Source organism: Levilactobacillus cerevisiae (assembly GCF_003946245.1).
Classification (GTDB): domain Bacteria; phylum Bacillota; class Bacilli; order Lactobacillales; family Lactobacillaceae; genus Levilactobacillus; species Levilactobacillus cerevisiae.
Window position 1 is genome coordinate 57,672 of record NZ_RHNN01000013.1, and the last position, 41,487, is coordinate 99,158.

34 protein-coding genes (1 of these 34 cut by a window edge) are annotated in these 41,487 nt (G+C 50.4%); 27 read left to right on the forward strand and 7 right to left on the reverse strand.

The genetic code is table 11. The features are described 5' to 3' along the window. The 4 genes in view from EKM99_RS07945 to EKM99_RS07960 are tightly spaced (at most 58 nt apart) and all read left to right on the forward strand, a layout consistent with a single transcriptional unit that may run on beyond the window. Window positions 1-65 carry the 3' portion of a type II toxin-antitoxin system RelE/ParE family toxin gene (locus EKM99_RS07945; protein WP_164511559.1) on the forward strand. The gene continues 358 nt to the left of window position 1, outside the view, so only the last 65 of its 423 coding nucleotides appear in the window; the start codon falls outside the window, past its left edge; it ends in the stop codon at window positions 63-65. Next, entirely contained in the window at window positions 58-336 is a 279-nt protein-coding gene (locus tag EKM99_RS07950; RefSeq protein WP_125582583.1) for a HigA family addiction module antitoxin, read from the forward strand. Before EKM99_RS07945 ends, EKM99_RS07950 begins: the two co-directional genes overlap by 8 nt. Before the next feature lie 31 nt (window positions 337-367). Continuing rightward, window positions 368-637, forward strand: coding sequence for a helix-turn-helix transcriptional regulator (locus tag EKM99_RS07955; RefSeq protein WP_125582585.1), 270 nt, complete (start codon window positions 368-370; stop codon window positions 635-637). A 58-nt stretch (window positions 638-695) separates the two neighbouring features. Next, a complete protein-coding gene (locus EKM99_RS07960; protein WP_125582587.1) occupies window positions 696-977 on the forward strand; it encodes a helix-turn-helix transcriptional regulator in 282 nt (93 codons plus the stop codon). Window positions 978-1,236: 259 nt separating this feature from the next. Here the strand turns inward: EKM99_RS07960 and EKM99_RS07965 are convergent, their stop codons facing one another. The 5 genes from EKM99_RS07965 to EKM99_RS07985 form a co-directional block, all read right to left on the reverse strand. Then, complete coding sequence (locus EKM99_RS07965) at window positions 1,237-1,653, reverse strand: MerR family transcriptional regulator (protein WP_125582588.1); 417 nt, start codon at window positions 1,651-1,653, stop codon at window positions 1,237-1,239. A 160-nt stretch (window positions 1,654-1,813) separates the two neighbouring features. Then, entirely contained in the window at window positions 1,814-2,623 is an 810-nt protein-coding gene (gene yidA / locus EKM99_RS07970) for a sugar-phosphatase (protein WP_125582590.1), read from the reverse strand. A 26-nt stretch (window positions 2,624-2,649) separates the two neighbouring features. Continuing rightward, the gene (locus EKM99_RS07975) at window positions 2,650-3,456 is read right to left on the reverse strand and encodes a Cof-type HAD-IIB family hydrolase (protein ID WP_125582592.1); all 807 of its coding nucleotides are present in this window, start codon (window positions 3,454-3,456) and stop codon (window positions 2,650-2,652) included. 2 nt (window positions 3,457-3,458) lie between these two features. Beyond that, a complete protein-coding gene (locus EKM99_RS07980) occupies window positions 3,459-4,823 on the reverse strand; it encodes an HD domain-containing protein (protein WP_125582594.1) in 1,365 nt (454 codons plus the stop codon). 15 nt (window positions 4,824-4,838) lie between these two features. Further along, entirely contained in the window at window positions 4,839-5,672 is an 834-nt protein-coding gene (locus EKM99_RS07985) for a lipoate--protein ligase family protein (protein ID WP_125582596.1), read from the reverse strand. 724 nt (window positions 5,673-6,396) lie between these two features. Between EKM99_RS07985 and EKM99_RS07990 the strand changes: the two genes are divergently transcribed. The 5 genes from EKM99_RS07990 to EKM99_RS08010 all read left to right on the forward strand — a co-directional run bounded on the left by EKM99_RS07990 (window position 6,397) and on the right by EKM99_RS08010 (window position 12,579). Next, window positions 6,397-6,837 carry a DUF1934 domain-containing protein gene (locus EKM99_RS07990; RefSeq protein ID WP_125582598.1) on the forward strand — a complete coding sequence of 147 codons (441 nt, stop codon included), beginning with the start codon at window positions 6,397-6,399 and terminating at the stop codon, window positions 6,835-6,837. Window positions 6,838-6,881: 44 nt separating this feature from the next. Further along, complete coding sequence (gene rpoE / locus EKM99_RS07995; protein WP_125582600.1) at window positions 6,882-7,415, forward strand: DNA-directed RNA polymerase subunit delta; 534 nt, start codon at window positions 6,882-6,884, stop codon at window positions 7,413-7,415. A 166-nt stretch (window positions 7,416-7,581) separates the two neighbouring features. Continuing rightward, the gene (locus tag EKM99_RS08000; protein ID WP_125582602.1) at window positions 7,582-9,189 is read left to right on the forward strand and encodes a CTP synthase; all 1,608 of its coding nucleotides are present in this window, start codon (window positions 7,582-7,584) and stop codon (window positions 9,187-9,189) included. Between the two features lie 813 nt (window positions 9,190-10,002). After that, window positions 10,003-10,194 carry a hypothetical protein gene (locus EKM99_RS08005; RefSeq protein WP_125582604.1) on the forward strand — a complete coding sequence of 64 codons (192 nt, stop codon included), beginning with the start codon at window positions 10,003-10,005 and terminating at the stop codon, window positions 10,192-10,194. 237 nt (window positions 10,195-10,431) lie between these two features. Beyond that, window positions 10,432-12,579: an L-type lectin family protein gene (locus EKM99_RS08010; RefSeq protein WP_225419819.1), complete on the forward strand. Its 2,148-nt coding sequence runs from the start codon at window positions 10,432-10,434 to the stop codon at window positions 12,577-12,579. Between the two features lie 714 nt (window positions 12,580-13,293). Here the strand turns inward: EKM99_RS08010 and EKM99_RS08015 are convergent. Further along, window positions 13,294-15,624: an ABC transporter ATP-binding protein/permease gene (locus tag EKM99_RS08015; RefSeq protein WP_125582606.1), complete on the reverse strand. Its 2,331-nt coding sequence runs from the start codon at window positions 15,622-15,624 to the stop codon at window positions 13,294-13,296. 314 nt (window positions 15,625-15,938) lie between these two features. On the opposite strand from EKM99_RS08015, the gene EKM99_RS08020 reads away from it, so the two are divergent. The 13 genes from EKM99_RS08020 to EKM99_RS08080 all read left to right on the forward strand — a co-directional run bounded on the left by EKM99_RS08020 (window position 15,939) and on the right by EKM99_RS08080 (window position 34,739). Further along, window positions 15,939-16,481, forward strand: a complete 543-nt coding sequence (locus EKM99_RS08020; RefSeq protein WP_125582608.1) for a TetR/AcrR family transcriptional regulator — start codon at window positions 15,939-15,941, stop codon at window positions 16,479-16,481. A gap of 119 nt (window positions 16,482-16,600) precedes the next feature. After that, complete coding sequence (locus EKM99_RS08025; RefSeq protein ID WP_125582610.1) at window positions 16,601-17,887, forward strand: UDP-N-acetylglucosamine 1-carboxyvinyltransferase; 1,287 nt, start codon at window positions 16,601-16,603, stop codon at window positions 17,885-17,887. A gap of 101 nt (window positions 17,888-17,988) precedes the next feature. Then, entirely contained in the window at window positions 17,989-18,240 is a 252-nt protein-coding gene (locus EKM99_RS08030) for a type B 50S ribosomal protein L31 (protein WP_125582612.1), read from the forward strand. A gap of 528 nt (window positions 18,241-18,768) precedes the next feature. Beyond that, complete coding sequence (locus EKM99_RS08035) at window positions 18,769-19,479, forward strand: class A sortase (protein WP_125582614.1); 711 nt, start codon at window positions 18,769-18,771, stop codon at window positions 19,477-19,479. A gap of 539 nt (window positions 19,480-20,018) precedes the next feature. After that, window positions 20,019-20,648 (forward strand): WxL domain-containing protein, encoded by a 630-nt coding sequence (locus tag EKM99_RS08040; protein WP_125582616.1) that lies wholly within the window; start codon window positions 20,019-20,021, stop codon window positions 20,646-20,648. A 399-nt stretch (window positions 20,649-21,047) separates the two neighbouring features. Then, window positions 21,048-21,461 (forward strand): LPXTG cell wall anchor domain-containing protein, encoded by a 414-nt coding sequence (locus EKM99_RS08045; RefSeq protein WP_125582618.1) that lies wholly within the window; start codon window positions 21,048-21,050, stop codon window positions 21,459-21,461. Window positions 21,462-21,481: 20 nt separating this feature from the next. After that, window positions 21,482-22,180, forward strand: coding sequence for a WxL domain-containing protein (locus EKM99_RS08050; protein WP_125582620.1), 699 nt, complete (start codon window positions 21,482-21,484; stop codon window positions 22,178-22,180). Between the two features lie 36 nt (window positions 22,181-22,216). After that, a complete protein-coding gene (locus EKM99_RS08055) occupies window positions 22,217-22,936 on the forward strand; it encodes a WxL domain-containing protein (protein WP_125582622.1) in 720 nt (239 codons plus the stop codon). Between the two features lie 94 nt (window positions 22,937-23,030). Next, the gene (locus EKM99_RS08060; protein ID WP_225419820.1) at window positions 23,031-24,092 is read left to right on the forward strand and encodes a DUF916 and DUF3324 domain-containing protein; all 1,062 of its coding nucleotides are present in this window, start codon (window positions 23,031-23,033) and stop codon (window positions 24,090-24,092) included. Between the two features lie 403 nt (window positions 24,093-24,495). After that, window positions 24,496-26,670, forward strand: a complete 2,175-nt coding sequence (locus tag EKM99_RS08065; protein WP_125582626.1) for a lectin-like domain-containing protein — start codon at window positions 24,496-24,498, stop codon at window positions 26,668-26,670. Between the two features lie 527 nt (window positions 26,671-27,197). Beyond that, window positions 27,198-29,387, forward strand: coding sequence for an L-type lectin family protein (locus EKM99_RS08070; RefSeq protein WP_125582628.1), 2,190 nt, complete (start codon window positions 27,198-27,200; stop codon window positions 29,385-29,387). A 487-nt stretch (window positions 29,388-29,874) separates the two neighbouring features. After that, window positions 29,875-32,220, forward strand: coding sequence for a lectin-like domain-containing protein (locus EKM99_RS08075; RefSeq protein WP_125582630.1), 2,346 nt, complete (start codon window positions 29,875-29,877; stop codon window positions 32,218-32,220). A gap of 278 nt (window positions 32,221-32,498) precedes the next feature. After that, window positions 32,499-34,739, forward strand: coding sequence for an L-type lectin family protein (locus EKM99_RS08080; RefSeq protein ID WP_125582632.1), 2,241 nt, complete (start codon window positions 32,499-32,501; stop codon window positions 34,737-34,739). Between the two features lie 71 nt (window positions 34,740-34,810). Here the strand turns inward: EKM99_RS08080 and EKM99_RS08085 are convergent, their stop codons facing one another. Further along, the gene (locus EKM99_RS08085) at window positions 34,811-35,272 is read right to left on the reverse strand and encodes a low molecular weight protein-tyrosine-phosphatase (protein WP_125582634.1); all 462 of its coding nucleotides are present in this window, start codon (window positions 35,270-35,272) and stop codon (window positions 34,811-34,813) included. Between the two features lie 103 nt (window positions 35,273-35,375). On the opposite strand from EKM99_RS08085, the gene EKM99_RS08090 reads away from it, so the two are divergent. The 5 genes from EKM99_RS08090 to EKM99_RS08110 all read left to right on the forward strand — a co-directional run bounded on the left by EKM99_RS08090 (window position 35,376) and on the right by EKM99_RS08110 (window position 41,100). Further along, entirely contained in the window at window positions 35,376-35,951 is a 576-nt protein-coding gene (locus EKM99_RS08090) for a LemA family protein (RefSeq protein WP_125582636.1), read from the forward strand. 8 nt (window positions 35,952-35,959) lie between these two features. Then, window positions 35,960-36,850 carry a zinc metalloprotease HtpX gene (gene htpX / locus EKM99_RS08095; protein ID WP_125582638.1) on the forward strand — a complete coding sequence of 297 codons (891 nt, stop codon included), beginning with the start codon at window positions 35,960-35,962 and terminating at the stop codon, window positions 36,848-36,850. Window positions 36,851-36,924: 74 nt separating this feature from the next. Further along, window positions 36,925-37,710, forward strand: a complete 786-nt coding sequence (locus EKM99_RS08100) for a hypothetical protein (protein WP_125582640.1) — start codon at window positions 36,925-36,927, stop codon at window positions 37,708-37,710. Between the two features lie 216 nt (window positions 37,711-37,926). Then, window positions 37,927-39,312, forward strand: a complete 1,386-nt coding sequence (locus EKM99_RS08105; RefSeq protein WP_125582642.1) for a UDP-N-acetylmuramoyl-tripeptide--D-alanyl-D-alanine ligase — start codon at window positions 37,927-37,929, stop codon at window positions 39,310-39,312. 192 nt (window positions 39,313-39,504) lie between these two features. After that, a complete protein-coding gene (locus EKM99_RS08110; protein WP_125582644.1) occupies window positions 39,505-41,100 on the forward strand; it encodes a DEAD/DEAH box helicase in 1,596 nt (531 codons plus the stop codon). The last annotated feature ends 387 nt before the right edge of the window (window positions 41,101-41,487 follow it).

Sequence of the window (41,487 nt, forward strand, 5' to 3'; positions counted from 1 at the left end):
TCATCGTTGACAAAGAAGAGATTATTCATGTTCTGATTAGAGAGGTAGTTGATTATCATGATTAGAAAAGGGTATGCATTAGATCGTGACTACGTATCGTCACCAGGTGAAATCCTAACTGAGTCGTTGGCAGCGATAGACTTGTCGCCACAAGAATTGGCGCAGAAAACGCAGACGTCAATAACGTACGTGGAGGCGGTTCTCCACGGGAAAGTGCCAGTAACCCCAGAATTTGCGATGGCTTTAACACAATTTTTTGAAATTGATGCTGGGTTCTGGCTACGATTAGACGAAGGGTATCAATACTTCAAGCGAACCGGACATGAAAAGCAGTAATCAGCAAGTTAGTCTTTCGAGGTGGACTATCATGACAAATAAGCAAACCAATTACGAACCAAGTCGCCCCATCGCCCCCGGGGAAAGTATCCAGGAAGCACTCGCGACTTTAGAGATGACACCCCAGAACCTAATTGCGGAAACGGGGCAGGACAGCGATTACGTCATCAACGTCTTAGCTGGGACAGCGGCGATTACATCGGAATTTGCCGAGTCTTTAGCGAGTGTCATGCAGGTGCCCGCTAAATTCTGGTTGGCCTACGAAGACCAGTACCAACGACTACAGAAAACGAGGCACTAGGACTAGTTTTCAACCGGTAGACGTCAAAGCTTGATCAGTGAAAGGGTGGTTAATTACCATGAATAAAAATGAGAATGTTATACATCCCCAGTACGCCTCAGCACCGGGAGAAACGCTAGCGGAATCCCTGGAAGTGCTGGGCATGACGCCCAACGCTTTAGCAGTGGCAACCGGCAGTTCACCAGCCTACGTGGCTGCGGTCCTCCGTGGTACCGACAGGGTGACCCCGGCGTTCGCCGAAGCCTTGACGCAGGTCGTTGAAGTTGAAGCAACGTTTTGGTTGCGAATGGATCAAGCGTACTGGAATTTCAAAATGACTGGCCGAATTGATGAGATGTAAGCAAGGGTGCAGACGCTAATTAACGAGGGTCATGCAGGATGCCCGCTAGATTCTGGCTGGCCTACGAAGACCAGTACCAACGACTGCAAAAAGCCAAACACTAGCACGAATTTACCACCACTAAAGGTCGCCACCGTGCGGCCTTTTTAGCTGCCCACAGATTTACCCCAAACAAAAATCGGCGCTCCAACAATGGAACCCCGACAACAGGTTTGCAACATAGAAGCCATCTCCGCGCGGCAACTGCCACAGTCCAGTGTTAAACCACTTGGTCGTCCAGCTCGCCAAGTTCCTCAATCATCGCGTCCAGCTCGCTCTTGGACAGGGTGGACCTGGTCAAGGCCTCTGCCATCTGGTCCGTCAGTAGCGCCAGTTGCGCATAAAAATGTTGGTTATCAATGAACTGGGCGTGTTTGCCCGTGATGAAACGCAGCGTGTCCGCGCAACAGGTGGCGTCAACGTCGGCCGAGCGTAAGCAGAGAATTTCCTGAATCTCTTCTAGGGGCAGGCCCGCCCGCTTGAGACTGTGAATGATCCGGTAGGTGGCCAGGTCCGCCACGGTGTACTCGCGGTAATTCCCCGCGGTCCGCGTCGGCACCAACAACCCCATCTTTTCGTAGAAACGCAGCGTGTCCGGATTGCACGCGACTTTCTCAGCAAAATCTTTTATATTCATTATCAATCCATCTCCTCTGATTGAGGCAAGCCTACCACGTGAGCCAACCCAAGGGTTAAAATAGGCCATTGAACGGTGAAATTTAACCGAGGTTCGGTGAGTTAATTAAAAAATCGACTTATCCGCTTAAGGGGTAAGTCGATAACGGGGCAGATTAATGTTAGGACAATGCATACTTCCGGATTGCCGCAGCGACACCGTTTTCAGCGTTAGTCAGGGTCACTTCCTGAGCGGCGGTCTTCACTTCGTCGATGGCATTGCCCATTGCGACGCCTAAGCCAGCGTATTTGATCATGGTCAGGTCGTTGCCCTGGTCACCAAGGGTCATCACGTTGTCCGCGGTTAAGCCGAGTTGGTCGACCAGTTCGCTCAAGGTACCCCCTTTGCTGGCGTGTTTGTTCATGACCTCGATAAAGTAAGGGGCACTCTGGACCACGCTAAACCGTTCCTTGAAAGCTTGTGGCATGTCAGCCTTGACCCGGTCGATCACGGCGGGGTCGTCCACGAACATGGCCTTTGAAATCGTCAGGTCCCGTGAAATTTCGCTCACTTCGCGGTACCGAATCAACATCTTCACCAGGTAGCTTTCGCCGATCGTGTAGGCACTGATATTCTTGTTGGCCGTGTAGATGTAGTCCGGCGTTTCAATTTGGAAATGGGCGTCTAGCTTGCGGGAGAGGGCTTCCAGGTCGATGAAGTCGTCGTAGGTCAGCGAGTGGTTGGTCAGAACCTTGCCGGAGATGGTTTGGGCAACCGAGCCGTTAAAGGTGATGGAGTATTGGTCGTCGCCGCTGATGTCCATGGCATCCAGGTAAGGTTGGACACCGGTTAGTGGGCGGCCGGTACACAGGACAACCTTGATGCCCTGGGCCTTGGCGGCTTGCACGGCGTCGATGGTTTCTTGTGCCAGTTCATTCTTCTCGTTGAGCAGGGTACCGTCGATGTCAATGGCAATTAATTTGATGGTCATGAATGGGTCTCCTTTGAAAGTTAGAGTTAAAGGGCGTAGGTCAAAATGGCGTTGGCCACCCCGTCTTCAGCGTTACTGCTGGTCACTTCGTCAGCGGCGGCTTGAACCTCGGCGGTGGCATTGCCCATCGCGACACCTAAGCCGGCAGCTTTGAGCAGGGGCAGGTCGTTCGCCCCGTCCCCAATCGCCATGGTTTCGGCTGGTTGGAGGTGAAGGTGGTCGGCCAATTCTTGCAGGGCGTGGGCCTTACTGACGTGTTGGTTGAGCGCCTCGATAAAGTGCGGATCCGTCCGCACCAGGTAAAATTGCTGGCGCAGGGCTGCGGGGATGGTGGGTTCAAAGGCATCAACCACGGCCGTTTCGTCGATGAAAACAAAGGTTAAGATGTCTTCGCCGGCAGGAATTTCAGTGGCAGGTTGGTAAACGACCGGCAAGTGGACCAAACGACTCTCCCGGATGGTGTAGGCGCTGGCCGGCCGGTTGGGCGTGTAAATGGCTTGCGGTGTAATCATATGATAGTCGATCGGTGCCTGGTCGGCGAGACCCGCCAGCCGTTGCGCATCGTTGCGACTCAATGAGTGGGTGACCAGCGCCTGGCCATTCGTCGTTTGAATGGCGGCACCGTCGTGGGTAATCACGTACTGGTCATCCCCCGTGAGGTCTAGCATGTCCAGGTATGGTTGCACGCCAGCCAAGGGGCGGCCGCTACAGAGCACGATTTTGATGCCGGAAGCGACGGCCGCCTTGATGGCGTCAATCGTGGAGAGGGCTAACTTGTTATTGGGGGTGAGCAACGTGCCATCAATGTCAATGGCGATGAGTTTAACCGTCATGCTTAGGACTCCTTTGGTTGAATCAATTGGTTATTTTGAATGTAAGAGCCGAACTCGTCGTAAATGGGCTGGAACAGTTCTGGGGCGTCGTTGCCCGGATTTAACATTTCCTTGGGGAAGAAGAAGCGTTGATCACCAGAGAACTTGCCGCGAATGGCGTTGACCAGGTCGGATACCGTGGACAATTCCAGTAGGGTGCCGTCTGGTTCTTGGAGTTCAATCTGGGTCAGCGGGTAGGTCATTTTCGGATCGTACGCGTCATCATAAGGTAAATCATAACTGTTGTCGGTGGCGGTGTAGTAGTCCGTGTTAAAGCCTACGGAGCGAATTATTTGGCGTAACTGGGGCAATAGTGCCTGGGTCGCCGCCGAGTATTCCGCACTCTTTAGGGGCTTTCGGTCCAAGAAACGGTGCGCCAGGTCGGCCAAAATTTCGTCCGGTGACTGCCGCCAGTGAATGAAGTAGGTCGTCAACACGCCGTCGTCCAGGTTCAGGTAGTCTTGGAGGTCGAATTCGTGGTTGAAGAACGGCAACAGCAGGTGGGGGATGAAGCTCTCATCCGTTTCGTCCGCTTGGTACAGCTCGTTGGCCCGGCCCAACAGGTGGTCGAGGATCACTTCCATCGACCGAGAAACCGGGTGGAAATAGACCTGTTGGTACATTTGGAAGCGGCTCACGATGTAGTCTTCGACCGCGTGCATGCCGTTCATGGCAAAGGCGATCCCGTCTTGGTACGGTCGCATGACGCGTAAAATACGGGTCAAATCAAACGTCCCGTACTGGGTGCCCGTGAAGTAGGCATCGCGCAACAGGTAGTCCATCCGGTCGGCATCAATTTGACTGGAAATCATCTGGACGACCTGCGGATTGGGATACGTTTTTTGAATAACACTGGCAACTTCGGCGGGGAACGTCGGACTGACACGGCGTAAGACCTGGTTGACTTCGGTGGTCGGAGACGTCAAGATTTCAACGGTGATGGCCTCGTGGTCGGTGTGGAAAATGTGTTCAAACGTGTGGGAGTACGGGCCGTGGCCGATGTCATGTAACAGGGCGGCACACAGCGCGGTTAACCGTTCGTTGTCGTCCCAGCCGCCATCTCCGGGCGTTTTCGTGGGATAGTTACGTTGGAAGTTATCGCAAATTTGACGGGTGATTTCGTAGACGCCCAGTGAGTGGGTGAAGCGGGAATGCTCTGCACCGTGGAAAATCAGTGAGGCCGTTCCCAGTTGTTTGATCCGCCGTAAACGTTGAAATTCCTTGGTGTTGATCAGGTCAAGAATAATTTGATGTTGGACGTAAATGTAGTTATGGACTGGATCCCGGAAAACTTTTTCCCGGGGCAGTCGCTGTTGGGCGTATGTCACACTGATTCCTCCTCGTTAATTTGTCGTGAGCCGTGGTTGGCGGCGGACCATTTGTGCCGTGGCGTGGTCGAGCGCGGTGGTGAATTTAGGGGTGGCCATGAGGGTCGCTAATTTTTTGTGGCCGACCTGGACACCCGCTGTTTCCACAGCCGTCAGGAAGCGCTGTTCGGCATCGTTAACCGTTAAGTCTTGGCTGAGTAAGGCACTAGTCGTGGTCATCACGGCCGGGTCGACGTCGGGGAAGGCCCATTTGTTCTCGGCAGCCCCCAAGCCAGCCTGGTAAAAGTCGCGAATCATTTGGCCCCGCGCCACTTGGTCGCCGTTCACGCCCAGGTACAGCATGGTGACGAGTGCGTGGGGACTGCGGCGTTGCGCGATGCCGGCAATCTTTAAGCCGTCGACGCTCAGGTCGTAGTCGCCCGGACAATAGGAGCGGGTGATTTCATAATGTTTCAACGTCAATTCCGGCCAGGCGGCGTCGACCAGTGTGGTCATTTGGGCGTAGGCCGCTTCGACGCTCATGGGTGGCGTGGTCAGCGGGGTGAACAGGGATACGTTTAAGACGCCAGCGTCACTGACCACGGCAAGGCCGCCAGAATTGCGGAGCACGTAGTCGTAGCCGTGAGCTTGAACGGCGTTGACGGCCGCTGTGAGGTCGGGGAGCCGCTTGTCCTTCAGTCCCATGATCACGGTGGGCTGCATGGCCCAGAAGTGCAGTATGGGCTCCTGGAGGTCCACCACGAGGTCGAGGAGGGCGTTGGTGTAGCCGAACGCTTGATTTTTATTGTCGGCCGGGATTGGGGTGGTCACGGTCTGGAGTGAATCTGTGGGGAGATCAAAGGGAAACATTGAACCCACCTTCTTTCGTTCAGTATCTTCAACCTCCCATTATACTAGAAAACGCTTGCGCCGTCATGGTCCGGACCAGTCCTTACGCTGGGCTTAATCTTGTGAACGCCAAACGGCAACATAAGATTGCTTAAAATTGCCACCTGCGGCTGCCAGAGATTCCGTCTGCTGTGGGGACCGCCTGCGGCCTGGGGTGCGGTCCTCCGGCTCGGTTTGAAGCCTGACAAAGAACGCCAGTCTCCAAACACGTCCCACGCTGTAAGCTGGTTCCCAGCTAACACCGTCGACACAGCTGCCTCCATCTCTGTCCTCCTCCGGTTATGATTGTTCTGCAACATGACATTGCTGTGACTATCGCTGGATTGGCAACGTTTGACCAGAATAATTGGTCGTCGTCTACGTAGGCGTGAGTGAGCCAAATTTAGGCTCAGCCGTGGGATTTTCCACGTGGCCTTCTTGGAAAATGGCGACTTTGAAACGCGGGTTGGGCGGTTCAAAGCGAGCAGGTAGACCGGTTCTCAGGCTACCCGCGTCCTTCCCACAGCGTTCCGGCCTAAATTTGGCGAACGGTAAGCCGGCAGGTTTAGACAATGTTGCCACTTTAAGCGTTAGCCTGAGTCAAACCAAGGATTGGAAATGCCCGAGAAAAGATGATAATTGGTAGGTTTTCTGGCCGAAATGAACTATAATTAATCCAGACAATTCGCGGAAAGGAAGTGTGCAAATGGATCAATTATCTACGGGGGTGCCCGTCATGATTCACTTGGAGACGCACATCAAGCAAGATCAGGACGTTTCCGACTACCGCTTGGATGTGGATGGCCAGCTAGTTCAGATGGGCCACAACCTCTACCTGCGTTACCTGGAACCGAACAAGGAGACCGGGGAACAAACGCCCGTGACGATGAAGTTTACGCCAGAAGGGGAGGTCCACCTGACCCGGAACGCCGAGGCTGAACTGCGGCTACACTTTGTGAGTGGTAAACGGGTAACGGCGCGCTACAACACGCCTTATGGCCCCTTGCCAATTGAAACGGTGACGCCATACTTGGAAACGAGTTTTAAGGAAAAGCCGTTTAGTGGCAACGTTAAGATTGATTATTTGCTCTACGCTAATGATGATTTGGTCGGAAACTACAAGATTCGATTGCAATTTACGGCTTAAACGAGTATCATATTTCGTAGACTGTGGAAAGGACGTGCACCAGTTTGGAATTAAAACTCTTTGAGGGCCAGAATAAAAAGGAATTATCAATGATCGAAGTTGCTCACGCCATTTTGTCTCAGCACGGCGACGTGATGGGGTTTGCCGATTTGGCTAACGCCGTCCAATCATACTTGGGCGACAGCGACGAAGAAATTCGTGACCGGCTGTCCCAATTCTATACGGATTTAAATGTCGATGGTAGTTTCATTTCTCTGGGTGATAACCTTTGGGGGCTGCGAACTTGGTATCCGTTTGAATCCATCGATGAAGCCACCGTTCATGCAGAGGAAGATGAAGATCAACCTAAGCGTAAGAAGCGCAAGAAGGTTAACGCCTTCCTCGCCGATACGACCGATGACGATGACGTGATCGATTACGACGATGATGAAGAAGACGACACGGAAGATATTCCGGACGGTATCGAAGACCAGCTTTCTCAAATGGAAGCACCGGACGACGATGACGAAAATCTTGACTTCTCTGCCGACGATGATGAAGCCGATGACGATGATGATGACGACGAAGAACAGAAATAAATTTCCGAACTTCGCTTGACCTCCTGCCAAAAAGCAGGTATTATGTTTTTTGGGCTCCCTGCTACTTGTAGCGAGGACAACTGGACGGTAAGCTCCCTATTCGCAATGGATAGGGAGCTTTTTTTATAGTTTTCCGACCCTAAATAATCTTACGAGGAGTTTGCACATGACCAAATATATTTTTGTGACTGGCGGCGTGGTTTCATCACTAGGTAAGGGGATTGTGGCCGCTTCCCTAGGACGGTTGTTAAAGAACCGTGGCTTGAACGTGACCATTCAGAAATTCGATCCGTACATCAACGTGGATCCCGGCACGATGAACCCCTACCAACACGGGGAAGTCTTCGTTACCGACGATGGGACCGAAACAGATTTGGACTTAGGCCATTACGAACGTTTCATTGACAACAACTTAAACAAATATTCCAACGTCACGACTGGTAAGATTTATTCAGAAGTTTTGGAAAAAGAACGGCGCGGGGATTACCTCGGCGCGACGGTTCAGGTTATTCCGCACATTACGGGAATGATCAAAGAAAAAATTATGCGGGCCGGCAAGACGCTGGGCGCAGACTTTGTGATTACTGAAATTGGTGGGACCGTTGGGGACATTGAATCCCAACCTTTCTTGGAAGCTATTCGCCAAATGAAGGCCGAAGTTGGCGACGAGAACGTGGTCTACATTCATACCACGTTGGTCCCAACCTTGCACGCGGCCCACGAAATGAAGACCAAGCCGACGCAACACTCTGTGCGTGAGCTTCGGAGCATCGGGATTCAACCCAACATTTTGGTCGTACGGACCGAGGCACCAATCACCGACGAGATGCGGCGGAAGATTGCCTTGTTCTGTGACGTGAAGCCTTCATCCGTTATCGAATCCATGGACGTTTCCACAATTTACTCGATTCCACTGCGGTTACAGGACCAAGGGTTAGACCAAATTGTCCTGGACCATTTCCAAGTGGACGCACCTAAGGCCGACATGACCAAGTGGGCAGCGATGGTGGACCACATGCAAAACCTGACGCGGACCATCAAGATTGCCTTGGTTGGGAAGTACGTGGCGTTGCATGACGCGTACATTTCCGTGGACGAAGCTTTACAACACGCCGGTTACCCGGTTGACGCCAACATCGACTTGAAGATGATTGACGCCGAGGAGATTACGGAAGACAACGTTGCTGATATGTTGGGCGACGCGGACGGCATCATCGTTCCTGGTGGCTTCGGTGACCGGGGAATTGAAGGCATGGTCACGTCTATCAAATACGCACGGGAACAAGACGTGCCATTCCTGGGGATTTGCCTGGGGATGCAAGTGGCCAGCATTGAATTTGCCCGCGATATTCTGGGCTACAAGGATGCCAACTCAACTGAAATGGACCCAAGCACGACCCACAAAATCATTGACTTGATGGCAGACCAAGCGGACGTCCACGAAATGGGTGGCACGCAACGGCTGGGTCTGTACCCATGCAAGTTGAAGCCGGGTAGTGTCGCAGCAGCGGCCTACGACAACCAACCAATGGTCGAGGAACGCCACCGTCACCGGTACGAGTTCAACAACCAATACCGTGAAGAAATGGCGGCAAAGGGCTTGGTATTCTCAGGAACATCACCTGACGATCACTTGGTAGAAGTCATTGAATTACCAAAAAAGAAGTTCTTCGTGGCAGCACAATACCACCCAGAATTCCTGTCGCGTCCAGAACGGCCTGAAGGGTTGTTTAGAGACTTTATTGCGGCGGCTAGTAAAGAGAGTGCGGAATGAGCCGGTTAGACTCTGAGCATTAGAGGAATAAAGACGTTTCAGTTCGGCGAAGCCGGGCTGGGACGTCTTTATTTTTCTAAGCGGAGGAGTCTGGCTCATGTAGCACGTTTCAGAGGCCGCCAGGACCAGGATATGAGGGCGAGAGAAAGATTAACGAACTAGGCCAGTAGGCCCAACAAAGAACTAATGCCGGGCAGGAGTTCTGGGGCTTTTTAAGCGCAGGGACCTGCCCTGTGTAGCACGTTTCAGAGGCCGCCAGGATCGGGATATGAGGGCGAGAGAAAGATTAACGCACTAAGTCAGTGGGATCAACAAAGACCAAATCGACTGGGGCTCCTCTTTTTGCTAAGCGCAGGGACCTGCCCTGTGTAGCACGTTTCGGAAAAGAGTGTGGCGCAGGGCGGTCAGCTGGCGAGCATTAACGGCGTAACGGTGATGACCCGGGTTCTGGGTCGTTGCCGTTACGGTGTTAAGCGGAACCAGTTGCCCTGCAGAACACGTTTCGGAAGCCGCCAGGACCAGGATATAAGGGCGAGAGAAAGATTAACGCATTAAGCCAGTCCTGGCCAAATGAGTCCCAAACAATTGTTGAAACTTTTCAAACGTGAAGTGATTATCCAACAAGAATATTTGATTATCAATTACAAGTATTAGTCGTGTTGACAAGTTCCTAATCTTTTAATAAATTCAGTTAATCAATGTGCCTGATTTTCATCTCTAACGAAAAAACAACATTATTGAGTAATCAGCGTGCTATACTCACCCAAGCAAAGTACTTTGAAAATTTAAATTGATTGAGAGGAGCGAGTTTCTATGACTTTTCAATTTGATTTTGAACAAATGACGCATCCAAGTCGAAAACTGACGCAACAGGATATTATAGAGCTAAGAGAAAAATACGACAGTCGGGTCACGAGGACCCAGGAGTCACCTGATGAAGCAAAATTTGTCACCCGGACGGCTCTTGAGTGGCTAATAGATGAGGTGACCAGGCAACAATCATAATCATCTACGACAGAAAATGTCAGTCTTTTCACAACAGTCTCAACTAACCACCCGCCAATCCAATCGCAGAAAGCGGCCTAATCCCTTGATAACACACAGTTCGCGACGCCCTACTTTCATTTATTATAAACATATTTGTGGACGTGAACCATCTTTCATGATATCCTAGTTGCTACTATAGGATGAATGCGCGATAGATTAAGTCAAGCAACTTTTTAATGCGAGGAGGGCTGCGACGTGAAGAAGCGATGGTTGTGGTTGAGTGGTGTCGGTATGATTCTAGGATTGTTTGGTCTCAGCGGCGTCGCTCAAGCGAGTGACAGCGCTGTAACTGCGGACTTGCCGAGTAGTTTTGCGATTGATGGCCTGTTCAACACGACCAGCACCATCCCCAACGCAACGAACACAGCGAGTCTGGTCGCAGGCAATCACGGCCTTCAGGTCACGGACAATACCGCCAATACGAACGGGTCGGCTTGGGCCACCAGCGATAACAAATTTGACTTGAGCAAGGATGGCTACTTTGATATGTGGCTGTACTTTGGTAAAAATGGCGCGAAAAATTCGGGCCAAGGCATGTCGTTTGTCATGCAAAACTCCAGCAGTACCGGCTTTACCACCTTCCCCAGCGCCAGCAAGCCAGCGGGCCAAGCGCTAGGCGTGTGGGGTGTTGACTACACCAATACCGCTACAACTGCTTCTACGATTGCTGGACTGGGAATCCAGAAGAGCTGGGCGCTTGAATTTGACGAGCAAATCAACTCGAGCCGAGCGGGTGCGGACAATGATGGTCTGGATTATAGCTACCAGTATGAAGATTTACAGCACGTGGCATCCAACTACCCCGGGGATGCCGGAAGTTACCAACGAAATGGGACGCAAAGTAGTGGGAATCTTTATTTCTACTACCTGAAGCATCAGGGAGCATTTCAAACGACCCTTTCTGATGGCGCGTGGCACCACCTCACATTGAAATGGACTGCGCCAACCACCACTGGTGGTGTCACCAGTGACACGGGAAGTATGACCTACACGTTGAACGACAAGGATCCTAAGACCGGGCTGGCAACCACCGGGACTTCCCAAACGGTGTCGGTTGATCTCACCAAATTGGGCATCAACGCGACGGACAGCACGAAGCAGGTCTACTGGGGATTCACCGGGACGACCGGTAGTCTCTATGCCAATAACGTCGTGGCCTTTGAACACATTCCGGGGCTAGTGAACGCCTCATCAGGGGTCACCGTCACAGACACGACAGCCAACAAGGAAGTCACCGATGGTGGAACGGTGAATGGCAATGATGAGTTAACCTACACGTATAATTTAAAGTATGACAGCGGCAATCAGTCGTGGCAAAACATTGCGACCAAGATCCCAACACCGGATGGCGTGACGTTTACGTCGGGAACGATTACCTACGCGGACGGGACGACGGAAACGGTGAGTGCCGATGAATTGGGGACGAACCCAATCGCCCACACGCTGAGTAAGAATCTGTCGTCGTCCAATAAGAGTGCCACGATTACGTTGAACGGGAAAGCCGACGCGGTTACCAGCAACACCAGCGTGGCCAGTGCGTCGAGTTCCTTCAACGGGACCAATGAAGTCAGTTCGGTGACGACGCCGAGCTATACGATTTACCCAGCACGGAACTGGACGCTACAGCGGACCTCGGCGGCTAATACTACCGTGGATCAGGGGGCGTCTGCGACGGTGACTGGCTTGGCCACGCTGGCAGGCAACGAAGTGGTCAGCAACGATAACGTCACGGTCCACGCAAGCTTGGACAACGGTCAGACGATTGATGATTTCACATTAAATGGGACCAGTAGTGATTCCACCGCTAAGGGAGCCTTCAACCTGACGATTCCGGCCGATAAATTGGTCACCGGTAACAATACCGTGAGCCTCTACGTGACGGATGACCGGGGCAACCGCTCCAATACGGTGACAGCAACCGTGACGGTGACGGGCAAGCTGGCGTTTAACAAGGTCAGTCCGGAAAGTTCCTTTGAAACGACGCAGCTGAACGGAACATCGATGATCTTGAAGCGGAATGCGGACTGGGACTTATCGGTGACCAACGGCATGGGAACCGGTACGGACTGGGCAGTAACGGCCCAGGCAAGTAAGTTCAGTGATCAAACAACCGGCACGGAACTGGCTGGTGAGGTTGTTTGGGTGGACCAGAATGGCAATCAGAGTTCGCTGAACGAAGCGCAAACCATTGCCAGCGGAACCAACACCGAGTCCAGCGAAACCACGGATGTTGTGGCGGGCTGGTCAGATAGCTCGGGCATCATGCTAAAAACCAGCAGTAGCGCTTTAATTGGCGAGTACCAAGGCACAGTGACCTGGGTTCTCAGCAACGCAGCAGGTTAGGTTGGGGGCTGTTCACCTGCGACATTGCAGCGCCTCCGGGATGGTGAAAAATGAGACCGGAGCGCTGTGGGCGAGCGTCCGGAGCCAAAGGGCGGTCTCCGGACTTACTTTGAGCCTCCCGGACCGAGTCTCAAAGATATCAATTCCCTAAGCGACACAGACCGTCACTAAGGGAATTCCCACGGCTTGGCTCATTTTCACCATCCCTGCGGCTGACATTGTGGCAGGGTGTCCAGACTAGGCTGGTTGCATCCCCGCGTGGCACTCGCTACATGGTCTGTGCATCGTGGAATGTCTATCGCTGTGCTCGTGTTAACCACGTAAATAACAAAGACGCAGGCAACTATCGGCTATCGGTAGTTGTCTGCGTCTTATTTGTGTTCTTTGGATTTCTGAGCCAGTGTCAAGGTGACCAGCAATGTGACACCGGAGGAAGCCAGGGACGGAGCCAGCTGTGTCGACGGCGTTGGTCGGGGTATTTTCCCGGCCTACCCCGTGGGACGACCTTGGAGACACGCGTACTTCGTGGCTTCAAGTCGAGGTGGAAGCCCGTTCTTTGGCTGGAACCGACCCCATAGCAGGCGGAGCTCCCTGGAAGCCGCAGGTGTGCCAGTGCCGACACGCCTCGTCAGCAAGCTAAGGAACACGAAAAAGGAGCCGCGCAGAGCACGACTCCTTCGTCAGTAACCATAAATAACCATGGTGCAAAAGAAACTATTCGGAACGTAAGGCCGTAGCCGCGTCCTTCTTAGCCGCCATCCGGGCTGGGATGTGACCACCTAACATGGTCAAGACGGTACTGATGATGATCAGCACGATGCCGTGAACGGGGTTGAGGTGGGCGACGTTGCTCAGGTCGGTAATGCTCTTCAACAAAATGTTGATCGGGAATGTCAATAACCAGGCAATCAGAACACCCAGCGCACCAGAACCGACACCTAAGATGAACGTTTCAGCATCGAAGACTCGGGTGATATCTTTCTTCCGGGCACCTAAAGCCTTCAGAATCCCAATTTCCTTGGTCCGTTCCAGGACGGAGGTGTAGGTGATGATGGCGATCATGATCATACTGGTAACCAGTGAAATCCCGGCAAACGCAACCAGTACGTAGGTGATGGCATCCATCAAGCCACCGGTCAAGCTAGAAACGGTTCCGGCCATATCGGTGTAAATGACCTTGTCCGCCTTGCTCTTACCCTTGTTGTACTTGTCCAAGTACGTCAACACCTTGTCCTTGTTCTTAAAGGTGTTCGGGTAGATCAAGATGCTAGCTGGCGTGGTTGAACCACCGAGGTAGCTGACCAAAGACTTCTTGGTCGTGCTGTCAACGCTTTGACCAGTCATGACGTTGTCGCTGGCCTTCTTCTGGGCCTTAACAATCTTAGAATTCTTGTTCTTTTGAATAATGTTTTGGGTCAACTTATCACTGTAAGCAATCCCAGAAGCCAAGACGTTTTCGGAAGCTTTGGCCTTGACCTTCACGATTCCCGCAACCTTCAAAGTCGTGTTGTTACTGTTGTTGTACAGGGAATTGCTAGCCTTGTTGGGCACGTAATTGCCAGTAGGCAGGCTTTGGTAGTAATCGTTGTTGTTGACGACTTTAATCTTGGTGCCAACGATTTTGCTATAGCTAAATGACTGGTTGTTCTTTGCCGTGAAACCGAGGTTCTTCAACGCGTTGATGTTGGTGGAACCGTCACGGTCGACAATCAAGATGACGTCGTTGGCGTTCTTAGGATAGCTCCCGGAGACCAACTTGTAGTGCTTCTTCAGGAAGCTCGTACCGCCGTCATTCGCGCTAGGGTAAACGGAACCGCCGACCCCGGTAGAAGCGCTCATGGCTGACTGCATGGCACTGGAGCCGCTGGAACTACTGCTATCGACGTTAGAGAAGGAGACCGTCTTGGTCTTGCCGTTCACCTGACGTAGCAGGTTCATCCCGGTTGAGTAGGTATAGGTGACGTTCTTGCTCAACTTAGGATCCAGATTTTTAACATAGTTTAAGTAACTCTTGGTAAGCTTATTGGTGTGGGTCGCCTTGTCCTGTTGGCTGACCTTGGCCGTGACGGATTTCTTGTTGTTGGCCTTGACCGAGTCATTGGACTGGGCGGTCGTACTCGTGGCCGTTTGCGAAATGGTCACGGGGAACTGGGCCAGCGTGTTGGACTGCGTCTTGTTGATCTGGGCCTGGAAACCGTTGGAGAGGGCCAGAACCACGGCAATCCCAATGATCCCGATACTGGAAGCAAAGGCGGTCAACGCGGTCCGCCCCTTCTTGGTCCGAATGTTGTTAAAGGACAGTTTCAAGGCCGTCCAGAAGGTCATCCGGGTCTTCTTCAGTTCAAATTGTTGGGCATCGCTGTGTTCGGTGTAAGGGTTAGAATCATTTTGAATCTTCCCGTCAGCGAACTCGATGATTCGGTCAGCGTATTGCCGTGCTAGGTCGGGGTTATGCGTCACCATGATGACCAAACGTTCAGCGGAAAGTTCCTTGATCAGTTGCATGATTTCTTCACTGGTCTCGGTATCTAGGGCCCCGGTTGGTTCGTCACACAGGAGAATTTCGGGTTCGTTGGCAATGGCCCGCGCAATGGCGACCCGTTGCAGTTGCCCACCGGACAGTTGGTTGGGCCGCTTGTTGATGTGTTCGGACAAGCCGACGCGGTCGAGGGCCTTCAGCGCCTTTTCTTTCTTTTCAGCGGTGCTGACCCCACTCAACGTCATCCCCATTTCCACGTTATCGAGGATGCTCAGGTGACTGATGATGTTGTAGCTTTGGAAAATGAATCCGACGGAATTGTTGCGGTAGGCGTCCCAATCGGCTTCAGAGAAGTCCTTGGTCGACTTGCCTTCGATTGCCAGGTCACCAGAATCGTAGATGTCCAGGCCGCCAATCCCGTTCAGCATGGTCGTCTTCCCAGAACCACTAGGGCCCAGGATGGCGACGAACTCCTGTGAACGGAACGCAACGGAAACATCATCGAGGGCTTTGGTGACAGAATCGCCCACGTAATAATATTTCTTGATATGTTTTAGTTCCAGCATTGTAAATTAATCCTTCCATTTTTGGTTTTCGGCTGTTGCTAACGGCACTTTTCTGATAAAATGAACATTAATGCAACACCGTGTCTTATATCATAAAGCAAATTGTTCTCCTGACAACCGTCAATGTTGGCGGATTTGTCGTTAAAACAACAAAGTTTATGAAAGTGTCGCATTGATAGCAATGACAGCGAATGAGCTGGTTTTTACCATACCATAAAACTAGTGCGGTCGGCACGTAATGTCTCCCTTGAATTGCGGCGAGGCGGCTAGTGAGGCAGCCAACAATTTGCTGGTTATTATAGGAGTGAAGATTTATGGCTGGTGTGAAAAATAATCGGCGGGCGCAGTATACCCAGCAGACGATTCAAGATACGGTGCTGGGATTACTGGAAAGCAAGCCGATCAACGCCATTTCGGTGACGGAGGTCTGTGCGCAGGCTGACGTGAATCGGACGACATTTTATCGGTACTACACCGATATTTATGATTGCGTCGCGTGCATTGAAAAGGACTTTGTGGCGGCGTTACACCCCTTAGAAGAGGGAACGCCGGCTCAGGCCCTGGAACACCTGTTAACGGCCTTTTATGCGGACAAGAAACTCAGTAACCTGGTCTTCATGGAGGGTAAAACCAAGCTCCTGAAGCGGATGCAAGAATTGATGCGGCAGAACGGCCCGGAACCACCGGTCCTTGATGGCTACCAAGAGGCCTACATCAGTGCTGGTTTGCAAAGTATCCTGAAGAAGTGGGTCAAGGACGGCATGCCCGAGACCCCGCAGCAATTAACCAAAATTATTATGGATAACATCCTACCCAGTAACCTAATGGCGCTCCATGATGAGATTTGTGGGGCGTAAATATTACATTTTGCCCGAAATGCCGGGAAACAGTTGTCTTTTTGCTCGGTATTATTTATCATGGTATCTGACTGTATGGAATTACAATGGAAGATAAATTAAGTGAGGAACACATCACAATGAAGAAAATGATTATTCACGGCGGCCGACCACTTTCTGGAGAAGTGACCATCGGCGGCGCTAAAAATAGCACAGTAGCATTGATTCCGGCAGCGATTTTGGCTGATACACCGGTTCGTTTCGATATGGTACCGGATATCCTTGATGTGCATAAACTAATGTTAATTTTGAAATCGATGAACGTGCACTCCACGTTTGAAGATGGGGTCCTCACCATTGACCCGACGGAAATTGTTGAAGCACCGCTCCCTAGCAAGGCCATCAAGAGCTTGCGGGCGTCGTACTATTTTATGGGGTCCTTGTTGGGGCGGTTCCAACGGGCCACGCTGAGCTTCCCTGGCGGCGACAACATCGGGCCCCGGCCCATTGATCAGCACATTAAGGCGTTCAAGGCGCTGGGTGCGTCGGTCGATGAGCACGATGGCACGGTGCGGATTACGACCGGGCCAGAAGGCTTACACGGCGCACGGATTTTCTTGGATATGGTGTCCGTGGGCGCGACCATCAATTCTATTTTGGCTGCGGTGAAGGCCGTGGGCACAACGGTGATTGAAAATGCCGCCAAGGAACCCGAAATCATTGATATTGCCACGTTCCTGAACAACATGGGCGCACACGTCCGTGGAGCGGGGACCGACGTCATTCGGATCGAAGGGGTCCCAACGTTGCGGGCGATGAACACGCACACGATTATTCCCGACAGAATCGAAGCCGGGACCTACCTGTCCATGGCTGCGGCTGTGGGGGATGGCGTAGTTGTGAAGAACGTGATTCCAGAACATTTGGAAGCCTTCACGGCGAAGATGATTGAAATGGGCGTCCCGTTGGAAATCAACGAAGACAGCATTTACGTGCCCCGGGCCGATGACTTGAAGCCGATTCAGGTCAAGACAATGCCGTTCCCAGGGTTTGCGACCGACCTGCAACAGCCGTTGACGCCGCTGTTATTTAAGGCGGACGGCAGTAGTGTTGTGATCGATACCATTTATCCCAAACGGATCAAGCATATCGCGGAATTGCGTAAGATGGGCGCCCACATTCGTTCTGAAGAGGGCACCATCGTGGTCGATCCCAGTGATGACTTGATTGGTGGCGAGGTTCAGGCGGGAGAAATCCGGGCCGGCGCCTCACTGGTGATTGCGGGGTTGATGGCGGAAGGCGACACGGAGATTAGTCAGGCGGATAATATTTTGCGCGGCTATGACCGAATTGTAGCGAAATTAACGGCTTTAAACGCCGACGTCGAGATCGTTGATGACAGTTTAGTTGAAAATGGCCAAGATTAGCCATTGCCGCTAGGGTGTTTTCATGTTATAATTCAACGGTTGACGATTAAAATCAATCTCTGATTCAGTCAATGAATCAGGGCAAAGGAGCGTAATACATTATGAAGCAAGGAATTCATCCAGATTACCGCGAAGTTGTGTTCCAAGACTCAAGTACTGGTTTCCAGTTCTTGTCTGGCTCAACTGCAAATTCCGACGAAACTGTTGAATGGGAAGACGGCAACACCTACCCATTGATCCGTGTCGAAATTACTTCTGATTCCCACCCATTCTACACTGGTAAGCAAAAGTTTACTCAGGCCGATGGTGCTGTGGACCGTTTCAACAAGAAGTACGGTTTATCCAACGACTAATTATAAAATTTATGATTTGTCTTACCGGTTACGGGGCTTTGGCCCGGTGCCGGTTTTTTTGTGTAAGAGTGTGGAGCGAGCCGCTTAGGTCCTGAGCATTAACGTAGCTAAGTGAATAACCCCGGGCTTGGGTTATTTTCTTAGCTGGGTTAAGCGCAGGGACCTGGCTCGCGGAGCACATTTCGGAGGCTGCCAGACTTGGGATTTAATGGCGAGAGAAAGATTAACGGTTTAAAGCAAGCTAAGCCCAACCAGCGCTAGGCCCCGTTAGATTCGCTAAAATCAGCCGACACAACGTTCTGTGGTGCAACGAGAGACCAAGTTCCACCAGCACCAGCTAAGCACCTAAAAACAGCACTCAGGCCGTCTAAGCACTACCCAGCTACAACCTCCGACCCCTCAGTGCAATCCACAAACAAATTTGTAAGTTTTCTGACCGCCACGAGTCGGAGACTTTGTTTTTGTCAGTAAAAAGGGTAAAATTCAGAGTCGTAGAGATCGAATTACTTGGGGATTGGAGTAAGAAATATGGCAGACAAAAAGAAACAGCAGCCGAAACGTCGTTGGCGATGGTTGTGGAGTACGCTGTTTGTCCTCCTAATTGTCATTTCGTTGGGCTTAATATTTAACGAACAAATTAAAAACTGGTTGATTTCTTCTTATCAACCTAAGGTGACACGCAAGGCCGTCAAGAGTAATGAGAAGAAGAAGGCCTCCTACGACTTCAGCAAGGTCAAGTCGCTGGACTTCTCCACTGTTGCCAATGCGCGCTGGAATACGGCGGACATTCACGTGGTTGGTGAAATTTTGATGCCACAGTCGAAGATTCATTTGCCGATTGCGAAGGGGGTCAGCAATGAGGTCTTAGCGCTCACGGCGGGGACCATGCGGCCGGACCAAAAGATGGGCCAAGGCAATTATCCATTGGCTGGTCACCACATGTCTTCACAAACGATTCTATTCAGCCCGCTGTACTGGAAGACTCGGGTTGGCCAGATGATTTACCTGACCAATGCCAAGACGGTGTTCGTCTACAAGGTGAGCGTCCGGAAATTCATTCCGGCAACGGACGTTGGGGTGGTGGCTCAGACCAAGCAAAAGTTGGTCACACTTATCACTTGTGACGCGACCGGTGCGAACAGACTGATGATCCGGGGGAAATACGTGAAGCAGATGGCGTATAAGAACGCGCCTGTTTCCGTGCAAAAGGGCTTCCACGGTGGCTTCAACAACAAATAAACGTAAGAATTCGACATTTTCTGTCCAAAAAGCAGAAAATGCCGAATTTTTTTAATTTTTTTCAAAAAATTTTTAAATAAACAGTACTAGAGCAGCAATGGTCAACAAACTCAGTAGTGATAAGGGGTTGCGGCACATAGTACATACGAGATACTAAAAGTGAAAATGTTCACACACCCTATAAAACAAATGCAAAAGCTGTGCTAATTTGAGGATAGTGGCCTTAAAGCACTAACTGTACCTGAAAATAAAAGTGCCTATGAACGTTGATGTTATCGCCTTTTAATTGTAATTGCGTTTATAGTGTAAATGTATATGTTGGGGCTGAAAGGGTTTCCCAAAGAGTCATTCTCCCCACAGATAATTAAGAGTGGACAAAGAAGAGAAAATGAGGTACTATATTCTTGTAAGGTTGATACAGAGAAAACACCAAACGTTGGGGGCACGATTAACTAGGGTAATCCCGCGAGGTTGTTGGACGATCAGCCATAGTTGACAGAAAGATTTTTAGCCAAAAAGGCTTAAAGGGGATAATAAATATGTTTAAGAAGACTTTAGGTTTCGTTGCTGTTGCTGCTGCATTTGCTGGTTTAGGTTTAGTTTCAACGACGACTGCCAACGCGGCTGCTGCAAATTCTGATGATGTTACTGGAAATACCACTGCACAAGTATCATTGACCAACGATGACACTGCCGGACTTGGTGGTATTAAGCTGACTGCAGTACCAAACATCGTGTTTGATTCCACTGCGTTAACTGGTGCTGCTACCTCTGCTGCACTTAAGAGTATGGATAGCGATTTAACAGTTACTAACCCTGGTATTGATTCTGCTACTGGTTGGACGGTTCAACTGAAGAGTGAGCCCATGACTAACGCCGAAGGCAATACCTTGACCGGTGGTAGCTACACACTTGATGGGACTGCTAGTGTTGAGAAAACTACAGACGACACTAATGCAACTACAGCATTGACGAGTTCCACTACAATTAATACTGGTAATACAGAGTCGCAAAATATCATGACTGCGGCTGCTCACCAAGGTATTGGTATCTGGAGTGCTGGTTTGAACAGTGACACAACGAAGCCAACTCTGACGATCCCTTCACAAGCAGTTAAGGGTGACTACAGTCAGAACCTTACTTGGACTTTAGCTAATACGCCAGCTTAATAATAAATAACGAAAAAAAGTGGCCAAGGCCACTTTTTTTATCTCATAATTTATGTCACAGGTGTAAATTAGTAATAACAGGTCCACATGAATTAAATGACTGTAAGGAATTGAAACATAGATTACAAACTGGTTAGACGTAATAGATACTGTGTATATACTAGTACAACGGCATTTACTCGGACGTTAAGATAAATATAGAATTGTTTATACACCCCTGATAATAATGCTTATAAAAACATTTGTTACCACAGATGATTAATTGTGGACAAAACACCAAATAGGTGCTAGTATAAGTTATGTAATAAGATGAATTCATCAGAAAGCTTCAATTAGAGTTGCTATTTAGGTAAGTGTTGAAATAGTTGTCAGGAACAAGGACGTGAGGATGGGACAGCGATGCGATTACGAGATCTAGGTTTGCTGGTGCTGAGCCTGCTGATCGTCGGTTGGGGACTCCCAACTACGGCTCGTGCGGACGATGTTCAGCAATCACACTATTCGGTGGTTCTTACCAAGCCAACGTCGTCGAGTACGAACTTGAACGGCGGCGATGGCGATGGCATTACTGGTGATAAGGTGAATAACTCAAGTTCATCGAAGACTTCACCGTCACCCACAACGAACACTAACGGTGGTCAAGGGGCGACCGTTAGCCCGACGAATAGTCAGGGAACAAGTGCCAAAGGGATTACAGGTCGATTACCACAAACTTCCGAAGCGTGGTTCGGCTTTGGGACCATGGCAGGAATCATCATGTTACTGCTGGTCTGGATTGGGATTTTACTAAAGAGAAGAAAACAACAAAATTAAAGTTGAGGGAGATTTTCATTATGACTAAGAAAACTTTACAATTATTAGCTTCTGCTGCATTGGTTGCCGGCTTGGGCTTTACGACTATTACTGCTAACGCTGATGCAACTAGTGGTGTAGGATCACAAACTACTACTGCCAAGGTAACCTTGGATTCAAAGGGTAGTGGCGATGGTGGTAACGTTGCTGGTAAGTTAGCTTTGACGTCAGCTCCTGATGTTACATTCGCTGGTGGTACTTTAGATGGGACAAACGCTCTAGATTTGGCTGGGACCTTTGAAAAGGGCGCTAATTCTGCTGATACAAGTGCTGCTGCTGGTGCTGTTACGGTTGTTGACCCTGGGACCGCTAGTGGTTGGAATGTGCAAGTAAAGAACACTGCCATGGCTAATGATGACTCAACTGCAAGTGGCGCATCTGCACAAATTACGGGTGGTAACTTCACCTTTAGCAATGCCGTCTTAGCTTCGTCAGATGGTGCCACTGCCAATGCTGCTGTTCAAGATATCTCGGATCTAAGTAATAAGGCTGATACGGTTCAATTCAATACTGAGGGTACTGCCAACCAGAACATTTTCCATGCTGAATCCGGGAATGGTGTTGGGACATGGGCGAACACTTACAATGCCGCTTCATTACATGTTCCAGCTGGTAACGCCAAAGGTTCATACACGTCAACCTTAACTTGGACGTTAACTAACACTCCTGAAACTAAATAACCACAAGCAGTCTAGCATGTAAAGGAGGGCTGCGCAGTGACTAGATTAACAACGTTATTAGTGGCTTCGCTGGTCCTCGGCACCATTGCCGTGGGCGTACCAGCAACCGCTAAGGCTAGTTCTACGACCTCCACTGGTAATGAAACGACAACTGCTAAAGTGACTTTAGTAGGTGGTGACACCTCGAAGCCGGTCAGTCCAAAGGATCCAGATGGATCTGGCGGCGAATTCCCAGGCGACAATCTGGACCCGAATAACAAGGGGACGGGGTCGACCGGGGATTTGACCATCGATTATGCCTCTAACCTGGTGTTTGATGAAAATAGTTATGCGGACGGTATCATTACCGCCACGGCTACGAATAATCGGGCGTTTGTTCAGATTAGTGATCGGCGTTACACGGGTGATGGTTGGCAGCTCATGTTGACACCAAGTGTGTTGACGGGCCAATCGGATTCCAGCAAGATTTATGGCGACAATGCCTCAATCGAGATGGGTGTAACCAAGTTTCTAGCGTCTGGTGCCACCGTCAGCAAGTACCCGCACGTCACGACTTCCAGCACAACGAGATTGCCCTTGGGAGAAATGGCGAAGGTGGGCCAAGCTGACGCCGGGACTGGGCTAGGCACGTGGATCTATCGTTTGAACTATGACACGACTGAACCAACAAAATTATTAGTAAATGGGAGCCAGGTCTCCGAAACGCAAACCTATACGGGTGTGCTGACTTGGACCCTCACAGATTCACTACATTAAAAATGTTAAGAATGCGAATGCGGTGGCGACAGCTACCGCATTCTTTGTTACAATGAGAACATAAAGCTGAGTTTTTATGGAGGTTGGGAGAATCATGAAACGTTGGGTTAGAATTTTAGTAACATTAGGGACGTTACTGATGGCGTTTGGCTGGTACCAACAGACTGCACACGCCGAAAGTGTGGGTTACTCGGTCAGTGCGGTTTTACCGAAGAACCAGGATGACAAGAAGGTTACCTACTTTGCCTTACGGGTTAAGCCAAAGCAGCAACAGAAGCTGACGATTGTGATCCGCAACACGAGTAATTCCATGAAACGGTTCCAGGTTGGGGTCAACCAAGCGATTACCAACGACAACGGGGTCATCGACTACAGCAAAGCCAACCCAACGTTAGACAGCTCACTGAAGGTCGGCATCAAGGATATTTTCAGCAAGGACAGCACACAAAAGGTGAATGTCTCTGCCAAGAGTACCAAGAAGGTTTCCGTTTCCTACACCATGCCTGCCAAGACGATTGACGGGATGATTTTAGGTGGGGTTTACGTGAAGCAGTTAACCTCAAATGACAGTTCCAGCGCGAAAAAAGGTGTGACCATCAAGAACGCCTTCGCCTACGTCATTGGGGTCCGTTTACGGGAAAGCAGCGTTGACGTTGCGCCTGACATGAAGTTAAACACGGTTAAAGCGGGACAGATCAACTCCTACAACCAAATCCAAGCCAATTTACAAAATCCTCGTCCAGGTCTGATGAGTGAGCTAAAGGTCAACTCCAAAGTGACCAAGGCCAACGAAACCAAGACGGTCTTGAGCAACGAGAAGAGTAACATGTCAATGGCGCCAAACTCTAACTTCAACTACTCGATTCCTTGGGGTAGCAAGCAGTTAACGGCTGGCGAATACACCTTGACGCTGGACGCCTACGCCAAGGGCGGTTACCACTGGCACTTCGTCAAGAACTTCAAGGTTACCCAAGCACAAATCAATCAATTAAAGAATAAGATTAACACGCCGCAACAAAAGAACTACTTCTGGTGGTTCGTGGCCGGTGGAATTCTGATTCTCCTGTTGCTGATCATCATTATCTACTTGTTAATGAAGAACCGGCGCAAAGATGACGATGACGTCGCAAGCGACAAGACGGATTCGACGAAATAAATAAGCTTCTCATGAGCGTTACGTGTGCCCGACCAGTGTCAGCTGGCGGTGTGCGTAACGCTTTTTTTTGCGTACAAAATTATTCCGGGTGTCACCGAATTTCACCCGAATAGCGTAGGTAAGTTTAGTTAACAGAGCAAGCCAATGATATCCCTTACTGATGGGGTTAAAAGCGTTGTCTAGGGTTAATCGCTACAAGAATCATCGTATAATAGGATTAGATATTGAAGGCGGTAATCAAGTAGGCAATCACGAATTTTATTGAAAAAGGACCACAGATTACGATAGGCGTAACGCTGTGTGTAAGACAGCCTGAAGCAATGGTTTTGGGGACCAATGGCTGTGGCTACCAAGGTGACAAAGTTGAGGACCGACTAGAAAGACAGCGAGGGGAGTGTCAGCGATGAAGATGCGGACTTTATGGTTAAGTGGATTGGCAGCGCTTACGGCACTGATCGGTGGGGTGACGGTTGCTCAGGCGGCGACCATGCCGGAGGGATTGCCTATTAAACCCTATTTTCAGGTGGGAACGTTTACGGGAGCGACGAACTCGGCGACGGTCATTAATGACAGCACGGCGGGGAGCCAGACCCAGGCGGTCCAATTGACGGATGCGGCCAATCAGTTGGGAACCATTTGGGCGAATGAAGATGGCTATTATTTTGATTTAAAGCAGGACCAAAAGGCCTCGATGTGGATGTACTTTGATGACAAGGGAGATCAAGCGGGTGACGGGATGGCATTTGTGCTACAGAACGATGGCGATAAGTATGCCGCCGTTTCCAGGACAGCGCTAACGAACAAACCGGCCGTGGGCGAAACTATGGGTGTCTGGGGCAGCCCAGACAACTACACGACGCTACAAAGCAGCGTTGTCTCTGACCAGGCAATCAAAAATAGTTGGGCGTTGGAGTTTGATTCCTTCGTCAATGATCAGCCCTTCTCAAGCAACGTTCAAAATTCGACCGACTTCGACCTGTACGTTCCAAATGTGTCGAGCCAAGATACAGAGAAGCCGCACATCGCCTCGCAATATCCGAATAAATCAGCCACATACTCCCGGCGGTACTACGGTGGGCAATACTATACCGTGATGCTACACAAGGGAATTATCCAAACGCCCTTATCTGACGGCGCATGGCACCACTTGACGCTGCAATATAAAGCACCAGCGAGTTACCCGGGGACGGGGGAAATGAAGTACACGTTTAATGATAAGGATCCTGAGACGGGCGCGGCTATCCCGACGACCGCGGCAATGACGCAAACCCTTGATATTGATACGGCCACGGTCGATCCTGAAAACACCGGTCAAGCAATGTGGGGCTTTACGGGTTCCACGGGGCAATCGTTTGAAACGAATCAGGTCGTCTTTGAGCAGATTCCTGGATTAGTTGATGCCAGTGCGACCGCCAAAATTTACGATAGAACGGAAGACAACGTGGAGATTCCAAACAGCGCGGCAATCATGGGCGGGGATCGCCTGCGGTTGGATTATAATCTAACCTATAATTCGGGACGAAAACCTTGGGATAGTATCGATGCCAAGATACAGATACCAACCAACGTCACGGTCAATTCCGGAACGGTGACGTATGCGGACGGCACGCAGGAGACGGTTGATCTCTCTGGCTACAAGGCAGGCAGTTCGGAACTGGATTACGTGCTCAAGAAGTCGTTGTTTACGGGCAGTAATCCAACGGCGACAATTTCGCTGAATGCGACCGCAGCCAATCCATCGTCTCAGACCGTTGTGGCCCCAACCACTAGCAAATTCAGTGCGCCGCTGGGGATTGCGTCTGCTGATATGGTCGGCTTTCAAATTGCCCACTCTGATGTCGACCTCTCCGCAGCTTTGACGAGTGACAGCTCCGTCAGTGTTCTGCCTGGTAAGACGACAACGGTCACGGGGACGGCAACGCTGAAGGGCGCTAGCGACAATGCCCAGTTTACCCTGCACCCGACGCTGAACGACCAGGATATTGCCACCTCAGATTTTGATTCGACCAAACAGAGTGATGGCAGTTACACCGGGAACTTTAGCTATCAGCCATTAGCGAGCGATTTGAAGACGGGGCTGAATACGCTGAACCTGTACGTATCGGATGCCTCGGGGAATTCATCGGCCAACATTTCCGTGTTGATCAACGTGGCGGGCATTCTCAGCTACGACCACGTGCCGTCGCAGATTTCATTTACCGATACGGCGCTGAACGGCACGGGGCAAATGATTCCGCGTGAGGGCGACTGGGCGTTACGGGTGAACGATGCCCGGGGGACCGGTTCGACCTGGGAGTTGACGGCGCGGATGACAAAGCCGATGACCTCCACGACGACGCCGTCTGCCACGTTGGCCGGGACCCTGATGTACAAGTCAACGGCAACCGCAACGCCGACGGTCATTGGCACGGATTCAGCGGTACCAGTGGCCACGCACACGTCCACCAGTGACGATGACACGACCGATGCCACCAACTGGGATAGCGATGCCGGCATGCTGTTACACGTGAATAGTAGCGCCGTGAACGGTACCTATCAGGGTGAAATCACCTGGAACCTGGCTAATGCGCCTGAATGAGGGTGTTAGGTGAAGATGACTCGGTTCTGTGGCTAGCCAAGTAGAGAATTGCATGAGGGTGTAGACGATTATCGTAAAGGATAATGTCTGCACCCTCTTTGTGTCCCGGGAATCGTTAATGACAGGGTTGATATGCTGCCATTGCGTGACTTGAAAAATGCTGGCGGTGATTGGTTTGATACAGAACGTGTCTGTTGTGTGAATAGGTAAAACTGGTAATAGATAATGCAAGCATTGTTTTATGGTAGGTCAAGTGAACAAACTTTATTTATTCGCCATTCCAAGTTATAATAAAGGTTAGTGGATAGTTGATATGACTGATTTTTTTAAATCGAACCGTGACTAGGGCAAGAATAATTTGTGTAACAGATTATTAAATCTGTAACCGATAATTAAGTAACTTGAAAAGAATGAGTCAATGAGAGCGGATACATAGGCGTGCGATCACCGGGAATGGCCGCACAGAGAAAAGTTGAGGAAGGGAGTTTGAAAATCTTATGCGGCTAAGAGCGGGAATCGTAAGTTTAATGACTTTACTGCTGGCATTGGGATTGTTTGGCTTGCAAGCAACGACAGTTCGGGCAGATTCGACAACTGATTCTGCTACGGACTTTGGTAATGCGGTGGCGTCAATGCCTGAGGGGCTGAGTATCAAGCAATATTTCACACCGGGGAATTTCACGGGGACCAACTCGGCGACGGTGACGGATGACAAGAGTAGTACGGATCCGACCCAAGCGGTACGGTTAACCAATGATAAGAACCAGTTGGGGACGATTTGGGCTGACGACGATTATTACTTTGACTTAACGAGAAATCAAAAGGCTTCAATGTGGGTCTACTTTGGCAATCGGGGAACTAGTGCCGGTGACGGGATGGCTTTCGTTTTGCAAAATGATCCCCGAGGAACTGCCGCAACCTCAACCAAGAGCGCTGACGGGTTACCTGCTAGTGGTGAGTCGTTAGGTGTCTGGGGGTATCCGGATGATTATACGACTAGTGCCACTGGCGGTGTTGCTAGTCGTGCTATTCAAGCTAGTTGGGCGCTGGAGTTTGATACGTTTCCGAATACGCAGGATCCAAGCTCTAATGTCGCAAATATGACGGACTTTGACTACTACAAGGTGAACTTTGGAGCCTCAAAGCCGGAAACCAAGAATCCCCATATTGCGTCCGCCTATCCGGCACAGTCGAGCACTTATTACAGAAGATATTATAGCGATAATAATTACGCGACTACCATGAATCATCAAGGGGTCGTTCCGAACGTCACGTCGTTGTCCGATGGTGCATGGCACCATGTTACCATGCAATACACGGCACCGACCACGACTGGTGGGAAGGGCAATATGACCTATACGTTTAACGATAAGGACCCGAACACGGGGCAATCCGAAACTGGTGAAAGTAACTCATACGAAGTGGATCCAACAAAGCTAACGCCCGCTACCAATCCTGCTTCACCAACGGCTACCATGGCAAAATGGGGATTCACTGGATCCACCGGGGATAACTACGAAAATAACCTGGTGGTCTTCGAACAGATTCCTGGATTGGTTGATGCCAGTGCGGCTGCCACGGTTACCGATGTTACCGCGGGCGCGGCCATTCCTAATGGAGCCACGATTAACGGTGGTGACCGGTTGCGAATGGATTATAACCTGACTTATAACGAAGGCCGGACACCTTGGAAAGCAATTCAAGCGCAAATTAAAGTGCCCACCGACGTTTCGCTGACGGCGGCTAAGGTCACCTATGCGGATGGCACCACGGAGACGATTCCAATCGATGGCCTGAGCGGGCAGGCGTTGGACTATACCTTGCAGAAAACGTTGGACAACAGCGGTAGTACGGGCAGTGGTGGCGCAACCGCTACAATTTCTTTGTACGGCCGTGCGGATAACGTGGACGCGACGGTTTCCAGCACCGTCAACACTTTCCGGGGCAGCAATGCCTTGGCGACGGCTGAAGCGGCTGGCTTTACCATTCAGAAATCTACTGGGACCTTGGCCCTAAACCTAACGTCTAATTCGACCGTCAGCATGGCGCCAACGGATACGACGACCTTAACGGGGAGCGCATCGTTAACTGGCGCTACCACTAGTTCTGCCTTTACGCTGCACAGTTCGGTGAACAACGGGGATGAGACGACCACGAAGTTTGACGGGACTGGTAGCTCGCAGACGTTTAGTTCGGTTGTGAAGGGGTCTGACCTTAAACAAGGGACCAATACGATTGATCTGTACGCGACCGATGACAATGGCGATTCCTCTGGGACCGTCACGGTGACGGTGACTATTGGTGCGCTGGGATTTGGCACGGTGGCACCGAATAGTTCCTTTGCCGATACGGTTTTGACCGGTCAGGCGACGACGATTGAACGGAATGATGATTGGTCGTTGACCATTGATGATAGTCGTGGTTCCGGTAGCGGTTGGACGCTGCAAGCCGCCACGACACCGTTTACGGGTAAAAACATACCGGATAATACGCTGAAGGGCAGTCTGGTGTACGTGGACAGCAATCACAATACAACCGTGCTCGGTTCGACACCGATGACCGTCATGACCCATGAAAATAACAGTACGGACACGACTACCAACGTCGTGGACGGCTGGACGGCGGATACGGGCCTGCTGCTGAAGACTAACAGTGATGCCTTGCAGGATGATTATTCTGGGACAGTGACCTGGTCGTTGATCAATGGGGTTAGCTAGGGATGTGCGCGACGTATTGTGAGTTAAATGAATTTTAGGGCTATTGGTTGTGTAGGGCCCTTAACTTAATGAAGAGTGAGCAAGAGGAGTCAGAGTGGCGAAATGCTGCTTTGGCCCCTCCTTTAGTTTGGAAATAAAATGGCAAAAGGGTGCTTACTAAACGTTACATTTCTTATAATAAGGACAAAAATTGTGCTTTTTACTGATTATTATTGGACGACAAGAATACACGCGAAACACCCTTTAACCGGTTTATCGGGAGCCGGTTTCGTGTATGGATTAATTAGTATTATTTTTATAATATCAAACAAATAATGGTATACTGTATTTATTGAAATGAAGGCGTTGACTACGTCTGATGACAAAAGAAAGTTCAATTTAGCAATTAACAAAGCAATCACGAGGGGCTTCAATGGACAGCCTGAACCTACCGTGGTTGAAGAATGACGTGGGTGGAAAGTGAGGCTTTCAAGCGATGAGAGCGCGGATGAAGATGATGATGGCAGGACTAGTGGTTGTTGCGGGCATGACTGGCTGGGTCCAGGGAACAGTTTCCGCCCGAGCAGCTGTTGGGGATTCAATGGCGACGGTACTGAACACGGCGCCACAAGGACTACCGATTAATGCTGATGGCTACTTCACGGAGGGGACCAACAGCAAGAGTACCACGGCCAACGAAGCATCAATTTCAAACGTCACGACTCCTGGGGTTGAAGATACCCAAGCCGTTCAGATTTCTAACAGTGCCGATACCGATAGCTGGGGGTCAATCTGGTCCAAAGGGGCTTATTTTGACTTAGACAAGAATCAATACCTCTCCGCTTGGATCTATGCAAGTAAAGGATCGGAAAATGATGGACCGGCGGATGGGATGGCAATCGTCCTGCAAAACGGTGGCACGAATGCTTATTCCGGCACCGGAGAAGCGCTTGGTACCTGGGGGATGGATAATACCAAGAGCAAAACAGATATTGCCAGTGCAGTAGCTGCTAGCGCCATTCAAAATAGTTGGGCGTTGGAATTTGACACCAACGTCAATAATTACGATCCAGCAAGCAGTTCAACTCTTGGGAACAATGTTTGGACGCCTGGTGATGCGGGTGAATTTGATCTTGGTGCTAACAGTACCGTACAGAACGGCGGAACAACGGCAACGGGGATGAGCATCAGTGGCCAGCACATTGCTAGTGGCTATCCGGGGGACCAGAGTTACTACATCCCTAAAAGTCAGTTCACCTCAACTGGGATGCTTCAGTTTGGTACCTACTATTACTACGAACTCAAACACGACGGCCTGTTGCAACAAGGAAGTACGTCGTTCATTGCTGATGGCGCTTGGCACCACGTTACCCTGGAATACACGGCGCCAACGGATCCCACTGCAACTGACGCGGCTGGGAGTATGAAATACACGTACAATGATAAAAATCCAGATACGGGGGCAGCCACACCTAGTAGCGCTCGGAGTGCGACGGTACCCATCAACTTCTCTGAATTTCATTTTTCCAACTCTGATCATGAAGTTTATTGGGGCTTTACCGGGTCGACGGGGGCAAGCTCAGAAAACGCGCTGGTTGATTTTGAACAGGTTCCTGGTCAGGTGCGAGTCAATGCTGGGGCCACGCTGACGAAAATTACCGACAAATCTAAGGATACGGGAACGACCATTAATTCTGGGGATACCGTCTCTGGCGGCTCAACCGTGAAACTTGAGTATGATTTTAACTGGGCTGACGGTGATAAGGATTGGACGGGGGTTAACGCGACCCTGAATATTCCGGATGGCATCAAGCTGACTTCCGGGACTTACCAACGGGACGATGATTCTACGGCAACCAAGATCAGCGACTTAACCGAGTCCAGTGGAAAATTGAAGGTGGCGATGGGAGATTCCGGGATGACCCTACTCTCGGGAACCGACGCGACCGATGATAAACAAACATCTGGTAAAATTGTGCTCTACGGAACGGTGGACAACAGTGGCACGACCACCAGTTCCGACGCGAAGGTCAGCCAAATAATTGGGACCAACGCGTTAATCCAGGCAACAACGCCGCAATTTAATATTCAGCAGTCCACCATTGGCGTGAACATCGACTCGGAAACGAGTACGTTAAACGTCAATAAGGGGGATGACGCAACGGTTAAGGGGACCATCGATTTGGCAGATGCAACCACTAGGGCCAGCGATATTTCGTTAGCCGCGACGTTGGGCGGTAGTGATGCGGATATTAAGAATTTGACGATTGCGGACGACGGTACGGCTAGTCGGGCATTCTCGTTCACGGTCCCCGCCAGCGAACTAACCACGGCAGGAAATCATGATTTGAGCCTGAAGGCATCGACCGGCGGAACTGATTCAGATCCAGCTACCGCTACGATAACGGTTGGCGACCTGACGTTTGGCGACGTTGACACGACTATGACATTTCCAACTACTTTCTTAACGGGGAGCAGTCAGACGTTGAATCGGGACAGCACGGCATTTAATCTGGACGTGGCTGATTCACGAACGGCGAATTCACCGTGGTATCTCTACGCAACGGCCCAACCAATGACCACTGATTCGGCAACGGATACCGGGCAATATACCTTGGATGGTGCGCTGATTTATACGGATGCTGATAACAATACGAGCACGCTGTCTAGTACGAATCCCGTTCTGATCGATTCAGGAACGGCCAGTGGCAGCAGTGATGGTACGGTCACGACGACAAACGCAGCCAACGATTGGCAAAGTGATACCGGTATTCGCCTTCGAGTCAATAGTGGCGCGGTTGTTGGGAGCTACACGGGTGAGATTGACTGGGATTTGGTCAACGCACCTAAGTGAAAATTATTATAAGTATTGAGAAGCCAGTCATGAGATGTGACTGGCTTCTTTTGACTAGAAGTAAATCTTTAACTGCAAAAGACGGGATGACCTAACTTTGCTACAATTCGATATAAATATTGTTATATCAGTATTTAAGCTTTATTTTCAACTTGAATGTGATATACTGTCTTCTAAACAGTGATGGGTGTTATTATTACACACGCAATAATATAAAATTATTTGTAAAAGGGCCGTATTTGGGCGGCGATACAGGTAGTTAAGGGGAGGGATAGCTTTTGCGATTTTTGATGATTTGGGTTCTGGTGCTGGGACTAAGCTTTTTGATCATGCTGGCACAACCATTACTAGTCCAGGCCCGAGATTTTGATCATGACTTCGATGATTTGAATGCGGCTTTGGCATCTGCCCCCCAAGGCATCCCCCTCTCTTACTATTTCGATACGCCTGAATCGGAGACTAACTCCGCCGTCACGGTGAAGACGACCAACCCGGAAAGTCCCAATACGGAGGCGGTCCAATTGACGAATGGGGCGCATCAATTAGGGACGCTCTGGTCTAACGACAAGAATACATTTGATTTGAATCGTGATCAGACGGTATCCATGTGGCTTTACTTTGGTCACGGGGGTGCGGCTAGCGAAAAGGGAAACAGTGCCGGCGATGGCATGGCTTTCGTCCTGCAAAATGATGGTAAGGATGCTAGGACCAAGTTTAAGGGGCAGACATATGGTGAGACCTTAGGCGTATGGGGCGATGATGAGGACAATAGCGCAACTCTGCCGGATAATGTGGCGTTCTCTGCGATTCAAAAGAGTTGGGCACTGGAGTTTGATACCTATGTGAACAAAGACAAGACCTACGATGGTGCCGGGACAACGGGGTCATTTGATACGGACAGTTCGCAAGACAAAATTTTATTTCCCCATATTGCGTCGAACTATCCCGGGAGCTTTTTCAGTTATGAGAAGCATACGGTCTACCATACCAAGGATGGTAAGCGACCAGGTTGGGACTTTGGAGATTTTACTGACAAAAGATACTACTACTCGCTCAGGCATGAGGGCCTGATCCAAGGCAAGGATTATAATTTTTTATCTAATGGAAAATGGCATCACTTAACCCTCCGGTATAGCCAAGAGGCAGATGATAATCCGCGCAAGGGGGAAATGCAGTATACCTTTGACGATAAGGATCCCCAGACCGGTGTGCCGCAGACGGGGGAGTCCCGGACAGTTCAGATTGACAAGGACATCATTGATCCAGGCGGGCTGGGCACGGCTAGGTGGGGATTTACCGGTTCAACGGGGGGCTATTTTGAGAATAACTTAGTCGTCTTCGACCAAATTCCTGACCTAGTTGATGCCACCGCTGAAGTGCATCTGATTGATGTGACGCAGGGCAAGGACCTCACGCCTGCAGCGGATGAGCAGAGTCGTGGTCACGTTACCGAGGGTGACCAAGTCGCGTTGGACTATAAAGTCTGTTATATCAAAGGAAAGTCTGACTGGCACAATGTGGTGGCGAAGCTCAAACTTCCTAAGCACCTGACCTTTGAGAGTGGGACAATCATGCCAGCAGATGGTGGCCAACCACAGCGACTTTCACCAGCAGCGTTGGCCAATCATGAAGTGGCACAACAGATTGCGGACAAATTGGATCAGGACCACACGACGGTATACATCCATCTGACGGGAAAGGTTGACGCGGGTCCCGGTTCCGTGGCCCCCGCGACCAGTAACTTCAATGGTACGGAAGCGGTGGAAGAAGCGACGACACCTGGTTTGGTTGTCGATCCCTTGCTCAAGCTCGCAGTTAAATTAGACGAAACGAACTTGGCAGTTGCGACCGGTCAGTCAGTTGCGGTTGGTGGGCACGTTGCCATTCTGGATTCGGCTCTGCAAAGTCCCACTGTGACGCTGCAATATGAGCTCAACGGCACAGCGATGCCGACCGAACAGGCATTGGGTGAGATTGCGGACGGGCAGACCTTTCGAAAGACACTTTCAGCAGCTGATTTGCAGGATGGCAGTAATGAGCTGTGTGTGACCGCAGTTGATGACCAAGGCAACAAGTCCCTGTCAGTGAAAGTGCACATCTTCAAGGGACAATTGGACTTTGGCACGATTACGAAGGCGGTAAATTTTCACGCTAACTTAACGGGCCAGGCTACCAAGGTGTATCCCACACAGCCCTTTGACCTAACCGTGGCGGATACGCGCGTCACGGGCAGTTGGCAGCTGTCGGCAAGTGTCGCGCCCTTACAAACGACGCAGCAGGCTACCTTGGCGGGACAGTTAGAGTATGTAACACCAACGGAACGACTACCGCTCTCGGCCACACAACAACGGATCGCTACGAAGCCACCTGTGGTGGGCGATGCTTTGAAGGCGGTCACCGCCATTGCGGGCAACAAGACGGGTGACCGGGGACTGCTCCTGCAATTACATTCGAGTGCCGTGGTAGGTCACTATTCAGGTGAGATTACCTGGACCCTGGCCAATACGATTACGGCCTAGTGAAAAAAGAACCCTTAACTGATGACAGGCGCAACTCGTGCGGGCAGTTAAGGGTTCCTAACGAATCCGGATTATTTAGAAAGTTCGTCTAACCAGGCTGGTAATGCCTCGGCCAGTTCTTGATAGGTCAACTCAAATTTATGGGTATACCACGGGTCGTCGATAGCTTCGCCTTCACGCCCCGGCAGAATGTCCAAACAGAGTTTAATTTTGGCCTGATCTTCTAGGGTGGGGGCTAGCCGCTGGAGATTGTAGACGTTGCTGTGGTCCATGGTAATAATCGTGTCGGCCCAGGCAAAGTCTTCAGCCGTAATCGGCCGTGAACGGTGCTGGCTTGCATCTAGTCCGTGAGCACGCATGGCTTTCAGTGCCCCGGGATGGGGATGATTGCCTTCTTCTTCGGGACTAGTGGCCACGGAAGCTGAGGTGAACTGATTAGTTAGCTGGCGTTCCGTAATCAGCTGGTTGAAAATAGCCTCGGCCATGGGAGAACGACAAATGTTGCCAAGACAAACAAAGAGCACGTGTTGCATGTGGTAACCTCCTAATTAATGGTAAAGACGGGCGTAGTTGCTGGAGTCCGTCCTTAGCGTTTGTTATGATGAGTGTACCAGAAAAAATAGGAGGAGTGAGCATATGGTAGCAATTATTTTAATCATCGTCCTGGTCTTGCTGGCCGTTTGGTATATTAGTTCTTATAACGGCTTGATTCGGACCCGGACCAATGTGCAAGAGTCGTGGAGTCAGATTGACGTGCAAATGAAGCGACGGAATGATTTAATCCCCAACCTGGTTTCGACCACGAAGGGCTACGCCAACTACGAGCAGTCGACGATGAAGAAGGTTGTTGAGCTGCGGAATCAATTGACGGCTGTTCCGGCGGATGATCACCAACAAACGATGGAAGTGTCCAACCAACTTTCTACCACGTTACGGTCCTTATTTGCCCTGTCCGAAAACTATCCGGACCTGAAGGCCAACACGCAGTTTACCCAGTTAATGGAAGAGCTGAGCAATACTGAAAACAAGATTGCTTACTCTCGGCAACTGTACAACAGTTCCGTTGCTAGCTTAACCGTTAAGATTCAGTCGTTCCCAAGTAACATTGTCGCGAAGATTCACCATTTCCAAGAGAGCGACTACCTGCAAGTTCCTGAAGAAGAAAAAGTTGCGCCGAAGGTTAACTTCGATGACTTTGGCCAAGATAAGTAGGCGATAACATGTTGTATGACCAAATTGCCTCGAATAAACGTCGCACGGGATACGTCATGTTTGGTTTTGGTGTTCTCGTTTTAGCGCTGGGTGCTGCCCTTGGGTATCTCTTCTGGAATAATTGGCTATCTGGGACCATCATTGCGGCCGTAGTCGCGGTGGTGTACATGCTCATCATGATCAGTCAGTCGACCAACGTGGTCATGAGCATGAATCATGCGCGTGAGATTACCGACGTCAGTCAGGCACCACAACTGTGGCACTTGATTGAGGACATGGCGCTCGTTGCTCAGGTACCAATGCCCCGGGTCTTTATCATTGATGATGAAAGTCCCAATGCGTTTGCGACCGGGAATAATCCCCAACACGCCGCAGTGGCCGTGACCAGTGGCATTATGTCCCGGCTCAACCGTGAAGAGTTGGAAGGCGTGATTGGTCATGAGATGTCTCACGTCCGCAACTACGATATCCGCCTGCAGACGATTGCTTTGGCCTTGTCCGCTGCAATCGGGTTACTGGTGAATTTTGCCAGCAACTGGTTCTGGTGGGGCGGTAGTCGGCGTCGAGATGATCGCGATTCCGGTGGCAACGTGATCGGCATTGTAATTTCGATTTTTCTGGTTATTCTGGCGCCATTAGCGGCCAGCATTGCCCAAATGGCGTTGTCCCGGAACCGGGAATATTTGGCGGATGCGTCCAGCGTTGAACTGACGCGGAATCCTCAGGGATTAATCAGCGCGTTACAGAAGATTGACGATAGTGCACCGATGAAGGAAGCCGACCCAAACAGTGCGGCGCTCTACATTAGTGACCCCTTCAAGCACAAGCAGAAATTTGCGGACTTGTTTGCGACCCACCCACCGATTGCAGACCGGATTGCCCGGTTGGAAAAAATGTAAAAATAGTGAGCGGTTGGGCACCTTTTCGTAGTACAATTAAGTGTGATTGAAACTAGGGGAAAGAGTGTGCAACCATGCGCGGAAATTTTATCTATCTAAGTCTAGAACCCGTGACGAACATGATTTATTCGTTGGGTATTTCATCAGCTGATTTTTTGAATGGCGTTCCAGCCATACCAGATCAGCTGCTTTTGCTGAACGAAGAAGCGGGCAACGACGTGGAGATTAATCCGCACACGCGCTTGCAGACGGTCACGGGACAAGCACAGATTCGCCGCTACCTGTTAGCGAAGCATGAACATCCCGTCAAGTGGGTAGACTATGCGCACGGGGATGACTTGGACTTCTTGTTGCCGAGTGAGATTGCGGAGCTCCTGTACTTGGCGCACATGGAAACCCACTTGCGGACGCCATTTTATGCCAAGCTCCAAAATGAGTACGCCTATTTGACGTTGCGTGATGGCTTCTATAAGACTTATTATCGGCACCTGTCAGATTTTGATCACGTGCTCGAGGTGAGTATCAAGCGGCATTTACGGGCGATGCACAATAACCGTTGGGTATTTGCACGACCATTGGCTATTTCGGACGTGCCACATGAAATCTTGTTGCAGCTAACGCAGGGCCTGATGGACGGCATGATTGTCGCGTTTGACCAATTGGTTGAACGCCACCGCATCTACGTAATTCCGGTACGGGCCATTACCCATCCAGAGCGGCAGAACACCTGGTATTCGCAAGAAGAGGTTTACGCGGATTCACGTGAGGTTGCCAGTTTGCGGTATGATTTAGCCACGCGTGAATGGGCATTGAGCATTCACGACAATCAAGTTTTTAGTGATGTTGGCGATTTAATTTAAGCTGAATGAGGGGAGCTGGACTGGTGTCTGGCTCTCTTTTTGCGTGGTCGCTGGGGAACTTTTTGCAGGACTTTTAAGTTAGGTGACGAGATTCCATGGTATAATGTGACTCAGAATCTAATGCGGAACAGGCCGAGTGTGGTAGAAGTATGCTCGGTTAGTAATTGAAACCGAAACGGTCAAGGGGATCGTTTCGTTAAATTAGGAGTAGAAAACATGAAGATGCAGCTTGCTGAAATTGCTCATGCTGTCGGAGCAATCAATGATTTCGAACAATGGCGTAGTGTTAGTGTAACGAGTGTGGCCTTTGATAGTCGCCACCTCCAACCGGGCGGACTCTTTATTCCACTGACCGGCGAACAGGACGGCCATCAATTTGTGCAATCCGCTATCGATCACGGGGCTGTCGCAACACTCTGGGCCCGTGACCTGGCGACCGCACCGGCGGATTTTCCCGTTATTCAGGTTGCCGATTCGCTGAAGGCATTGCAAGCGCTCGCCCAATACTACCTATCTAAGATTAATCCAAGAGTCGTGGCCATCACGGGGAGTAACGGCAAGACGACTACCAAGGACATGGTTGCGTCGGTTTTAAGCACGCAGTTTAACGTGACCAAGACACACGCCAACTTCAATAATGAAATTGGCGTGCCCATGACCGTGCTTTCGATGGAACCCAACACGGAGATGCTGGTCGTTGAAATGGGGATGGATCGGCCCGGCCAGCTCGATTTTTTGAGCAAGTTGGTGTCACCGGACCTCGCGTTGATTACCATGATTGGCGAAGCGCACATCGAGTTCTTTGGGACACGAGACAAAATTGCTGATGCCAAGATGGAAATTACCCATGGCTTGAGCGACGATGGCATCTTTGTTTACAACGGGGATGAACCGTTACTACAGGAACGGGCAGCCGACTTGACCCAACGGCAATTCACCTTTGGTCAAACGGTTGCGGATACGATCAACGCCACCAGCGTTATGGGCACGTCGACCGAAACCCAATTCACCACGAATCAGTGGCCAGAAGTCACATTTACGATTCCCATGATTGGGACCTATAACGTGAATAACGCGCTGGCTGCTTTGACAGTTGGGAACGTTTACCGGATTCGGCCCGAGAACATGCGGCAGGCACTGAAGACGGTTAATTTGACTGAGAACCGTGCTGAATGGGTCAAGAGTACCAGCGGCGCAGCTATCTTGAGCGATGTATACAACTCGAATCCAACGGCTGTCAAGGAGGTTTTAGCAGCATTCTCGCAGACACCAGTGACTGGCAAACGGTACGTCGTCTTGGGTGACATGCTTGAGTTGGGTGACCAGGCAGATGCGATGCACGCGAGTCTGGCAAACGCCATCGACCCAGCGGCCATCGCCCACGTTTACCTGGTCGGCGACCATATGCTGGCGTTACAAGCAGCGCTCGCCAAACAGTCACCAGAGCTAGCCGTCAGTCATTACCAAAGTGCCGACCTGGCAACGCTTACAGCAGATTTACAGGCGCAATTAACACCTGCTGATCAGATTTTATTGAAGGGGTCACACGGCATTCATTTAGAGCGTGTGTTGGCGGCCTTACAGGATTCTTCTGAAAACTAAAATGAAAACCAAGCAATTTCCGCAAGTCGTGGGAGTTGCTTATTTTGTTTCATCGTTGTATGATGGCTTAGTTGTATTTATGAAACGAACTTACCCCGCTCTAGCCAATCACTGTCCGCATCACGGAAAACGGATTTTTTCCAAGAACTCTGAGGCACTAGGGCGACGTACCCATTTAGGAGGAAAATATTTTTGAAGTTTAAAGAACTGGGTCTTTCCGATGACCTACTGAAAGCAGTTACGACAGCAGGTTACGAGGAAGCGACCCCAATTCAAGCCGAGACAATCCCCATGGTTTTGGCTGGTCAAGATGTGATTGGACAAGCCCAAACCGGGACAGGGAAGACTGCGGCCTTCGCCTTACCAATCTTGGAGAAGATCGATAAGAGCAACGAAAACGTTCAGGCGTTGGTTGTTTCCCCAACGCGGGAACTTGCTATCCAAACCCAAGAAGAAATCTATAAATTAGGCCGTAACGAACGGGCAAACGTCCAAGTCGTTTACGGTGGGGCTGACATTCGTCGCCAAATTAAATCCTTAAAGAACCACCCGCAAGTGGTTGTTGGGACCCCGGGTCGTTTATTGGACCACATTCGCCGTCATACGCTGAAGCTGGACCATGTTCAAATGTTGGTCTTGGATGAAGCCGACGAAATGTTAAACATGGGTTTCTTGGATGACATTGAAGACATCATCAAGCAATTGCCAGAAAAGCGTCAAACGATGCTCTTCTCCGCAACTATGCCACCCGAAATTAAGCGGGTTGGTGTTCAATTCATGCAAGATCCTAAGCACGTGAAGATCAAGGCCAAGGAATTAACGACCGATTTAATCGATCAATTCTACGTCCGTTCACGTGATTTCGAAAAATTTGATGTGATGACGCGCTTCTTCGACGTGCAATCACCAGACCTGACCATCGTCTTTACACGGACGAAGCGTCGAGTTGATGAAATCTCCAGTGGGCTCCAAGCCCGTGGCTACAATGCTGCTGGGATTCATGGTGACTTAACGCAAAAGCGTCGGACCCAAATCATGAACGAATTCCGTCATGGTCAATTGGACATCTTGGTTGCGACTGACGTGGCAGCACGTGGGATCGACATCAACGACGTGACGCACGTTTACAACTACGATATTCCACAAGATCCAGATAGTTATGTTCACCGTGTCGGCCGTACCGGTCGTGCCGGGAAGCATGGGGTTTCTATGACTTTTGTCACCCCTAACGAAATGGATTACTTGCGTGAAATCGAAAAGCTCACCAAGGTGCGTATGTTGCCTTTGAAGCCACCTTCGGATGAAGAAGCCCTGGTTAGCCAATTGGGTGCTGCTAAAGCAGCAGTCGACGAATTGGTTGCCAAGACGGATACTGAAAAGTATGCCAAGACGGCTGAAGGTCTCTTAAGCCAGTACGATGCTGAAGACTTAGTTGCAGCGCTCTTAAACGACTTAACCAAGGACAGTAACCAAGTACCCGTTAAGATCACCCCAGAACGGCCATTGCCTAAGCGCGGTGGCAAGGGTCATGGTGGTGGCGGTTACCATCACGGTGGTGGGAATCACCGTCGTAGTGGTAATGGCGGCGGTGGCTATCGTGGTCATCGTAACAATGATTCACGTAACGGTGGCAGCCATGGCGGCTCACGCAGTCATGACTCCCGCAACCATGATTCCCACGATTCACGGAGTCATGGCGACAACCGGAACCGTCGCAGTAACGGCGGCAACAGTGGTCGGCGTAACGAAGGTGGCAGCCGCGGCTTCACCATTCGTAAGAAAGACTAGTTTCACTTAAATTGATTAGAGGGGTCCCCACCAGTCGCATACTGGTGGGGGCTTTTTGTGTATAAGAGTGCGGAGCGAGCCGCTTAGGTCCTGAGCATTAACGTAGCTAAGGGAATATCCCTGGGCCTGGGATGTTTTCTTAGCTGGGTTAAGCGCAGGGACCTGGCTCGCGTAGCACGTTTCGGTGGCTGCCAGTATTGGGATTTAATGGCGAGAGCAAGACTAACGACCTAAAACAAGAAAGTGTTAAACGAAAGCCCTAGGTCTGGGTCGTTTCCGTTATGTTGTTAAGCGGAACCAGTTGCCTCGCGTGGGACTGCTGAAAAAGTAGGACTTTTATCTAACCTTTATGTTCCTTAGTAAAAAATAGGGTTTCAAATCTGGTGA

Excerpts from the sequence above, each read along its gene's own strand:
- EKM99_RS08105 (WP_125582642.1), top strand. The coding sequence starts at position 37,927 with ATGAAGATGCAGCTTGCTGAAATTGCTCATGCTGTCGGAGCAATCAAT.
- EKM99_RS07975 (WP_125582592.1), bottom strand. The coding sequence starts at position 3,456 with ATGACGGTTAAACTCATCGCCATTGACATTGATGGCACGTTGCTCACC.
- EKM99_RS08005 (WP_125582604.1), top strand. The coding sequence starts at position 10,003 with ATGACTTTTCAATTTGATTTTGAACAAATGACGCATCCAAGTCGAAAA.
- EKM99_RS08000 (WP_125582602.1), top strand. The coding sequence starts at position 7,582 with ATGACCAAATATATTTTTGTGACTGGCGGCGTGGTTTCATCACTAGGT.
- EKM99_RS08030 (WP_125582612.1), top strand. The coding sequence starts at position 17,989 with ATGAAGCAAGGAATTCATCCAGATTACCGCGAAGTTGTGTTCCAAGAC.
- EKM99_RS08050 (WP_125582620.1), top strand. The coding sequence starts at position 21,482 with ATGACTAAGAAAACTTTACAATTATTAGCTTCTGCTGCATTGGTTGCC.
- EKM99_RS08045 (WP_125582618.1), top strand. The coding sequence starts at position 21,048 with ATGCGATTACGAGATCTAGGTTTGCTGGTGCTGAGCCTGCTGATCGTC.
- EKM99_RS08085 (WP_125582634.1), bottom strand. The coding sequence starts at position 35,272 with ATGCAACACGTGCTCTTTGTTTGTCTTGGCAACATTTGTCGTTCTCCC.
- EKM99_RS08100 (WP_125582640.1), top strand. The coding sequence starts at position 36,925 with ATGCGCGGAAATTTTATCTATCTAAGTCTAGAACCCGTGACGAACATG.
- EKM99_RS07990 (WP_125582598.1), top strand. The coding sequence starts at position 6,397 with ATGGATCAATTATCTACGGGGGTGCCCGTCATGATTCACTTGGAGACG.
- EKM99_RS07965 (WP_125582588.1), bottom strand. The coding sequence starts at position 1,653 with ATGAATATAAAAGATTTTGCTGAGAAAGTCGCGTGCAATCCGGACACG.
- EKM99_RS07960 (WP_125582587.1), top strand. The coding sequence starts at position 696 with ATGAATAAAAATGAGAATGTTATACATCCCCAGTACGCCTCAGCACCG.
- EKM99_RS08090 (WP_125582636.1), top strand. The coding sequence starts at position 35,376 with ATGGTAGCAATTATTTTAATCATCGTCCTGGTCTTGCTGGCCGTTTGG.
- EKM99_RS08060 (WP_225419820.1), top strand. The coding sequence starts at position 23,031 with ATGAAACGTTGGGTTAGAATTTTAGTAACATTAGGGACGTTACTGATG.
- EKM99_RS08070 (WP_125582628.1), top strand. The coding sequence starts at position 27,198 with ATGACTTTACTGCTGGCATTGGGATTGTTTGGCTTGCAAGCAACGACA.
- EKM99_RS08015 (WP_125582606.1), bottom strand. The coding sequence starts at position 15,624 with ATGCTGGAACTAAAACATATCAAGAAATATTATTACGTGGGCGATTCT.
- EKM99_RS08025 (WP_125582610.1), top strand. The coding sequence starts at position 16,601 with ATGAAGAAAATGATTATTCACGGCGGCCGACCACTTTCTGGAGAAGTG.
- EKM99_RS08040 (WP_125582616.1), top strand. The coding sequence starts at position 20,019 with ATGTTTAAGAAGACTTTAGGTTTCGTTGCTGTTGCTGCTGCATTTGCT.
- EKM99_RS08065 (WP_125582626.1), top strand. The coding sequence starts at position 24,496 with ATGAAGATGCGGACTTTATGGTTAAGTGGATTGGCAGCGCTTACGGCA.
- htpX (WP_125582638.1), top strand. The coding sequence starts at position 35,960 with ATGTTGTATGACCAAATTGCCTCGAATAAACGTCGCACGGGATACGTC.
- EKM99_RS08035 (WP_125582614.1), top strand. The coding sequence starts at position 18,769 with ATGGCAGACAAAAAGAAACAGCAGCCGAAACGTCGTTGGCGATGGTTG.
- EKM99_RS08020 (WP_125582608.1), top strand. The coding sequence starts at position 15,939 with ATGGCTGGTGTGAAAAATAATCGGCGGGCGCAGTATACCCAGCAGACG.
- yidA (WP_125582590.1), bottom strand. The coding sequence starts at position 2,623 with ATGACCATCAAATTAATTGCCATTGACATCGACGGTACCCTGCTCAAC.
- EKM99_RS08075 (WP_125582630.1), top strand. The coding sequence starts at position 29,875 with ATGAAGATGATGATGGCAGGACTAGTGGTTGTTGCGGGCATGACTGGC.
- EKM99_RS07950 (WP_125582583.1), top strand. The coding sequence starts at position 58 with ATGATTAGAAAAGGGTATGCATTAGATCGTGACTACGTATCGTCACCA.
- EKM99_RS07985 (WP_125582596.1), bottom strand. The coding sequence starts at position 5,672 with ATGTTTCCCTTTGATCTCCCCACAGATTCACTCCAGACCGTGACCACC.
- EKM99_RS07955 (WP_125582585.1), top strand. The coding sequence starts at position 368 with ATGACAAATAAGCAAACCAATTACGAACCAAGTCGCCCCATCGCCCCC.